This window comes from Microlunatus speluncae (assembly GCF_009299835.1).
In the GTDB taxonomy this organism is placed as follows: Bacteria; Actinomycetota; Actinomycetes; order Propionibacteriales; family Propionibacteriaceae; genus Microlunatus; species Microlunatus speluncae.
Map to the genome: position 1 here is coordinate 628,016 of NZ_VKCZ01000019.1, position 56,956 is coordinate 684,971.

General features: G+C 66.7%; 56 protein-coding genes (2 of these 56 cut by a window edge). 35 read left to right on the top strand and 21 right to left on the bottom strand.

All coding sequences use genetic code 11. The features are described 5' to 3' along the window. The 3 genes from FNH24_RS25100 to FNH24_RS25110 form a co-directional block, all read right to left on the bottom strand. A protein-coding gene (locus tag FNH24_RS25100; RefSeq protein WP_152364945.1) for an ATP-binding protein crosses the window boundary here: on the bottom strand, positions 1–1,838 show its 5' portion. The gene continues 769 nt to the left of window position 1, outside the view; 1,838 of the gene's 2,607 nt are visible here — the first part of the coding sequence; its start codon is at positions 1,836–1,838; its stop codon lies off the left edge, out of view. 82 nt (positions 1,839–1,920) lie between these two features. Then, positions 1,921–2,412: a hypothetical protein gene (locus FNH24_RS25105; protein WP_152364946.1), complete on the bottom strand. Its 492-nt coding sequence runs from the start codon at positions 2,410–2,412 to the stop codon at positions 1,921–1,923. A 612-nt stretch (positions 2,413–3,024) separates the two neighbouring features. Beyond that, entirely contained in the window at positions 3,025–4,080 is a 1,056-nt protein-coding gene (locus FNH24_RS25110; RefSeq protein ID WP_175047915.1) for a class I SAM-dependent methyltransferase, read from the bottom strand. Positions 4,081–4,324: 244 nt separating this feature from the next. Here FNH24_RS25110 and FNH24_RS25115 point away from each other — a divergent pair, with 244 nt between their 5' ends. From FNH24_RS25115 to FNH24_RS25135, 5 genes are all read left to right on the top strand, one after another. Next, a complete protein-coding gene (locus FNH24_RS25115) occupies positions 4,325–6,049 on the top strand; it encodes a bifunctional AfsR/SARP family transcriptional regulator/alpha/beta hydrolase (RefSeq protein ID WP_152364947.1) in 1,725 nt (574 codons plus the stop codon). 60 nt (positions 6,050–6,109) lie between these two features. Further along, the gene (locus FNH24_RS25120) at positions 6,110–6,508 is read left to right on the top strand and encodes a hypothetical protein (RefSeq protein ID WP_152364948.1); all 399 of its coding nucleotides are present in this window, start codon (positions 6,110–6,112) and stop codon (positions 6,506–6,508) included. Between the two features lie 40 nt (positions 6,509–6,548). Continuing rightward, a complete protein-coding gene (locus FNH24_RS25125) occupies positions 6,549–7,091 on the top strand; it encodes an ATP/GTP-binding protein (RefSeq protein WP_175047916.1) in 543 nt (180 codons plus the stop codon). A gap of 310 nt (positions 7,092–7,401) precedes the next feature. Then, positions 7,402–7,833 (top strand): hypothetical protein, encoded by a 432-nt coding sequence (locus FNH24_RS25130; protein WP_152364949.1) that lies wholly within the window; start codon positions 7,402–7,404, stop codon positions 7,831–7,833. Positions 7,834–8,148: 315 nt separating this feature from the next. Then, the gene (locus tag FNH24_RS25135; protein WP_152364950.1) at positions 8,149–8,505 is read left to right on the top strand and encodes a PRC-barrel domain-containing protein; all 357 of its coding nucleotides are present in this window, start codon (positions 8,149–8,151) and stop codon (positions 8,503–8,505) included. Positions 8,506–8,632: 127 nt separating this feature from the next. Here the strand turns inward: FNH24_RS25135 and FNH24_RS25140 are convergent, their stop codons facing one another. Both FNH24_RS25140 and FNH24_RS25145 read right to left on the bottom strand, forming a co-directional pair. After that, entirely contained in the window at positions 8,633–9,112 is a 480-nt protein-coding gene (locus FNH24_RS25140; protein WP_152364951.1) for a DMP19 family protein, read from the bottom strand. 57 nt (positions 9,113–9,169) lie between these two features. Next, positions 9,170–9,565 carry a hypothetical protein gene (locus FNH24_RS25145; RefSeq protein WP_152364952.1) on the bottom strand — a complete coding sequence of 132 codons (396 nt, stop codon included), beginning with the start codon at positions 9,563–9,565 and terminating at the stop codon, positions 9,170–9,172. A gap of 280 nt (positions 9,566–9,845) precedes the next feature. Between FNH24_RS25145 and FNH24_RS25150 the strand changes: the two genes are divergently transcribed. Further along, entirely contained in the window at positions 9,846–10,304 is a 459-nt protein-coding gene (locus tag FNH24_RS25150) for a hypothetical protein (protein WP_152364953.1), read from the top strand. A gap of 78 nt (positions 10,305–10,382) precedes the next feature. On the opposite strand, the gene FNH24_RS25155 is transcribed toward FNH24_RS25150, so the two are convergent. Next, entirely contained in the window at positions 10,383–11,252 is an 870-nt protein-coding gene (locus FNH24_RS25155; RefSeq protein ID WP_152364954.1) for a DUF4394 domain-containing protein, read from the bottom strand. Positions 11,253–11,483: 231 nt separating this feature from the next. Between FNH24_RS25155 and FNH24_RS25160 the strand changes: the two genes are divergently transcribed. From FNH24_RS25160 to FNH24_RS25245, 18 genes are all read left to right on the top strand, one after another. Next, entirely contained in the window at positions 11,484–12,209 is a 726-nt protein-coding gene (locus FNH24_RS25160) for a sortase (protein ID WP_161606304.1), read from the top strand. Positions 12,210–12,324: 115 nt separating this feature from the next. Further along, a complete protein-coding gene (locus FNH24_RS25165) occupies positions 12,325–12,987 on the top strand; it encodes a ferritin-like domain-containing protein (RefSeq protein ID WP_152364956.1) in 663 nt (220 codons plus the stop codon). 37 nt (positions 12,988–13,024) lie between these two features. After that, on the top strand, positions 13,025–13,615 hold the full coding sequence (locus FNH24_RS25170) for a ferritin-like domain-containing protein (protein WP_246187054.1): 591 nt from the start codon (positions 13,025–13,027) through the stop codon (positions 13,613–13,615). Positions 13,616–13,925: 310 nt separating this feature from the next. Further along, positions 13,926–14,540, top strand: a complete 615-nt coding sequence (locus tag FNH24_RS25175) for a sigma-70 family RNA polymerase sigma factor (RefSeq protein ID WP_161606305.1) — start codon at positions 13,926–13,928, stop codon at positions 14,538–14,540. Further along, the gene (locus FNH24_RS25180) at positions 14,537–15,352 is read left to right on the top strand and encodes an anti-sigma factor (protein ID WP_152365080.1); all 816 of its coding nucleotides are present in this window, start codon (positions 14,537–14,539) and stop codon (positions 15,350–15,352) included. Before FNH24_RS25175 ends, FNH24_RS25180 begins: the two co-directional genes overlap by 4 nt. 424 nt (positions 15,353–15,776) lie before the next feature. Continuing rightward, a complete protein-coding gene (locus FNH24_RS25185) occupies positions 15,777–16,121 on the top strand; it encodes an RNA polymerase sigma factor (RefSeq protein WP_152364959.1) in 345 nt (114 codons plus the stop codon). 296 nt (positions 16,122–16,417) lie between these two features. Then, positions 16,418–16,912: a hypothetical protein gene (locus FNH24_RS25190; RefSeq protein WP_152364960.1), complete on the top strand. Its 495-nt coding sequence runs from the start codon at positions 16,418–16,420 to the stop codon at positions 16,910–16,912. A gap of 262 nt (positions 16,913–17,174) precedes the next feature. Next, the gene (locus FNH24_RS25195) at positions 17,175–18,143 is read left to right on the top strand and encodes a ferritin-like domain-containing protein (protein WP_152364961.1); all 969 of its coding nucleotides are present in this window, start codon (positions 17,175–17,177) and stop codon (positions 18,141–18,143) included. Positions 18,144–19,074: 931 nt separating this feature from the next. Next, positions 19,075–20,745 carry a choice-of-anchor G family protein gene (locus FNH24_RS25200; protein WP_161606306.1) on the top strand — a complete coding sequence of 557 codons (1,671 nt, stop codon included), beginning with the start codon at positions 19,075–19,077 and terminating at the stop codon, positions 20,743–20,745. A 97-nt stretch (positions 20,746–20,842) separates the two neighbouring features. Further along, on the top strand, positions 20,843–21,187 hold the full coding sequence (locus FNH24_RS25205; protein WP_152364963.1) for a hypothetical protein: 345 nt from the start codon (positions 20,843–20,845) through the stop codon (positions 21,185–21,187). A gap of 690 nt (positions 21,188–21,877) precedes the next feature. Then, positions 21,878–22,204: a hypothetical protein gene (locus FNH24_RS25210; RefSeq protein WP_152364964.1), complete on the top strand. Its 327-nt coding sequence runs from the start codon at positions 21,878–21,880 to the stop codon at positions 22,202–22,204. Positions 22,205–22,374: 170 nt separating this feature from the next. After that, positions 22,375–23,307 (top strand): DUF8189 domain-containing protein, encoded by a 933-nt coding sequence (locus FNH24_RS25215; protein ID WP_161606307.1) that lies wholly within the window; start codon positions 22,375–22,377, stop codon positions 23,305–23,307. Further along, on the top strand, positions 23,304–24,656 hold the full coding sequence (locus FNH24_RS25220) for a hypothetical protein (protein WP_152364966.1): 1,353 nt from the start codon (positions 23,304–23,306) through the stop codon (positions 24,654–24,656). Before FNH24_RS25215 ends, FNH24_RS25220 begins: the two co-directional genes overlap by 4 nt. A 102-nt stretch (positions 24,657–24,758) precedes the next feature. Then, positions 24,759–25,895, top strand: a complete 1,137-nt coding sequence (locus FNH24_RS25225) for a LacI family DNA-binding transcriptional regulator (RefSeq protein ID WP_152364967.1) — start codon at positions 24,759–24,761, stop codon at positions 25,893–25,895. A 63-nt stretch (positions 25,896–25,958) separates the two neighbouring features. Further along, positions 25,959–27,053: a sialidase family protein gene (locus FNH24_RS25230; RefSeq protein WP_152364968.1), complete on the top strand. Its 1,095-nt coding sequence runs from the start codon at positions 25,959–25,961 to the stop codon at positions 27,051–27,053. Further along, positions 27,050–27,901 (top strand): dihydrodipicolinate synthase family protein, encoded by an 852-nt coding sequence (locus tag FNH24_RS25235; RefSeq protein ID WP_152364969.1) that lies wholly within the window; start codon positions 27,050–27,052, stop codon positions 27,899–27,901. Before FNH24_RS25230 ends, FNH24_RS25235 begins: the two co-directional genes overlap by 4 nt. A gap of 207 nt (positions 27,902–28,108) precedes the next feature. Continuing rightward, the gene (locus tag FNH24_RS25240; protein ID WP_152364970.1) at positions 28,109–29,095 is read left to right on the top strand and encodes an ABC transporter substrate-binding protein; all 987 of its coding nucleotides are present in this window, start codon (positions 28,109–28,111) and stop codon (positions 29,093–29,095) included. A 46-nt stretch (positions 29,096–29,141) separates the two neighbouring features. Beyond that, a complete protein-coding gene (locus FNH24_RS25245) occupies positions 29,142–30,332 on the top strand; it encodes an alpha/beta hydrolase (protein WP_152364971.1) in 1,191 nt (396 codons plus the stop codon). Between the two features lie 30 nt (positions 30,333–30,362). Here FNH24_RS25245 and FNH24_RS25250 read toward each other — a convergent pair whose 3' ends face one another. Then, positions 30,363–31,292: a helix-turn-helix transcriptional regulator gene (locus FNH24_RS25250; protein WP_152364972.1), complete on the bottom strand. Its 930-nt coding sequence runs from the start codon at positions 31,290–31,292 to the stop codon at positions 30,363–30,365. 71 nt (positions 31,293–31,363) lie between these two features. On the opposite strand from FNH24_RS25250, the gene FNH24_RS25255 reads away from it, so the two are divergent. After that, positions 31,364–32,224 carry a phytanoyl-CoA dioxygenase family protein gene (locus FNH24_RS25255; RefSeq protein WP_152364973.1) on the top strand — a complete coding sequence of 287 codons (861 nt, stop codon included), beginning with the start codon at positions 31,364–31,366 and terminating at the stop codon, positions 32,222–32,224. 400 nt (positions 32,225–32,624) lie between these two features. Here the strand turns inward: FNH24_RS25255 and FNH24_RS25260 are convergent, their stop codons facing one another. Next, positions 32,625–32,825, bottom strand: coding sequence for a hypothetical protein (locus FNH24_RS25260; protein WP_152364974.1), 201 nt, complete (start codon positions 32,823–32,825; stop codon positions 32,625–32,627). Between the two features lie 146 nt (positions 32,826–32,971). Between FNH24_RS25260 and FNH24_RS25265 the strand changes: the two genes are divergently transcribed. Both FNH24_RS25265 and FNH24_RS25270 read left to right on the top strand, forming a co-directional pair. Beyond that, a complete protein-coding gene (locus tag FNH24_RS25265) occupies positions 32,972–33,229 on the top strand; it encodes a hypothetical protein (RefSeq protein WP_152364975.1) in 258 nt (85 codons plus the stop codon). Next, the gene (locus tag FNH24_RS25270) at positions 33,226–33,732 is read left to right on the top strand and encodes a hypothetical protein (RefSeq protein ID WP_152364976.1); all 507 of its coding nucleotides are present in this window, start codon (positions 33,226–33,228) and stop codon (positions 33,730–33,732) included. Before FNH24_RS25265 ends, FNH24_RS25270 begins: the two co-directional genes overlap by 4 nt. 257 nt (positions 33,733–33,989) lie before the next feature. Here FNH24_RS25270 and FNH24_RS25275 read toward each other — a convergent pair whose 3' ends face one another. From FNH24_RS25275 to FNH24_RS31595, 3 genes are read right to left on the bottom strand one after another with little or no spacing between them, the layout of a single operon-like run. Next, positions 33,990–34,685 carry a hypothetical protein gene (locus tag FNH24_RS25275; RefSeq protein ID WP_152364977.1) on the bottom strand — a complete coding sequence of 232 codons (696 nt, stop codon included), beginning with the start codon at positions 34,683–34,685 and terminating at the stop codon, positions 33,990–33,992. Continuing rightward, complete coding sequence (locus FNH24_RS25280) at positions 34,678–35,202, bottom strand: sigma-70 family RNA polymerase sigma factor (RefSeq protein WP_161606308.1); 525 nt, start codon at positions 35,200–35,202, stop codon at positions 34,678–34,680. Before FNH24_RS25280 ends, FNH24_RS25275 begins: the two co-directional genes overlap by 8 nt. Positions 35,203–35,239: 37 nt before the next feature. Continuing rightward, positions 35,240–35,476, bottom strand: a complete 237-nt coding sequence (locus FNH24_RS31595; RefSeq protein ID WP_161606309.1) for a hypothetical protein — start codon at positions 35,474–35,476, stop codon at positions 35,240–35,242. Positions 35,477–35,658: 182 nt separating this feature from the next. Between FNH24_RS31595 and FNH24_RS25285 the strand changes: the two genes are divergently transcribed. The 4 genes from FNH24_RS25285 to FNH24_RS25300 all read left to right on the top strand — a co-directional run bounded on the left by FNH24_RS25285 (position 35,659) and on the right by FNH24_RS25300 (position 39,294). After that, the gene (locus tag FNH24_RS25285; RefSeq protein ID WP_246187072.1) at positions 35,659–36,519 is read left to right on the top strand and encodes a polysaccharide deacetylase family protein; all 861 of its coding nucleotides are present in this window, start codon (positions 35,659–35,661) and stop codon (positions 36,517–36,519) included. A 53-nt stretch (positions 36,520–36,572) separates the two neighbouring features. Next, the gene (locus FNH24_RS25290) at positions 36,573–36,956 is read left to right on the top strand and encodes a TfoX/Sxy family protein (protein WP_152364980.1); all 384 of its coding nucleotides are present in this window, start codon (positions 36,573–36,575) and stop codon (positions 36,954–36,956) included. 113 nt (positions 36,957–37,069) lie between these two features. Continuing rightward, entirely contained in the window at positions 37,070–38,317 is a 1,248-nt protein-coding gene (gene fdhA / locus FNH24_RS25295) for a formaldehyde dehydrogenase, glutathione-independent (protein ID WP_152364981.1), read from the top strand. Beyond that, positions 38,314–39,294, top strand: a complete 981-nt coding sequence (locus FNH24_RS25300) for an NHL repeat-containing protein (protein WP_217428500.1) — start codon at positions 38,314–38,316, stop codon at positions 39,292–39,294. Before fdhA ends, FNH24_RS25300 begins: the two co-directional genes overlap by 4 nt. 21 nt (positions 39,295–39,315) lie before the next feature. Here the strand turns inward: FNH24_RS25300 and FNH24_RS25305 are convergent, their stop codons facing one another. Beyond that, complete coding sequence (locus tag FNH24_RS25305) at positions 39,316–40,083, bottom strand: DUF899 family protein (protein WP_152364982.1); 768 nt, start codon at positions 40,081–40,083, stop codon at positions 39,316–39,318. A gap of 173 nt (positions 40,084–40,256) precedes the next feature. Between FNH24_RS25305 and FNH24_RS25310 the strand changes: the two genes are divergently transcribed. Together FNH24_RS25310 and FNH24_RS25315 are read left to right on the top strand one after the other, a co-directional pair. Next, positions 40,257–40,466, top strand: coding sequence for a hypothetical protein (locus FNH24_RS25310; RefSeq protein ID WP_152364983.1), 210 nt, complete (start codon positions 40,257–40,259; stop codon positions 40,464–40,466). Positions 40,467–40,504: 38 nt separating this feature from the next. Further along, the gene (locus tag FNH24_RS25315) at positions 40,505–41,068 is read left to right on the top strand and encodes a TetR/AcrR family transcriptional regulator (RefSeq protein WP_152364984.1); all 564 of its coding nucleotides are present in this window, start codon (positions 40,505–40,507) and stop codon (positions 41,066–41,068) included. A 5-nt stretch (positions 41,069–41,073) separates the two neighbouring features. Here the strand turns inward: FNH24_RS25315 and FNH24_RS25320 are convergent, their stop codons facing one another. The 6 genes from FNH24_RS25320 to FNH24_RS25345 form a co-directional block, all read right to left on the bottom strand. Further along, positions 41,074–42,087 (bottom strand): ABC transporter ATP-binding protein, encoded by a 1,014-nt coding sequence (locus FNH24_RS25320; RefSeq protein ID WP_217428501.1) that lies wholly within the window; start codon positions 42,085–42,087, stop codon positions 41,074–41,076. Beyond that, positions 42,084–43,154 (bottom strand): ABC transporter ATP-binding protein, encoded by a 1,071-nt coding sequence (locus FNH24_RS25325; RefSeq protein WP_152364985.1) that lies wholly within the window; start codon positions 43,152–43,154, stop codon positions 42,084–42,086. Before FNH24_RS25325 ends, FNH24_RS25320 begins: the two co-directional genes overlap by 4 nt. 1 nt (position 43,155) lies before the next feature. After that, entirely contained in the window at positions 43,156–44,013 is an 858-nt protein-coding gene (locus FNH24_RS25330; RefSeq protein WP_152364986.1) for an ABC transporter permease, read from the bottom strand. A gap of 7 nt (positions 44,014–44,020) precedes the next feature. Next, positions 44,021–45,031, bottom strand: coding sequence for an ABC transporter permease (locus FNH24_RS25335; RefSeq protein ID WP_152364987.1), 1,011 nt, complete (start codon positions 45,029–45,031; stop codon positions 44,021–44,023). Positions 45,032–45,103: 72 nt separating this feature from the next. Beyond that, positions 45,104–47,074 (bottom strand): ABC transporter substrate-binding protein, encoded by a 1,971-nt coding sequence (locus tag FNH24_RS25340; RefSeq protein WP_152364988.1) that lies wholly within the window; start codon positions 47,072–47,074, stop codon positions 45,104–45,106. Then, positions 47,071–48,618 carry an alpha-N-arabinofuranosidase gene (locus FNH24_RS25345; RefSeq protein ID WP_152364989.1) on the bottom strand — a complete coding sequence of 516 codons (1,548 nt, stop codon included), beginning with the start codon at positions 48,616–48,618 and terminating at the stop codon, positions 47,071–47,073. The genes FNH24_RS25340 and FNH24_RS25345 overlap by 4 nt, the downstream gene beginning before the upstream one ends. Positions 48,619–48,696: 78 nt before the next feature. Between FNH24_RS25345 and FNH24_RS25350 the strand changes: the two genes are divergently transcribed. Together FNH24_RS25350 and FNH24_RS25355 are read left to right on the top strand one after the other, a co-directional pair. Continuing rightward, entirely contained in the window at positions 48,697–49,680 is a 984-nt protein-coding gene (locus FNH24_RS25350; RefSeq protein WP_152365083.1) for a LacI family DNA-binding transcriptional regulator, read from the top strand. Between the two features lie 1,121 nt (positions 49,681–50,801). Then, complete coding sequence (locus FNH24_RS25355; RefSeq protein ID WP_161606310.1) at positions 50,802–52,505, top strand: choice-of-anchor G family protein; 1,704 nt, start codon at positions 50,802–50,804, stop codon at positions 52,503–52,505. Positions 52,506–52,622: 117 nt separating this feature from the next. Here the strand turns inward: FNH24_RS25355 and FNH24_RS25360 are convergent, their stop codons facing one another. From FNH24_RS25360 to FNH24_RS25370, 3 genes are all read right to left on the bottom strand, one after another. Further along, entirely contained in the window at positions 52,623–53,834 is a 1,212-nt protein-coding gene (locus FNH24_RS25360) for an ROK family transcriptional regulator (protein ID WP_152364991.1), read from the bottom strand. A 64-nt stretch (positions 53,835–53,898) separates the two neighbouring features. After that, positions 53,899–56,304: a glycoside hydrolase family 2 TIM barrel-domain containing protein gene (locus FNH24_RS25365; protein WP_152364992.1), complete on the bottom strand. Its 2,406-nt coding sequence runs from the start codon at positions 56,302–56,304 to the stop codon at positions 53,899–53,901. Between the two features lie 41 nt (positions 56,305–56,345). Next, positions 56,346–56,956 carry the 3' portion of a DUF624 domain-containing protein gene (locus FNH24_RS25370; RefSeq protein ID WP_152364993.1) on the bottom strand. 22 nt of this gene lie beyond the right edge of the window, so 611 of the gene's 633 nt are visible here — the last part of the coding sequence; its start codon lies off the right edge, out of view — the gene reads right to left on this strand; the stop codon is at positions 56,346–56,348.

Genomic DNA, 56,956 nt, shown 5'->3' on the forward strand with positions numbered 1-56,956 from the left:
GCTCTGGGACCGATCGCGTGGCCCGCGGTGCGGGCCGCCTCGGCCCACGCGCCCTGAGCGGTCAGGGCCGTGCCACGGATGATGTAGAGCATGTCGAGCCAGCCGAACTGCTCGGTCCGTTCGGCGAGCTCGAGTCCGGCCGCGACGTACGGCTCGGCGTCACCGGCCCAGAAGTTGTCGATCAGGTTCCAGGCGAGATAGACGTAGGTCCGGCAGGCGTCCTCGACCGCACCCGTCTCGAGCGCGATCCGCAGCGCTTCGTGCAGAACATCCGTGGCCCCCGGTTCCCCCAACTGCCAGCGCGATGCGCCGATGGTGGTCAGCGCGTGGGCGACCGTGGCCTGATCGCCCGTGGCCCGGGCCATGGCGACCGCACGTTCGGCACCCTGCTGAGCCTCGATCGCCTTGTGCGCAAGGATGTCGAGTTGGGACTGGTGGCTGTAGGCGCGAGCCAGCTCCCGGGACGTGCCGAGCCGGTCGAGGACCGCGATCGCCTTCGCGATGGTCTGTTCGGCGGCTTGCCGATTGCCGTCCCACCACTGCATCCGGGCCAGCCAGCTGAGGCCCTGGCCCACGGCGAGATGATCTTGCAGCGACTGGCGGAGTTCGATCGCGGTCAACTGGGCCGACACGGCCTCGGCGCCGTCGCCGACGACGTAGGACTCGACGGCATACTCCTCCAGCAGCCGAGCGTGCTCGTCCCGGGACAGACCGTCGGCGTACTCCAACGCGGCGCGGTAGTGCGTGCCGGCCTCGCGATGGGCGCCGCTGACGGCCGCGTCCTGGGCGGCGATCGGCGCAAACCGGAGGATGGCTTCCCGATCGCCGGCCGCCGACGCGTGATGGACCACATGCGCGACATCCGAACCCGAATGGCTGATCAACGCCGTCAGGACGACCCGGTTGAGCTCGGCCCGTCGGATTCCGGACAGCGAATCGGCGACCGCGCGCCGGGCGAGTTCGTGGCGGAACGACACCCGCTGCGGCGTCACTGTCAGCAGGCCTGCCTCCTCGGCCTCGGCCAGAGTGAGCAGCCCACCGGGGATGATCTCGTCCACCAACCACCGGTCGATCGCTGACGGGATGACGGCGAGCTGCTGCACTGCGGCCCGACCGGACGCCGGCAGGCGTCGCAGCCGGTCCTGGACCGAGTCGACCACGGTCGGCGGGACGTGCCCGATCGAGCCTGACGCCAGCAGTTCGCTGACGAAGAACGGGCTACCGGCGGTGACCTCGTACAGCTCGTCGGGGTCCAGGGAACTGCCGGCCGCCAGTTCCCGGACCGCGGCGGCCGACAGCCGGCTCAGCGGCATCCTCCGGCATCGGTCACTTCCGCCGGCGGCCACCAGCAGCTGCTGGAGCGAGGGACCGATGGGCACCTCGTCGTCGCGGTAGGTCAGCATCAGGACGGCCGGCAGCTCCCCGATTCGCCGCGCGAGATAGCGCAGCACATCCAAGGTCGCTTCATCGGCCCAGTGGATGTCCTCCACAGCGAGCAGGGTCGGCCGGTCGCGGTGCTGGAGCTCGGCCAGCAGGGCGGTCAGCAAGCGATCGCGGTCAGTTCCGCTCTCGAGCGCTGCGGCGAGGCCAGCGCTCACGCTGCCGACGAGGTCTCGGAACGGCCCGAGCGTGCGCGGTGTCCCCAGATCGTCACAGCGGCCGACCAGCATGCGGCCGCTGGCAGGCATCCGAGCCCGCATGGCCTCGACCAGTCGCGACTTGCCGATCCCGGCCTCACCGAAGACCAGGACGACATGACCGAGGCCGGTGGCCGCCTGCCCGACGAGGTGCGTGAGATCGACCAACTCACGGTCTCGTTCGACGAGTCGGCGGTCCATCCCCAGATGCTCGCACGACCACCGAACCTTCTCAGCCCGCCGCCGTGGTCGAGGCGGCGTTGTCGTAGCTCGGTCGAGGGCGTCAGGTGACGATGAAGTTGGTCGAGTCCACCCGGTTGGCGGCGCCACAATGCGGGCACCGTACGAGGGTCAGATCGCGATAACGGACCCCGTCCAACCAGGTCCGCTCGCACCTGCCGCACGCGACCTCGACGATGAAGTTGTCGGCGCGACCGGTGGCGGCCAGTTCGATGCCGTAGACGCCGTTGATCAGCGTGAGGATCTCGGCCGTGGTCTCGGCACTCGCCGGGTCGAACTGCCAGGGTCGAAGCTTCTCGAGGTAGAGGCCTTCGATGTCGGCCCCCCAGACGCCGTCGGGCGTTTGCACCACCACGTAAAAGAGCTCTTGATCGATCTTGCGCTCACGCAGCCACGCCTTGGCCTTCTCGGCGTCGGTCCCGTTCCACTGCTCGTACGTGCCTTCGGCTTGACGATTCGTGCCGATCTGGGTCAACCCCGCATCGGCGAGACCGCGCTCCCACTCCTGCAGCGCCTCGTTGGTTGCGAAGATCATGTACTTGTCGACTTTCGGCGGCTTCGGCCGCCGGCGGAAGAATGGCATCTCAGCTCCCGAGCCGTTGAGGTCATCCTCATTCTAATCTCGGGTCGTAGGTTCAGCCGGACGTCCTGATCAAGATCGACAACGTCGGCCCAGGAGTCCGCGCCCGGCAACAGTGGCGGCCCTAAGGCAGAAGGTGGTTCAGTTGATGACGCGGACACGCACCCCGGCCGCAGTATGCGCGATCATCCTCCTCACCGGATCGGCGGGGGTATCGCCAACGCCAGCGACGTCGACCCGGTCTACCAGGGATGCGGAGCAGCGTCGCTGGCCTACCTCGTGCCAGAGTCCTGACTGGGCTCCGTAACGGCTTCAGGCCACGAGTCGGCAGCATGCGACGGTTGGTACCGGTCTACCCTCACAGTCACAGTCGATGAGCCCGAGGCGCCGGCCTGGCCTTCGACGCGTGGGATGCGGCCGCACCTTGTGCGGACCGGTGACCGGAAATCCAGCATTCGTTCCCAGAACGAGTCCGTTGGGGCCCGTTGCGCCGAACCCTTGCTGGATTTCGGTCACCGCCACCTCCGTCCGACCTGGAGTTGAGGGGTAGTCCTAGCCCATCGCCGGTTACGGACGGGCTTCGTACACCTGGTTGAACGGCGACTCGGCGGCCCGACGGAAGGTGCCGAAGCCGGCGTCGAGAGCGAGTTCGCGGATGGCGGGCTCGCCGGCCTGTGCCCCGAGCGCGTACCCGCCTTCCTGGGAGAGGGCGTTCGGCAGGCACAGGAAGGTGGAGAAGGAATAGTAGAGGCGCCCGATCGGGTTGAGATTGTCGCCCACGGTGTCGCCGGCGAACGGCTCGACGATCATCCAGGTTCCACGCGGCGCGAGCGCCGCACGGATCTGCCGGGCCGCGCGGAGCGGATCACCCAGATCGTGCAGACAGTCGAAGGTGGTCACGAGGTCGTACGGACCTCCGCCGAAGGTCGCGGCCGAGTCGACCTCGAACTGCACCCGGTCCGTGAGCCCGGCCTCCGCCGCCCGCTTGCGGGCTGCCTCGATCGAGTCGCCGTGGGAGTCGAAGCCGTGGAAGGTCGAGTGCGGAAAGGCCTGCGCCATCAGGATGGTCGACGCGCCGTACCCACAGCCGACGTCGGCGACCCGGGCACCGTTGATCAACTTCTGCCGCCCGTCGGTGAGCCGGGGAATCCACTCCGACACGAGGTTCTGGACGTACCCGGGGCGGAAGGACAACTCGCAGCCGGCGAAGACCTCCGGGTCCTGCTCGTGCCAGGAGATGCCGGCGCCGGTGCGGAACGACTCGGCGACCTGCGGCTCGGCCCGGAGCGCACCGAGGGCGAGCCGGAACGTGCCCGGCAGATACACCGGTCCGTCGGGGTTGGTGAGTGCGAACGCCTGCTCCTCGGTCATCGAGTAGCTGCCAGATTCGGCGTCGTACTCGACGTAGCCGCCGGCGGCCTGGCCGCGCAGCCATTCCTCGACGTAGCGCGGCGCGGTATCGGTCATCGCCGCGAGCCGCTCCGGTGACACCGGTCCGGCGGCGAGAGCGCGGTAGAGGCCGAGCCGATCGCCGACGACGATGTTGCCGGCCGCGATCGTCGCGGCGGCGTCGGAGACGCAGCGGTCGAGGAATTCGAAGAGTCGTGCCTCGTCCAAAGCCATGATCTTGGCTCCTTCTTGAGTGATAGATGTTGGCACCGTTTCTACGTGGGCCGGCATCCGAGTTCGTGAGCAATCGATACTCAGATCGCGGCGACGGGTGCTCACCTTTCAGGGGGAATCGACGCAGGGGCATCGGGCCAGGACTTGAGCAGGATCGGGCGAGATCTGAGTAGTGATTGCTCAGGGAGTACGCCCCTGTCGCCGCGACGCTGGGGACCACTGTGACCTGAATGGGGGATTTGGCATGTGGTACGGCATCTTGGGGCCGCTGGAAGTTGCCCGGGACGGACATTCGATCTCGGTGGGTGGCCCGCAGCAGCAGGTGTTGCTCGGCGTGCTGTTGCTGAACGCGAACACGCCGGTGCCGGCCGATCGGCTGATCGATCACCTCTGGGGCGACGGCGCACCGTCGAGTGCGCGCCGGCTGCTGCACGGCTGTGTCGCAAGTCTGCGCCGGACCCTGGTCGGCGGGACCGGCGAGCCATCGCCGCTCGCTCGCCAAGGACCGGGTTACGTGCTCCGGGTCCGTGCCGAGGAGCTGGACCGGAGCAGGTTCGCCGAGCTCGTCGACGCGGCGCGGGAGTCGAGCGGCGACCGTTCTCGGGCCGGCTGGGAGCACCGTTCCTCGTTGTTGCGGGAGGCGCTGGCGTACTGGCGCGGACCCGTACTCGACGGAGTCGCGCTCGACGGCTGCCTGCCCGAGACGATCGCGCTGGAGGAGCGCAGGCTCCGGGTTCTGGAGCAACGGGTCGAGGCGGACCTGATCCTTGGCCGGCACGCCGAGGTGGTGCCCGAACTGCAAGTGCTGGCGCGCCTGCATCCACTGCGGGAACATCCCCGGAAGCTGTTGATGGCGGCGTTGGCCCGATGTGGTCGGCAGGGCGACGCCCTGGCGTCGTTCCGTGATCTTCGTACGGCCCTGATGGACGAACTCGGCGTGGAACCGTCGACCTCGGTCCAGGAGCTGCACCAGCAGATCCTGAGCGGCGAGGCGGTGCTCGACGGAGGCGCACTCGAAAGTGATCATGCGGTGATCGAGCTGGCCGCTCCGCACCACGAACTCGGGCCCCGACCGGTCGGGGCGCGGCATCCGTCCCCGGCGCTGGGGGAGCAGGTGGTTCGCTACGCCATGATCGAGGGCCGCACTGTCGCGTGGTCCGCAGTCGGCAATGGTCCGCCGCTGATCTTCGCCGGCTGGTGCTTCAGCCAGCTCGAGCTGGATTGGCGCAACACGGCCTTCCAGCGGTTCGTCCGGGAGTTCGCCGAGCAGCACACCGTGATCCGGTACGACCGGCTGGGATCGGGGCTGTCCGATCCCGGCTCGCCGGCGCGCTCGCTGGCCGAGGAGGTTGAGGTGCTGGGCGCGGTGGTCGATGCGGTGACCGCGGTGCTGGGCGATCCCGGAGCACCGGTCGGACTCTTCGGGTACTCCAGCGGCGGATGCGTCGCCAGTGCCTACGCCGCGACGCGGCCCGACCGAGTGGACCGGCTCGTCCTGTTCGGCGCGTACGCCTTCGGTGGCCGGATCGCGTCACCGCGGACCCGGGACGCGTTGCTCAGAGTCGTCGGATCGCACCGGGGCCTCGGCTCGCACATCCTGGCCAGCATCCTGCTTCCCGGCCAGTCGGTGGCCGAACGCGACGAGTTCGCCCGCTGCCAGCGCGCGTCCAGCAACCCGGAACGCGCTGTGCAAGCGCTCGCGGCTGCCTTCGCGTTCGACGGGCGCCCGCAACTCGCGCAGATCCGTGCCGCGTCCCTCGTCGTCCATCGCCGGGCCGATCGCGCGGTGCCGGTCGTGCTCGGCCAGGAACTCGCAAGCCGGATCCCGGGCGCCGCGTTCGTACCCCTCGACGGGGTCGACCACCTGCCGTGGTCCGGTGACCAGAGGACCCCCGCGGAGTTGGCGATCGACTTCCTCGACCCCGAGTCGGCCGCAGCAATCACCCCACGCGGCCGCCACGTCGCCTGACGTGGGGTTGCTCGTCCACTTTCCTGACAGCATTCGCCGAGCCGGCCGGGTCAGTCTTCGATGACCAAGATCAACCGAGGGGCCGCGCTGCAAGCGTCGGCCCGGGCAAAGACCGGAGTTGGACTGATGCAGTGGTGGGAAGTCGAGCAGATGCGTTTGTCGGAGAAATCAGCTGATCGGAGGCGCAAGCCGTGGTGGGCGTCGATGGTGATGGCGGCTGCCACGGCTCTTCTGCTAGTGGTGTCGGCCGTGGTGGTGGTGTCCGGAGCTGATCAACCGGACCACGACGATCCGCTCTGGGAGTACGAGGTCCAGCCAGCCTGCTTGTCCGGGTCGCCGGATTGCGATCCTGCCTGCACGGTCGAGGGAATGCCGGGCTACGACGTCAGTGTCACGCGGCGGCAGCTCGGAACGGATCAGGAATGGGTGTTCTGGCGCAGAGAATGCCTCGCATGGTGACGCAGACCGCCGGCTACGTCGGCAAGCCGGACTTCTGATCATGCGACGCTACGTGCTCACCGGCACTCCGGGCGCGGGCAAGACGTCCATTCTGCGAGGTCTGGGCGAGCTGGGCTACGAGGTCGTCGACGAGGCGGCCACTTCGGTCATCGCACGTGCACAGTCGCTGGGGGAGGATCGGCCGTGGACCCGGGAGTCCCTTATCGACGAGGTGATCGCCTTGCAACACCAGCGGCAGGTGCGGGCCAACGGGGAGATTCAGGTGTTCGACCGATCTCCAGTCTGTACTCACGCGCTCACCAGCTACCTCGGGTGGCCGGTGTCCCGGATGTTGGCTGCTGAGCTCGAACGGATCGCCGCGGATGCGGTCTATGAGCGGCAGGTGTTCTTCGTCCGCAACCTGGGATTCGTCGAGCCGACCGCTGCTCGTCGGATCAGTTTCGAGGAATCGCTGGACTTCGAGAAGATCCACGAAGCAAGCTACCGGGCCTTCGGCTACGAACTCATCGACATCCCCGCCCGGGACGTGGCTGATCGCGTGGCTGCGGTGAGCGCCGGTATCGCGCGTTTCGGGCGCAGCTGAGCCTAGCCCGCTTGTTCCGTGCCAACTCTGGTGACCCAGGTGGAGAAGCGCGAAAGTGCCTGTGCTGTAAGGGAAACTTCGACTTGTCTAGGATCGGGGATCCTTAACAGACGGGCACATTCGAACCGCCCGAGGTATCCGGACAACCCGGGGCGGTTCACCCCCGAATGGTGCCACAGAAGGTTCATCGTCCGTGAAATGGGTACTCGAGAGCCATGGACGTCCTGCCAAGGCGTCGGGCTTAGCCTTTCGATTTTGTGCTGCCCCGGTCCCCGGTAGCGCCACCTGAGCGAGACGAGGGCGGTGCATCATGGCAGAAGTAGTTGAGGTTCTGGACCGGCAAACGGCGGCTTTGACTCTGTGCGACGCCCACGGCCGGTCACTGCTCACACTGGCGATCACGGTGACGGGGAACCGTAAGGTTGCTGAACGGCTGACCGTGCGGGCCATCGTTGAGTTGTCCGGTCAGCCCGACCTGTGCGAACGCCTCGAGTTGGCGGAGCAACGCCGCGAACTGTGCCGGGCCGTGTTCCACCAAGCTGCCGCGTTCCGTTCACGCACTCGCCCTGACCCGGAGTTACCGGCGCCCGTACGTCGGCTTCGGAACGTGCCGGCGTTGAATCGGCTCGCCGTGTTGTTGTGCGTGTTCGGCGGTCACACCCTGCGTCAGCTAGCCGATCTGTTGGAGCTGCCCGAGCTGGACGCGGCCCACCTCCTGCGCGACGGCCTGCAGCGGATATAACAAACCGACCTCCGAACTCCAAACGGCGAACGTCGGCCTGCTGAAGCCGAATCAAGTGTTCGCGGTGCTGGCCCGGGTGTCGCAGAGCGAGAATCGCAAACTGGCCGACATCGCCCGCGAACTGGTGATCACTCGCCGCACGACCGGCATCCCTACCGAGTAACAGAATTTTTCGTGTCGGCGATCTGGACTCGAGCGGGTACGAACCGTTCGTCGGGACGGTTTGTGATCGGAGCGGGCCGGGTACGGCTCAGGATGTCCGTCGCTCGACGTGGTTGGGCCGAGGAGCCCGATCGCAGGCGCAGGAGGAACGAAATGTTCGATGCAGATGACATCCGTGACTGGCTCGGCGAGCACGTTGTTGACGACCAGGGGTCCAAGATCGGCACCCTGGAAGGGATCTACTACGACACCGCGACCGACGTGCCCACCTTCGCCACGATCAAAGTCGGGCTTCCCGGCGGCGGACGGCTTGTTTTCGTGCCGCTGGACGGCGCACGAGTTGCACCCAAACATGTCCGCGTCCGGACCGATAAGAAGACGGCCAAGAACGCACCGGCAATCGACACTGACGGCGAACTCGACTCCGCCACCGAACCAGCTCTGTTCGCTCACTACGGCCTCGACTACCAGGCCGGGTCCTCCGGTGAGCGCCGCCTCGGACGCCGGTAAGGCCCGGAGCTCCAAGCGATGTCCCGAGGGCACCGTGGAGGAGGTTCTGGCCTGTCGGCTCGGCGGGTCCCTACGGTTCGTCGTCATGCGCGCGGATCAGTGGACCGTCCCCGGAACCTGGTGTCAGCTACCGACCGGTCGGGTCGGTTGAGCCTTTCTGGTTGAGAAGGTCGCCGAGGAGCCGTTGGGTTTCGTCCCAGTGGCGTTGTTGCTCAGCGAGGTCGGCTGTGGAGACGGGTGCGAAGTCGTAGGGCCGTTCGTACAGCAGACCGCGGAACTGGTTGTCGATGGTGTCGTTGGTGATCAACTCGTCGAGTCGGCGCTCCAGCAGCTGGAACACTTCATCGTCGGCCGGGTGGTCGGTGGAGAGGGATCGTGCGTCCATCACGATGTCGGCCACGTCGGGCAGCCGCAGGTAGCGGTAGCCCTGTTCGGCCGCAGCCAACTCGTCGCTGCTCAGCACGTCGCAGGCGTGGGCGAGACCGCCGTTGTTGACCAGGCCGTCGAAGGTGATCACCGCCGCAAGGGCTCGGTCGCCGGATCGCGAATCGGGACCCGGCTCGCCGGCGGCGCGGTTCCAGACCGCGGACTCCTCCAGGGGATCCATGGCCCTCATGCTCCCACCCCAGTCGCCGGGCGATCGCCGACGGTTTCGGCAGCCGTGTCATTCGTAGAACGATCCGGACCAGCACTCCGGTTGGCCGTGATCGTTGTACACCGGCTTACCGTTGTTCCACAAGCAGCTCTTCCAGTAGACCGACCCGCCGTTGGGGACGTTGCCGAGATCATTGGCTGAGGCTTCGTCGCCGTTGTAGGCGTGCGCCGTATCAACGAGTTTGCCGTTCCGGTAGACGTAGAGCTTGGCCGAGTAGCCGTCTCCCCACTCGTCCTCGATCCAGACGTTGTCGAGGTCATTGCCGTGATCCCGATTTTCATAGTCGTTCCACATCACCGACGCCCACCAACCGCCGGAAACCCAATGGTCGTCTGGGGTGTCCGCTTCTGCGCTGGCGGTCGTTGCCGTAGCGACAACAACCGCTGCGGCTGCCCCGATGGTCATGATGGTTCTGCTGATGCTCCGCATCACTCTCGCTTCCTGGACCCGGGCTAGCCGAGTCCCCTTGTAGGCAGTTCTGACCGTAGGAAACGCCGCTATAAATCGGTTATCGGCCGCGGTTACCGTCGACGGAATTACCCAGGACCTCCAGGCTGTACGGCACGTCGCCGCACGGTCGGCCAGACCTTGGCGCCTCCGATCTGCCCGGATGTCCTTCGGTGCGGGAGCAGTTCGTAGTGGAGGTGTGGGTCAAGCGACCATCAACTCGTCTCGAAGGAGCACCATGACCGAAAGCGACCACACAGCAGGACTGGTAGCGGCGGAAGTTGATCCGAGGCTGGCCGAGTTGGCTGAGCGCTTGAGCGGGAGGTGGCGAGTGACCGGGCCGGGTATCGCCGGGGATGCCGAGTATCGATCCGTGCGAGATGGCCTGCTGCTGGTCGGCCGGGTCAGCGTCGTCGTCAACGGCGCCGAGCTGACGAACATCCAACACATCTCTCACGATCGAACGACCGACACGCTGCGCGCTCGCTACCTCGACACTCTGGGCAACGAAGCCACGTACTCGTGGTTGCTGGATGGGCAAGTGATCCGGGTCAGCCAGGGCGACGTCGGATCGGATACATACTTCGAAGCCCGCTTCGCTGACGACAATTCCGAGTACGCCGGCACGTGGCACTATCCAGACGACGCCGGCGATGATGCGGCCGAAGAGCGGATCGTCTACACCCGGACGCCATAGTTGGGCCGGAACCCCGGCGTTGAAGCTGACAACGGGTGCCCGGACCGGCCCGCCCCTCAGCCGGCCCGGGCCCCGGTCTCAGCGGTCGAGCGTGACGGCGAGGTCGGTGACCTGATGCCGGCTGGGGAAGCGACCTTCACGATCGGCGGCTCCGGTGAGGAGATTGATCGAGTAGAGGCCGTACCGGCCGTCGACCTTGAGGGTGGCCCAGCCCGCCACGGCTTGCGTGCTGCCCCGGCTCAGCTCGGAATAGATGTCGAATCCGGCGTCGGATCCGGCGTCGACCCCGAGCTTGCCGGTCGGGCTGAGCTGGCCCGAGTTGGCCGGCGACTGCAGGACGACCTGGTCACGGGTGGTGTCGAGGTCGAACAGGGTGGTTGCGGTGTCCGGGTCGAGGTCGTTGTTGGTGTACGCGGCCGCGGTGACTCCGGCAGCGGCCGCGGGGTCGGGCGGGAGGGTCAGAGTCCCGTCGGCGATCGTGGCACCTCCCGGATTGACGTCGTGGCGGAGGTTCTGACCGGAGTCGCTGATCACCCGGAGCCGATCGGCGGCCGGGTTGAAGTCGACCCCGAACTTGGAGCCTTGCAGCGTCACCGTGAGCTGGCTGACCTTGGTCGCTTTCGCCGAGGACGTCGACACGGTGTAGATGCCGCCGGAGCTCCCGACTCCGTACAGCTTGCCGTTCTGGACCCGGTAGTCGATTCCGATCAGCTTCTTGTCACCCTTGAGACCGTGCACGGCGCCGATGGTCTTCGGTGATTCCGGCGCACGCAGTTTGAACGAAACCAGGTGACCGTGATCGGTGAGCCCGACCGCGGTGCCACCGCTGCCGAGGAGCCCGCCGAGCAGTGAATCGAGCGTGCCGCCCGCGGCGGGGGCAACGCTCGCGGCGGTGGTCAGGGCGGCTGCGGCCAGCCCGGCCAGCGTGGTCTTGATAACGCGGTTCATCGGTGCTCCTTACGGACGGGTGTGAGCGGGACCGCTCGGTTGCCAGGGGATACCGGGTCCCCGCCTGCTTCGTTCAAGCCGAAGCCCGATCCACAGGGATACGGGACTTCTGAGCCGAGCCCCTTGATCGAAGTTCTTGTCGTCGTTGACCAATCCGCCGGCGCGTCGGCGACGAACGGTCGACGTGAGATCACTGAGCACCGAGCGCATCGCGACGTAGGGATGGCCAACGTGGGGCACCGTCGACGCCGACGGATCCGACCGCTGTCCATCATCATCGGGACCGTTGTCCTGTTGGCCTGCGCGGTGGTGCCCTGGCTGATCCCCTGGGACTCGTTGCGGCAACCGCAGGCGGTGCCGCCGGCCGCCGCGCCGAGTCCCGGCCCGTCTGCTGCCACTGAGCCGTCCAGCACACCCTCGACGGAGGACGCGCCGACCAGTGAGGACGTCCGGCGCCTGGCTGAAGAGATCCGGGCGGGCGCGTCGGCCGGCTACGACCTGCCGGTTGACCCGCGCGAGGTGTCGTCGGTCCAGACCGACCCGGGCGAATACCGCCGGCTGGGTCGGATCGAGATTCCCTCGATCGGGCTGAGCGCCACCTTCGGTGAGGGCGTGTACGGCGAGCCGCTGGAGCGTGGTCCGGGGCACTGGCCGGGCACGCCGATGCCCGGTGGCCTGGGAAATTCGGTGATCTCCGGACACCGCAACACGCACACTCAGCCGTTCAAGGAGATCGACCGACTCGCCGAGGGCGATCGGATCGAGACGACGCTAAAGGGCGGGAAGACGACAGTTTTCACCGTGGTCGAAACGGCAATCGTGCCGGAGGACGAATACAAGGATTTCGTGCTCAAGCAACCGGACGATGACACGGACCGGCAGGTGACCCTGTTCGCCTGTCATCCCGAAGGAAATCCGATCTTCCGCATCGTGGTCCGGGCCGAGCAGCGCTCCTGACCCGGCCCGTCGAGGTGCCCGGAAGGTACTGAGTAGCGCTCCAAAGAGGGGGTGTAACTGATCAGTTCGTTAGTCCACAGTTTCACATCGACCGAGAACGAAAGGGAGCTCGAGCATGACCGAGCATCAGAATTCAGGCACCGGGTCCGGCGAACGCGTGCTGTTCGACGGCCAGCCGGTGCTGCGGTTCCGGGACGACAATTTGCGCCGGAACTTCCTGAAGGTCGCCGCTGTCGTCGGAGTCGGGTCAACGTTGGCCGCTGCCACGCACCGCGAGCGTACGGCAGGGGCCGAACCGACAGCGAATGATCTTGAGATCCTGAACTACGCCTTGACGTTGGAGTATCTCGAGGCTGAGTTCTACACCAAGGGCATCAAGGAGGGCGCGGTATCGGATCGCGAGTTGGAGCTCGTGGAGCCGATTCGTGATCATGAGAATGAGCATGTCGCCGTGGTCAAGCAGACGATCAAGGACCTGGGTGGCAAGGCGGTCTCGAAGCCGGAATTCAGCTTCCCGGACGGGACCTTCAGTGATCGCGAGACCTTCCTGACGACGGCGGCCACCTTCGAAGAGCTCGGCGTAACTGCCTATCACGGCCAGGTTGCCCGGGTCGACGATGCCGACATCTTGAAGGCAGCCGCGTCGATCGCCGGTGTCGAGTCACGGCACGCGGCGGTCATCGCGCATCTGATCGACGAGAATCCGTTCCCGTCTCCGTTCGAGAAGCGGATGACGATGAAGCAGGTCCTCAAAGCCGCCGACAAGTTCATCAAGTGAGGGGTGACAAATCATGGCATTGAACAGACGAGATCTGATGAAGGGCGCGGCCGCCGTCATTCCGGGCGCGATTGCGATCGACATGCTGAGCGCGAAGTGGGCTTTCGCCGAGGACGGCGATTTCAAAGGCCCGATCGATGTGCTCAACTATGCGCTGACGCTGGAGTATCTGGAGGCGGAATTCTACCGTCAGGGCAACGAGGCCGAGCTGCTCAGCGGTCAGGCCGCTGATTACCTCGAGACGATCCAGAAGGACGAGGAGGCGCACGTCTGGGCGCTGAAGGACACCATCGAGAAGCTGGGTGAAACCCCGGTCGGTGCGCCGAAGGTGGACTTCGGCGAGGCCTTCAAGTCCAAGGCGAGCTACCTGGAGACGGCGTACACGTTCGAGAACCTCGGCGTGCAGGCCTACCTCGGAGCCGCGCCGTCGCTGTTCCGGGAGAAGGAACTGCTCACCGCCGCCGCCAGCATCTTCGGCGTCGAGGCCAGGCACGCGGCGATCATCGGCGTGCTCCAGAAGAAGGAGGCGGAGGGCGGCGTCTACCAAGGTGCGTTCGAGACGCCTGCCTCGAAATCCAAGGTCCTCAAGGCAGCGGGGCCCTTCATCGTCGCCGAGCAGACCCTGTAGGCCGGGGCGGTCGCACCCACACGACCCGGTCCGCACCCACCAAGATCAGACAGTGGGTGCGGACCGTGTCCGTCTCCACTCACGGGGAGGTGAAGCCATGCCGAGCAGAGTTCGCCCACACTCTTGATCTGCATAGCCATCACGGTGAACACCTGGCACTCATGATCAACAAGCCCTAGCGCGCAGCTAGACCAATCCACCCGAATGCCTGCGCCGAACAACCTATGGCTGGCTGCGGCGTCGCGGTCGGACATCGCGTAGGCCGCAAGGTCGGCAGGCTTCGCAGTTTCACGGAATCGGAGGTGTGGCGATGACCCGGGCTGAAGGGCCACTTCGCCCGCCTCGGCTTGCGGCCGTACAGGATCTGATGGTGACCGAGCCTGAACGGCTCAGAGAACTGATGGCACGCGCGGCCCGCGGGTACGAGGACAGTTTCGCCGAGTTCTATGACGTGACGGCAGCACGCGTCTACGGTGTGGCGTTGCGAATCGTGCGTTCGCCGGAATCCGCGGCCGACGTGACCCAGGACACCTATGTCGAGGCGTGGCGGCGGGCCGCCAGCTATCGTCCGCAGCTCGGATCTGCCCTGAGTTGGTTGCTCACCATTGCGCACCACCGTTCGGTTGATCTGATCCGGGCCAACAAGCGGCGGGCCGACCGCGAGGAGCGCTACGGCCGCGGCGAATCGTTGCCTGAACTCGATGTGGTGTGGGACGGAGTTTCCCACCAGGTCGACGTGGAACGAGTGCGGACCGGCCTCCGGTCATTGACCGATGTCCAGCGGGAGGCACTGACGCTGGCGTACTTCGGCGGCAACACCCATCGCCAGGTGGCTCGGATGCTGGACCTGCCGTTGGGGACGGCGAAGACAAGAATTCGGGATGGGCTGATCGGACTCCGCGACGCGTTGGGGGTGGAATCATGAATGACATTCACGGCTATGTCGGTGCTTACGTCGCCGATGCGCTCGACGACCAGCTTCGGATCGTCTTCGGTGAGCATCTGGAAAGCTGCGAATCCTGCAGCCGTGAGGTGACCGAGTTCGCCGAGACACTGGCCCAGCTCAGCGTCGTGGCCGCGGCCAGACCTCCGGCGTCCGTTCGCGATGACGTCCTCGCGGCCATCACCAAGACTCGGATCGATCCGCCCGAGGACGATGAGCCGGAGTCGTTCGCCCCGCCGGAGACGCTGCGGTCCGACGTTCTTGCTGCCATCGCCCGGACCTCCACCGATCCGGATCCACTGTCGATAGCCGGGGCCGGGTCAGCTGACGTACGACACCGGCGGAGCAGCCGCTGGCTTGCCCTGGCCGTGGCAGCCAGCGTCATTGTCGGCCTCATCCTGGGCGGCTGGGCCGTGGTCCAGCACCGACAGATCGGCCAGCTCGAGCAAGCCACGAGGATTCAACAATCGACCAGCGAACTCCTTCGCGCGCCCGATCTGCGGTACCGGCCCGTGGAGTTCCCGGACGGATCCCGTGGCACCTTCCTGATCTCCCGGGCTCAGGATCGGGCGTTGCTCACCGGCACGATCGGTGCAGCTGGACCGGCGCGGGACTACCAACTCTGGACCATGCGAGAAGGCCGCGCGGTTCCCGGTCCGATCTTCCACGGTGGTGCCGCCGAAGACATCTGGATCGACCAGCTGGCGGGCGCGGACGCACTCGCCCTGACGGTCGAGGCCGCCGGCGGCGCCGACGAGCCGACCACCGATCCGTTCGGCGTCGCCGAGCTCTGAATTCCCGGCGGAGTGATCGCGCTACGGCTGGCCGTGGTAGCGGGCCATCCAATCGAGAACGGCTTGCCGGGGCCAGAGTCGTCGGTACAGATGTCGTGTTCCGCGGGGGAACGGACACGTCTTGGGCCCGCCCCGAGAGAGCCAGCTCGTGATCGTGCTGGGCTCGACACCGGCCAACGCCGCGGCTCCGGCCATGTCGACCCAGCAATCGTCCTCGGCGAGTTCGGGCAGGCCCCACAGTCGGCCGGTCGGCACGGTGTCACCGCTTTGCCAGGCTCTTCTCATGGCCCTGCTGACCTCGGCCACGTTGTCGGCGGCCGGGTGATCCGCGGATTCAGGGTCGGACGGCACGGGTCTCCCGAAATCGCAGCCGCAAAACTGCACCACGCCGCGTTGAGACTGAGTACCGTGCCTCTCGCCGAACGTGCCCGTCACCAGTGGAGGTCTTTGGGTGGAATCGGATGAACTGCGGATTCGCGAACTGCTGATCGAGTTGAAGCAGAGCGGAGACCCCGCGCTCGTGAGCGACCTCTACGACGTCGTCGCACCCGGCGTCTACCGCTGGGCCCGAACCCAGATCGCCGACGACCAGGCGGTTCGGCGGATCGTCGTGAACACCTTCGTAGCACTGTGGAGCCGAAGCCGTCGGTATGACCAGATGAAGCCTTGGACGTGGGTGACCCTCCACGCGCTGGCCGCCCTGCGGTCCGAGCAGGTCGCCGTCACCAGATCGGATCGGCACCTGGCCACCACTCCCAGCTCCGCCTGATCGCGGGAGAATCACAGTCACTCCTTCGTCCATGAAGGTTTCGGGCCGAGATCGGCGCGCGACGGGGAGCCGATCAGGCTGTCGGGACACCAACACTTCGACACCGCAGCCCGTTCAGATTGGTGCTCGGCGGCGTTCGCCCCCGAGCTCGAGGCGAGCCGGTGATCACAAGAAACCGAAGATCGCACCAATCCGGTGCGCGGTCGGGCTCGAATGCCAGGAGAAGAGCGTAGGACCCCCCAGCCGGCTCACTCACTGCAGTGGGGAAGCCGGTGAAACCTATCTCAAGGAGTGAAATGCGTTATCTCAAGCCACTGGCCAAGGGTGCAGCCGCCGTTCTCGCGGTGGTTGTGACCAGCTTTGCGGGCGCTTCGATTGCCAGTGCCGAGCCGGTCATCGAGGACGGCAACAGCTCGACCTCGGTCAGCGCGGACCTCGCGGCCGAGATCACCGCCGAGCTGCAGGCGCAGCTCGAGGACGAGCTGTCCGATCAGCTCGATGCCGACGTTGCGGCCGAACTCTCGGTCGCCCTGTCAGCCGACCTCGAGGGCACCATCGAGTCCGAGCTGAAGGATCACGGGACGGTCGACGAATCCACCGTCGCCGATCTCGAGGACAGCATCGAGGACAGCCTGGAGGCTGACCTCGACATCGATATCGACCTCGAGCTCAACCTGGATCTTGATCTCGATCTCGATCTGCTGGGTGATCTTGATCTCGATGATCTTGATCTGGATGATCTGCTCGACGACTTGTTGGGCGATGATCTGCTGGATGATGTGCTCGGCTGATTGATCAGCTTCATCCCCGCTCGGGGTTAGACGCGGCGGCTCCACGGTCACACCGACTGTGGAGCCGCTGCCACGTCCGGACCGTGCTGATCTGTGGCAACGCCCAAAATCACCAGTATTGGTCCGGGTTCTGACCAATCCGCACCGGCGATGGCTCCGATTACCCGATTGGACCGGTGTGGAGAGCCAACTGCGCAGCTGACAGCTGGACCTCCTTGGCCGGTTCGTCTACTCGGGGACCAGACCACGTGAGGGGAAACCTGTGTTCGGACGAAAGTTCACAGCAGATCTGATCAACCGGAGTGCGGAGACCGAGGGAGATCGGCGCCGCTTCCTGAAGGGCGCCGGGATCGCCGGCTTGGGTGTCATCGGTGCCGGCGCGCTCAACGCCGGCACGGCCAGCGCGGACGTGAGCGGTGCGGCGCTGAGCGATGCGTCGGTGCTCAACTTCGCGCTCAACCTGGAGTATCTGGAGGCCCAGTTCTATCTGTATGCGGTGACCGGTAACGGTCTGCCGAGCAAGTTGACCAGCGGCACCGGCAAGCAGGGCAAGGTGACCGGCGGGCACAAGGTGCGGTTCAAGAGCCGCAAGACCCGGGAGTATGCCACCGAGATCGCCGCCGACGAGTTGGCCCACGTCAACTTCCTGCGCAGCGCGCTCGGGTCGGCGGCGGTGGCGCAGCCGGCGATCGATCTGAAGGCCAGCTTCACCGCGGCGGCGCAGGCGGCCGGGATCGTGAAGAAAGGCCGCGAGTTCGACGCGTTCGAGTGCGAGGAGAACTTCCTGCTCGCCGCGTACCTGTTCGAGGACGTCGGCGTCACCGCCTACAAGGGAGCGGCGCCGCTGATCCAGAACAAGACCTACCTCGAGGCCGCCGCCGGCATCCTGGCCGTCGAGGCCTACCATGCGGCCAACATCCGCACCCTGATCTATGAGGACAACCAAGGTCTCCTCGGCGGTCTGCTCGGCGGCCATGATCTGAAGAAGGCGGCCGGCAAGCTGTCCGACGCCCGGGACGCGCTGAGCGGCTCGGTCGACAATGATCAAGGAGTCGAGGACTCCGACGGCGATGCCAACATCGTGCCGGCGGACGAGAACGGCGTGGCCTACAGCCGCAGCGCCGGCGATGTGCTGAACATCGTCTACCTCAACCCGGCCAAGGTCAGCAAGGGCGGCTTCTACCCAGCCGGCATGAATGGCGACATCGTCACCAGCAACAACAACGCCTGACCGAACTCGTCAGCGCCGCCGACGACCCCGATAGAACGATCGGGGTCGATCGGCGATCCTTTCCTTCAGTTCTTCAGCTGAAGATTCCGGTGAATGTGCAATTCGCCACAGGGTTATTTCGGTATGCCCGAAATGGTTTGCCTGAGTTTCTGAAACTCAGGCGCATCAACTCGTTCCGGACAGCAAGATCGTCCGGTAAGGTCCTCAGCACTTGAGCACCGATTCCGATTGGGACTACCTGCGATCGGCGTCGATGCCCCAGTAGTTCACCTCAACACGACGGGGGTGAATCGGGGATTGGTACAGACGAGTTGATCAACTGGCTCGCTCCAGTTCTGACAAGGCGCTCGACCGCTTGTTCGGTCGGGCGCCTTGCCCGTTGGATGGCTTGTTTACATGGCGAATCGGGCTCTTGTCTCAGTCCGTGGGCGGCGAGCTGTGCGGACTCCTCAGGTTCCTGCAATCGCTGGATCCATCGCGATCTGCCGTGGTGACCAAGCCCACGGATCCGTGTGTCAACAGCATCCTGCGCGCGATGCACCGAGTCATCTTGATCATGAACAGTGCCCCGGGTAGGCGCGAGGTTCGGTGGTGAATTCGCGAATTTCCGCGGTTCCTGAGAAATTCTGATAACGAGTTGGTAACGGCGGCGTTACTGCCTTGCTGCTCGGTAGGTGTACCGATACCTTCATCCCGGAAGGCGCGCTTGCGGGTTAAAAGGCCTGGGGGGGCAAATAGCAAGCTGCGCGCCTCAGAAATCACTGTCTTGGGGGAATGGGTGAGCCACGTCTCTGCGACTTGCTCCCGTCCTTAGGCAGTCCGTGAGGAGTTCCATTGTTGGGAATTCCTGTAGCAGGTAGGGAGAAGCATGTCGCAACGTCGGCGCGTTGGAACGCGCCTAGCTGCAGCTGCCGTCGCGGCCGGATCCGTGTTGTCCTTCTGGGCGATCACCCCGGCGTCGGCACTGCCCACGGATCGAGCGGAGGCTGAGGGCCGCTTCCTGAGCGCCTCCGGTTCGCTCGATCTGAACGAGATCGCCGCGCTCAAGCCGGTCTACCGCGGTGACTCGAGCAACAACGATCCGGCCGTCGAGAAGAACAACCTCGAGGCCAAGGTGCTGGACGAGATCGACCTTGATCTCATCGGCGCCGACGGTGAAGGCTCCTTGGGCTCCGCCGGCGACCTGCTGGGTGCCGGTGTGGTCGGGCAGTACGCGAAGGCCGAGAAGGATGGCGTGCCGTTCGCCTCCGCCGGTGCGATCAACGACGACGGTGCGATCGAGCTGGCCGGCGACGATGATGAGGGCAAGGCCGAGGACAACGCGTTCATCGACCTGACCGATTTCCTGGTCGACAACGAGCTGGACGACCTGGTGGCCCAGGCCCGGCTCGAGGTGGGCGCCCTGTCCGCGACCGCCACGTACGACGAGAACGGCGAGCCGGTTGGCGATTACCAGATCGGCGATCTGAAGCTGGTCCTGGACGTCACGCTGCTCGAGGATCTCGAGCTCGGTGATCTGCTCGACGACCTCGGTCTGTCCGACGAGAACGGCGACGGCCTGCTGAACATCACCCCCTCCAAGGAGGGTGACGACCGGGAGCTCGGCGAGCTGCTCGGCGACGGTGACGGCGCTGTCGCGATCGACATCGAAGAAGGTGAGATCGTTGTCGACCTCGAGGAGTTGATCAAGTCCAAGGGTGGCGACTACGCCAAGGGTCTGAACGAGCTGCCGGCGAACACCGAGCTCATTGATGGTGATCTGCTGGAGGCTGCTCTGCAGGGCGCCGGCAACACCGTCGAGGAACTGCTCAACGATCTGCTCGACGAGGATCTGCTCGGCGACGATCTGCTCGGTGGCGAGGAGGGTGGTCTGCTCGACAACATCCTCGGTGAGAACAGCGACATCAACCTCGGTGAGGATCTGTTCGACTCGATCTCCGAGGACGTCTTGTCGGTCAAGGCCAACGTGCAGGAGAACCCGGGCGAGTTCACCGATCCGCGGGCGACCGGGGAGTCGGAGGACGAGGGTGAGGGCATCCTGTCCGCTGCCGCGACCACCGAGGGCTCCTTCACGCAGCGCGCGCTGAAGATCACCGTGCTCCCGGACGAGAGTGGTGACGACGAAGAGGCACTCGCCGTCGTCAATCTGGCCTCGGCCACGGTCCGCCAGGCCGACGACGGCACCGGTGAGGTTGATGCCGCTGCTGATGATGACGCTGCTGCTGATGACGATGCCGCTGCTGACGACGATGCCGCTGCTGATGATGACGCTGCTGCTGACGACGATGCCGCTGCTGATGATGACGCTGCTGCTGACGACGATGCTGCTGCTGATGATGATGACGCTGCTGCTGATGACGATGCTGCTGCTGATGACGATGCCGCTGCTGATGACGATGCCGCTGCTGATGATGACGCTGCTGCTGATGATGACGCTGCTGCCGACTACGCGGCCGCTGCTGATGGTGGCGATGGTGAGCTGCCGAACACCGGTTCCGACCTGTCTCTCGGCCTTCTGGCCGGGGCCGGGGCCCTGGTGCTCGCCGGTGGTACGACCGTTGTGGTCGGCCGTCTCCGTCGCAACGCAGGGTCCGCCCTGTGAGGTTTGACCTGGCAATGATCATCTTCGGGTGATCACCGGATTCGGCCCCTCGCACTCCGGTGCGAGGGGCCGATTCCACACCTTGGAGGGGCTTGAGATGAGTTCTGAGATTCTGGCCAGTGATCATCCCTCACATCCTCGTCCGGCCCGCAGAGACCTGTTGGCGGGGATCAGGGCGGCAGCAAGTCAGTACAGCCGAGCAGTCGCTGCGGCGCGCGAGGCGGGGCTAGGTGACTCAGCGATCGTCGATGCATCGGTCGATCTGCCAGACGCCTCGACCTGGCAGCGACCTAACGTGTTCGATGAAGCGCTGCTCGAAGCCCAGCGGTCGGAGGTCGAATGGCTCGCCACTACCGGGTTGACCGAAAATCAGATCGCCGCCCGGTTGGGAATCAGCTGTCGACGGATTCGGGAGTGGACCGCCGACCTGACGGTCCGGTGATCCATGCCGCTCCAGCTGCCGGGCCCGTCCTTGGCGCGTCTTCTCCGGCCGGCCGAAACCCCAGGCGAGGGCAACTCCCTGGCCTGCCCCCTTCAACAAGCTCAGGACATGCTTCGACAGGCTCAGCCTGGATCCGCCAATGATCTTGGATCGGTCGGATCGCGAGCTTCTCGTTCCCTGAGCCTGTCGAAGGGGAAACCAGGGTGCCCCCTCCTTCGGTTCGGCGATAGGCCGGGAAAGACGCACCAAAGGGGGTGACTGCGGTGGATAGGTGTCGCCGGCCGGGTGCCGGTCTCGGCCGGGTGGGTGGACGAGTCGGCTCGAGATCGTGCCGCCAGGGTTTGCTGCGGGCGGCGCACCCGTCGAGAGGACTGCTTGGCCTCAGGTTTCCGTGTGGTGGCCGGCTTCGCTCCCTTTTGTGTGGCTTCGCCCCACCTACAACGGCCGCGAAGCACGAGTAAAGGGCGCGAAGTCGAGTGATCATGCCATTCGTGAAGGCCGCCGACTGTGCCAACCCGTCCGCACACTGATCCAAGATCATCGGTGGATCCAGGCTGAGAGACTCGAGATCTTGAGGTATGCCAAGGAGTACAACAATGTTGATCAAGGAATCCCGGTCATGACCGGGTGTCACGACTCGTGGCTGGTCGCGGGATGACGGGAGACGACTCAGCCGGCGATGGTCCATTGATGCCGTACACCGATCTGGTGATGGACGCTCTGGCCGAGCTGGCAGACCCCGCTTATCAGGAACGGGTCTGGACCGGCCGATCACCGGGTGAGATGTCGTCGTTCGTCGAGTGCCTGGAGTTCCTGTTCGACGATTCCGGCCTCGCCGTGGCTTTGGATCGAGGCGCGGTGTTCGGGCCGGAGATCGACGCTCAGCTGCGTACCTTGGCCGAGCTGGCCCGACAGATCGGTCGCGACACCGAACCGTTCGAACGACTGGCCGCCGATCCCCGGTTCATCGAGTGCCGCCGGATCGCCGGCGCCGTCCACGCCCGGTTGTCGACCTAGCTGATCCCCGCCGATGTTCGGGTTTGTTCGACCGTGTTGTGGCAGGGGACGAAGACCGGTGGACTCGGACCCCGAGGCAACTCTTGGCCTTGCTGAGAACGATGCTCAAAGGGGTGCAGAAACCAATGACGGTCAACGCTGCAGAATGCATCAATTCACCCAACGTTCCGGTGGGGCCACCGCCGCCGGCGGTTCCCGTTGCGCCGACCCGCGGCATCGGCGAACTCACGCTGGACCTCTTCGCCCGCGGTGAGAACAACCAGCTGTATCACCGGTGGTGGACAGCCGGGAAGCCTTGGACCCAGTGGGAAAGCCTGCGGGGCGAGTTGGCCTCGGGTGCCGGTGCCGGTTCGCACAATGCGGGGATCGTGCACCTGGGGGTGCTTGGTTCCGGGCGGCGCATCCACGACCGCGCGTACGACCACGGCAGCGGATTGCTGCGCGGCTGGAGCAACTGGAAACCGCTCGGAACCAAGGAGTTCAACTCCGCGCCGACGGCGGCATCCTGGGGTACTGATCATTTCGCGATGTTCGCCCGGGGCACCGACAACAAGATCTGGCACAACCGCTACCGCTTCGGTGGCGGCGGCTGGACCGACTGGCAGCCGATCTTCGCCGGCGACACCCGTACCTTCAGTTCCGGTCCGGCAGCCGTCGCCTACGACACCGAACGGCTGCACGTGTTCGCCAAGGGCATCGACAACCTGATCTACGACATCCACACGCTTCCCCAAGGCGGCTGGAGCATGTGGACGCCGATCGGCACCCAGACCTTCGGTTCCGGACCGGCGGCGGCGTCGTGGGGGACCACCCATCTCGCCTTGTTCGCGGTCGGCACGGACCAGAAGGTATGGACCACCGCCTACCGATTCGGCACCGGCTGGGCGGCCTGGACGGCGATGTCGGGTGATCAACAGTTCACCGAAGCGCCGGCCGCCGGCACCCACAAGGCGAACACGCTGAACGTGTTCGCCCTGGGCACCAACGGGGAGATCTGGGAACGGGCTTGGAACGAGGCCGGCCAGACCTGGACCGCCTGGGCCTCGACCGGCGCCAAGAAGTTCACCTCCGGACCCGCCTGCACCTCCTGGAGCAACCGATGAGCGATCAGCCGAATCCTCCCTTCTCCACCGTGACCCGGCGCGCGCTGCTCGGCATCTCCGCCGGGCTCGCCGGGGCGGCGGCGCTCTCCCCGCTGGTCAGTGAGGTGGCCGCTGCCACCCCGGTCGGCGGCGCCGCGCCGCTCGCCGGCGCGCCGGAGATCCTGACCGACGACATCTTTCCGATCGGCTTGTTCTGGCCGCCGCCGCAACGGCAGACCAGAATCGAGCGCTACGACGAGATCGCCGAGTCCGGAATCAATCTGGTCATGGGTGGCAATGACCTGGTCAACAAGACCGCGAACCACGCGATGCTTCCGGTCGCCCACGACGCCGGACTGCGGGTGCTGCCGGTCGAGGACCGGATCAACCAGGTCGTGCCCAAGACGGGCTTCGAGGCCGACCTGCGCTCCGTCCTGGAGGAGTACGAGCGGTTCCCCGCGTTCAAGGGTTTCCGCATCGCCGACGAACCCAGCCCGATCCACTATCCACGCTTCCGCATGATCACCGACGTCCTGGCTGCGGCGTCACCGGACAAGCTGGCCCACATCAATCTGGTGCCGATCTACAGCGCCAATCTGGATGCGACGTATCAGGAGTTCCTGCGGCGCTACGTCGAGCAGGTCGACCTGCCGTTCATCTCCTTCGACCACTATCCGCTGCTCACCGACGACTCCGTCCGGGCGACCTTCTTCCTCAACCACCGGCGAATCCGTGAGGCGGGACTCGCCTCGCAGCGGCCGACCTGGGTGTATGTCTGTTCGGTCGACCACTGGAACCTGAAGAGGCCGAACTATGCCGAGCTGGCGTGGCAGATCACGATGGGACTCGTCTATGGCTGCAAGGGCATCCAATACTTCACCTACTGGACGCCGGAGAATCGGCCGGACTTCGAGTTCGGCGAGGCGCTGATCAAGAAGGACGGCTGCCAGTCGCAGGTCTATGTCGATGCCAAGGCGATCAACAACGGCTATCTGCAGCCGGTGGGCCGACAGCTCAAGCAGCTGGTGAGCGAGCGGGTGTTCTTCCACGTCGGCACGGGCAACCCTCCGTTGGGCGGCGACAGGTTCGACTCTGCGCAATCGGCCGTGCTGGAAGCGTTGGCCGGCTCCCCGGTCGTCGTCGGAGAATTCCGCCGGCAACCGGCCGGGTCAGAGCGGTGGATCCTCGTCGCCAATCGTTCCTACTCGGCCAACGCGAGCACGACGGTCACGGTGAAGTCGGGCGTCAGGGAAGTCGCCGTGTTCGATCCCGCGACCGGTCAGTATGCGGCCGTGCCGGTGACGAACCGCCAGTTCGCAGTCGCGATCGACCGGGGATTGGGCAAGCTGTACCGGATCACCACCAGCTGAGACCTGCCGTGAGGTGCGGGATGATCGCGACATGAGTCCATCGGTCGCCGGCCCGGGCCCCAACACGGTCGAACAAACCCGAACACCGGCGCCGGTCCGAGGATGAGCCGAGACCTAGCGCACCGGCGCCGGCAGCTGCTGCTCGAGCTGCTCCGCGTTCGAGGCGCCGTCAAGGTCAGCGAGCTGGCTCCTGAGCTCGGCGTGTCGGAGATGACTGTACGCCGTGACCTCGCCGCGCTCGCCGACCGTGGCCTGCTGGACAAGGTGTACGGCGGCGCCACCCTGGTCGAGCCCGACACCACCTTCCATGCCGCGCTCGAGCCGGCTCCGGCGGCAACGCAGCACCGGCGGCGGTTCACGATCGGGATGGTGGTGCCGTCCTTCAGCTATTACTGGCCGGCCATCATCGCGGGCGCCCGGTCTGCCGCCGACGCGGCCGGAGCTCGGCTGCTGCTGCGGTCGTCGTCCAGTGACCTGATCGACGACCGCAAGCAGATCTCCGCCCTGGCTTGCACTCCCGGCGTGGACGCGCTGATCGCGGCCCCCGGGCTCGAGGCCCCCGGCTCGGGCGCGCTGGTGCGTTGGCTGGAGCAGCTGCGGCAACCCGTCATGCTCGCCGAACGCCGGGCGCCGGCCTCGATGCTGGAGTGGGCGGTGTCGGACCACGCTGCCGGGGCGGCCATGGCTGTGCGGCATCTGCACGACAACGGTCACCGCCGCATCGGACTGTTTGCCCACGACCTCAGCCCCACGACGCCGCACATCCAACGCGGGTGGAGTGGCCAGCTTCGGGCCCTCGACCTCGACCCCGCCGCACAACTCGGCGGCCCGACTGCGGCCTTCACCGAACCCGGTCGCGATCGGGTCCTCGACGACGTCGTCGCCGACCTCCGCCGGCACCGTACGACCGCGGTCATCGTGCACTCCGACCCACCGGCCCAAGCCCTGGTCCAGCACTGCATCGACCTGGGAATGCGGATCCCCGACGACCTCGAAGTGGTCACCTATGACGACGAAGTCGCCCAGCTGAGCCAGCCGTCCCTCACCGCGGTCCGACCGCCCAAACATCACGTCGGCCGCGTCGCGGTCGAGTGTCTGGTCGCCCGCCTCCAGGAAGGTAGCAACCGCCCGGTGACCCGCGTCGTCCTCACGCCGGAACTGATCATCCGGCAATCGAGCCCGCGCCGGGATCGTGCGGCCGGTGAGACAACCCAGCTTTCCCGACCCACGGCGCCATGATCGGACGCGATGACTACTCTCACGATCTTCGTCTGGCTGTCGGCCTGAAAGGGTGAGTTCTTCTTGATCGACTCGACACGCAGCATCGTCTACCGCGAGAGCGGGCGGTTCGCGGGCTGGCCGGCCAACTACGGGCTGTGGGGCTGGGGCGAGGAGGTGGTGTCGATCTTCATCGCGGGCTGGCTCGGCCCGGACACCGGGCTGCACCCGCGGGACAGGTCGCGGCCGTTCGTCCCGGTCGTCGCGCGGAGCCTGGACGGCGGCCGGACCTGGACCCATGAACCGTTCACCGGCGTCGTGCCGGGCGGCGTCGAGACGCTGTCCGGGGACGAGCACGTCGACGAGGCCCTGCAGGTCGGGCCACGCCTCGACGCCGTCGAGTTCGTCGCGCCGGCCACAGCGGTGGACTTCACCGATCCGGAGACGATCGTGCTGGTCGCGCGGACCGGAATCGTCGACGGCGCCCGGTCCTGGTTCTACGTCAGCCGGGATCACGCCAGGACCTGGTCCGGGCCGCACCCGATCGGCGAGTTCGGGCAACGCGCGGTCGCCGCGCGGACCGACGTCGCGCCGCTCGGCCGTCACGAGGCGCTGTTCCAGTTGACCACTGGGAAGGACGACGGCAGCGAAGGCCGCGTCCTCTCGGTGTGGACCGGCGACGGCGGCCGGACCTTCGAGCCGCGTGGCTGGGTCGGCCCGGACCCGGATGGCTGGGCGATCATGCCCTCCTCGCTCGTGCTGGACGACGGCACGATCCTCTGCGCCCGGCGCTGTGCGGGCGCCGGTGACGGGGTGACGAAGCCGCACTGGATCGATCTGTACGCGAGCGACGACGACGGCCGCAGCTGGCGCCCGGCGGGGACCCCGGTCCCGGACGCCGGCGCCGGGGGCAACCCGCCGGCCCTGGTCCGGTTGGTCGACGAGCGACTGGTGCTGGTCTACGGCAGCCGAGCCGTTCCGTACGGGCTCCGCGCGGTGATCAGCGATGATCGTGGCGGGACCTGGAGCGAGACGGTGATCACCGACGACACCGCGGTCCGGGACATGGGCTACCCGCGGGCGATCACGATGGACGACGGCAGCGTGCTGGCCGTCTTCTACAGCAACGATGGCGACCGGTCGGAGCGCTTCATCGAAGCCGTACGGTGGGTGCCGTGACGAGTCCCGTACCGATGGCGCCCTTGATCATCTCCGCCGTTCCGACGCCGTTCGACGACGACCTCCGGATCGACCGGGACGCCTTCGTCGAGCTGTTGGAACGGCTGCCGGATGATCATGCCGACGTCCTCGTGGCCGGCACGACCGGCGAGTTCCCGGCCCTCGAGCGGGCGGAACGTGATCAGTTGGTGGACCTGGCCGTCGACGTCCTCGGGCCCGACCGGGTGGTCGCCCACGTCGGCGCCGGCTCGCTGTACGAGGCGCACCGGCTGGCCGAGCACGCGACGTCGAGCGGAGTTCGCCGCGTCGCGCTGCTGACCCCGTACTATCTGCCGGCCGACGATCGGCAGGTCGTCGAGCACGCCCACTCCTTCGCGGCGGCTCATCCGGAGTTGCAGGTCTTTCCCTATCTGTTCCCCGACCGGACCGGGGTCGAGGTCGGCGCGGCGACGTTCCGGGCGCTGATGGAACCCGTGAACGTCGCCGGAGCCAAGCTGTCCGGCCGCGCCAACGACGACTTCGCGACGTTCGCCGGACTGATCCGCCCGGACCAGGCGCTCTACACCGGTGACGACTCCCGGCTGCCGGTGATCAGGGCCGACGGGGGAGCGGGCGTGGTGTCCGGCTGCTTCGCCGCCGCTCCGGAACTGATGTTGCGCCATCGCGACGATCAGGTCGAGATCCGGCGCATCGTCGGGCTACTCGGGCCGTCGATCGCACGGCAGAAGCTGGCCCTGCGGCTGGCGTCGGGCCGGCCGTGGCGGTCCCGGATGTCCCTGCCGGTGATCACGACCGACGTCACCGGCGAGATCGCGGCCCTCGTCGAACAGGCACACCGGCTCGGGTAGCGCGGGTTCGAATCCCGTCGGGGCTGGGTGGACCGAGAAGACTGCGTCACATCCTAACCATGTGGCAGTCTGCGCACACCATTGCAGGTGAGGGTTACCTAACCTTAGCTCCGCCCGCCTTCCCCGATGGCGCCACCGTTCACGACCTCGTACGCTCCGAGACCGCTGGCCCCTCGCCTCTAGAAGAAGAGAAAGATGAGAACACCCATGAGCATCACCTCCCTGGGAAAGTTCGGCGCGGCCCTGACCGCCGCGCTGCTGAGCGCGACGCTCGTCCTCACTGCCTGCGGTAGCGACGCCAGGGACTCAGCCGGCGAAGTCAGCGAGACCCGCACCGTGCAGGCCGGCAACGGCGCCATCGAGGTCCCCGCCAACCCCCAGCGCATCGCCACGATCGGCAATACGACGCTGCCGTTCATCGACCTCGGCGGGAAACCGATCGGTGTCACGGCGGAGCCGGACTCCGATGTCGCGCGGTTGCCCGAGGACCAGCAGGCGACGTACGCGTCCGCCACGATTCTCGCCGCCAGTGCCGACGAGGTCGACATGGAGAAACTCGCCAGCCTGAAGCCGGACCTCATCCTGGTTCAGGTGCCCGACGCCGAGTTCGAGGCGATCGCGAAGGAGCTCGAGGCGATCGCCCCGACCGTGTTCTACGGGCTCGACGTCGAGTGGAAGGAGCTCGCCGACGGAGTAGCCGAGGCCGGCAAGGTGGCGGATGCGCTCAGCCAACAGAAGGCGGAGTTCGAGGGTAAGGTCGCCAAGATCAAGGAGAGCTACGGCAAGATCATCGCCGACACCTCCTTCGTCGACGTCATCCGCTGGACGTCGTCCGACCCCGGAACGTTCGCCATCGCCGACATCGGATGCTCCGAGATCGCCAGGGAAGACGTCGGACTGGATCTCCCCGAGGCTGCCGACGGCGACGAACCCCTGGCCTGGACGCCCATGTCGTTCGAGCAGCTCAGCGAGCTGTCGAAGTACGACGTGATCACCTACCCGGTCGACGCCGCGGGCAAGCCGACCGAGCCGTTCGTGCCGGTGATCGAGACGAACACGTGGAAGGCGCTGCCGGCCGTCACCTCCGGTCGCGCGCTCGGAGTCTTCTGCCCCGGTAACAACTCCTACGGAGCCGTCAACCGCTACCTGGACTCGCTCGACCTCGCCCTGGCAGCCCTCCCGGCCAAGCAGTGAGAACCCTCTCGCTGCCGGCGGCAGTCGGCTGGGACGAAGGGACGGGATGAATCCCTTCGTCGAGAAGCTGGCGAGCGGTGAGTGGAGTCCGGAAAGGTTCAGACGGCAGCTGGAGGAGACGGGCGCCCCGCTCGTCGAGCGGGTCTCGGCGACCGAGGTGGACGTGACGTTCGCCGACGAGCCGGGCGACAACACGGCGGTCGCGCTCGGGGTCGTCATCGGCCCCAGAATCGGCTTCAACCTGATCGACCCGGAGTTCTCGTCGGTGGCTGGGACGCCGTTTCACGTTCTGACCCTGCGGATGCGTTCCGACCTGCGCTTCTCGTACGTGTTCTCGCGGTCCGGGCCGACAGGGGAGGAGCGGCATCCGGACCCGTTCAATCCGCCGCCGGCATTCTCGGAGTGCTCGGTGGAGAGGTTCTCCGGGGCCTCGGTGGCGGCGCTGCCCGATGCGGTGCCGTTGCCCGGGCTCGACCAGGCCGAAGCGCGGCCGGCTCCGGCCGCGGAACCGGCGGTGTTGACGAGCGAGTTGCTGGGAGACGACCGTCGTGTCTGGGTCTCGCTGCCCCCGGGTGACCTTTCGGACGCGGGCCTGCTGCCGTACGTGATCCACCTGGACGGGACGCCGGAGCACAGCGCGCCGAGCGTGCGTGATGTCCTGGTCGAGGCGGGACTGATCCGACCCTGTGTGGTGGTCCTCGTCGAGAATGCCGGACCGCAGCGCGACGGGGAACTGCTCTGCAATCCCGCGTTCTCCCGGATGCTGGTCGAGGAACTGGTGCCGTGGCTGCACCACCGTCTGCGTCTTGAGGGTCTGGCGCTCTCGCGGGAACCCGCCGATGTGGCGCTGGCCGGTGAGAGCTTCGGCGGACTGTGCGCCGGATGGACGGCGCTGCACCACCCGACCACCTTCGGCAACGCCATCCTCCAGTCCCCGTCGTGTGGGTACCACCCTGACCTCACCTGGGGCACCGGGGCCCGTGAGCTGCTGCGCCGCACCCCCGTACCGACGCTGATCGCCGACTACCTCGCCGCGGAGACGGCGCCGATCCGCATCTTCCACGACGTGGGCGAACTGGAGAGCTCGAACACCCACAGCCGTTGGCTGGACCACGTGCTCACTCAGAAGGGTTACGACACCAGGTACCGAGAGTTCGCCGGGGGACACGACTACGCCTGGTGGCGCGGACTCTTCGCCGAGGCCCTGCAGTGGTGCTTCCCGCTCAAGGCGTCGTGAACCGCGGGTCCCTCGGTCCGGTTGAACCTCCTAGGGCAGGTCAGAGCCGGGTGCTGATTGGCTGGTCGCGCGGAACTCGCTGGGGCTGAGGCCGATACTGCGACGGAAGGTGCGGGCGAGATGCTGGCCCGAGCTGAAGCCGACCTCGATCGCGATCGCGGTGATCGTGAGGTCGCTGGTAGTGAGAAGTTGCCTGGCCCGGTTGAGCTTGCGATCGGTCTGGTACTCGTGTGGCCCTCGACCGAGCTCCGCGGAGAAGAGGGCGGCGAGGTAGTTGGGGGCCAGCCCGACCCTCGCCGCGAGAGTCCTGAGCGGCCAGTTGTGCGCGTACTCGCGATCAAGAAGGTGCTGCACCTCCTGGACGGCCGGGTGGCAGCCGATGGTGCGTACCGGGCCGGATCGGACCAGCCGGCGCGTCAACTCGAGGACGATGCGGTCCAGTGCGAGGGACAGTCCGGTCCCGAGTTGCTGCTGCGCGGTGGTGACCTCGTTGATCAACTGGGCGAAGGGATCGACGAGGCGGGCGGCGTCGCGCAGGTGGACCACCGGCTCGGGTACGGTCCACAACGGCCGGAGCTCGGGCTGCCGCTCCAGCGATCGGGCGGGATCGAAGGCTGCATAGGTGAAATGGATGTTCGCGCCCGGATGCTCGGCCATCGCGTGCACCGTGTCCGGAGCGACGCCGAGGAGATCTCCGGGCCGGACGGTCCAGGTCCGGTTGTCGGCCCGCCAGCGGGTGACGCCGTGCAACTGGAGGTAGAACTCCCAGGTCGGGTGATCATGATCGTCGATCATGAACCGGTGCGGCGCCCACTGCTCACCGGCGTGGAGCAGCCCTGACCCGGCGAGGTCGTGGACGTCGGCGGCGAATCCCGCGCGCAGATAGCGCGGCCGGGTCAGGGCCGGGGCCGCAGCGAAGGCCCGCGCTCGAGGATCGATCTGGCCAGTGTCAGGTGACACCTGAAGATCGTGCACGATCTCCTGCACATCGTGCAAGACCGCGGCCGGTCCGCACTGACAGGCTCATGATCATGCAGCAGCCTTCGACGTCACCTCAGCTGACCGACTCGCAGCAACGCCTGTTGCCTGCCCGCGCGGACGTGCAGTCCTACCGAGAGCACGGGTTCTGGATCTCCCCGGTGATCATTCCGGACGACGTCCTCGACGCCGCCGAGCGCGGCATGCAGCGCTACTACGCGGGAGACCTGGACAGCACCGGAATCCACCCGGCCGGCTGGGCCCCCGAGGTCGGCACCGGGCTACGCAAGAACGACTACTCGTCGCTGTGCGTCGACGAACTCGCGGCGCTCGTCCGGCACCCGATGATCGGCGCCACCGCCGCGGCACTGTCCGGGGCCGCCGGGATCCGGCTCTGGCATGATCAACTGCTGTACAAGCCGAGCGACGACGGCGACGGCAAGGTCAACGTCGGTTGGCACACCGACCGGCAGTACTGGGAATCCTGCACGTCGACCGAGATGCTGACGGCGTGGGTGGCCTTCCACGACGTCGATCCCGAGGGAGGATCGGTCGGTTTCCTCGACCGGAGCCACACCTGGGACGTCACCGGTCTGGACTTCTTCAGCCAAGACCTCGCCGGCCTGGAGGACTCGATCCGGGCCCAAGGATTCTCGTTCGATCTTCGTGCCACCACCATGAAGCGTGGCCAGGTCAGCTTCCACCATTGCCGGACCGTCCACGGCAGCGGCGCCAACCGGAGCGGCGCGCCCCGGCGTTCGCTGGCGATCCACCTGCAGCCGACCGACAATCGGCCCTTGGTCCGCGCGGACGGTCAGGTCGACCCCCACACCAACACCCGGCTGGCGCGTCAGACCGACGGCCTGCCCGACTTCGGTGAGGAACGCCTCTTCCCACTGCTGTGGGGACGATGAGCGCACGCCACGTCCGCTGCATCCGTGCCGCTTTCAATCCAGGAATGGCCGGATCGGTCCGAGACCGTCCGATCACCATCGTCGCGAGTCAGGGGCCGGCAGAGATCTGCCGGCAAGCAGCATGGCCGGAGTGCTCCCTGGATCAGTGGGCGGGATTCGATCTTGGCCTCGTTCGTGGCTCCCATCGATCGACAGATCCTTGCCGTCCGTCCTCGGTCAGCCGTAGACGGAGCTGCCGGAGTTGGCGGCACAGTGTCTGGGCCTGGTGGGGGTCAGACCGGTCCGGGTTTCGTCGTTGAGTGCTCGACCTCGGGCCAGGCGGCGTCGACATGGTCCCGGCCGAGCTGGGTCACCCGGAGAAGGGTTCGGCGCCCGCGGCCGCGGGCGCCGTCGCGGATGCTCAGTCCGTCCGCTGGGAGAGACTCGAGGTGGCGGGTAACGGTTTGCGGCCGGGTCTGATCAGACGATCCAAGCTGCGAGTCAGCAGCATCGCGACTATCCCCACCACGGCGAGCACAACCATCGTCAGGCCCAGCCACAGAGCCGAACGAGCCAAGCGCTGCTCCAACTCGCGATCGTGCTTCTTCCAGTCGTACCCCATCACCCCCACGGTAGAGAGCAACGGCGCGGCCCGGCTCAAACGGCGTGCATCTAGCCGGTAGCCGCATCCGTATGCGCGGATACATGTGCGGAACTTCTATGCACCCAACGTGTTGTATTTACCCAACACTGTTGTATTCTTCCAACATGGCGGCGGGTCGGCACTCGAAGAAGGAAGTTGCGGAGGCCCTACGAGGGCTGCCGGATCACTTCATCGTGGTGGCGACCGATGCCGGGCATCGGTGGGGTTATGTCGAGTGCACGGTGTGTGGTGATCGGCTGAGCATCTGGTCGACGCCGCGCAGCCCCGGGAATCACGCGAAGGACATTGCCCGGTTCGCGGCGCGGCACGAGCACCCGGAACGGAAGAAGAAGACCGAGCAGGAGAAGGAGGGCGGATCGTGACAACGACATATGAGTTCACCGCGGTGCTGGACCGGCCGGTCGTGACCGATGCCGATCATGACCGGCTGTTCGAGGCCGGGCTGGACGACACCACCCCGGAAGGGGCCCGGCTGCATGTGCACCGGGAGGCCGAGCGGCTGCTGGACGCGATCCAGTCGGTCATCGGCGATAGCCGGCGGGCCGGGTTCGAGGTCGTCGGCCTGGACGTGGAAGACCTGGTGACGATCGAGACGATCGCCGAACGGATCGGCCGGACGTATGAGTCGGTGCGGTTGTGGAAGACGGGCCGGCGCGGCCCGGGCGGCTTCCCGGAGCCGGTGAACACGGGCGGGTTCGGCCTGTACCGGTGGAGCGAGGTTAGGGCCTGGCTGACCGCCCACGGCCACGGCGCCGAGCTGCCCGACCTCGCCGACGAGCAACTCCTCGCGGCGGCCGATCACCTGTTGCGGGCCCGGGCGCTGGCCGGCGACGGCTGGCCGGCCCTGGCCCACCTCGCCGCATGACCACGACACCGTGCCGTGTCGCCTGTCTGCCGCTGCTGAACGCCTCGCACGAGTGCACCGAGTGCGGCGCACACATCGCCGAGCCGCACGCGTCGGGCTGTCCGGCCGGCCAAGACTGAAGGCCCGCCCCTTGGTCGGATCAAGATCATCGAGGTCAAGATCGCCGGGTGGGAGTTCAGCCAGCGCAGCGCGACAGTGCCCGTTCGATTCGCGGCGAGGATCCACGGCGCCGGCTGCTGATCGCTTCCGGGCGTGGCTCAGGCCGGTGGGAGGGCGGAGGTCATGATCATCGTTCCGGACTTGTCGAGGACCTTGATCATCTTGGCGTCGGCCCGCAGCACGGCCGCGTTGAGCTGGCAGTCCACCGGGAGTCGGGAGCCGACGAAGCCACCGGCGGTGTACTCCGTGCCGTTGTCGTCGACAAGAACCACGGTGAACGAGTTGCCGACCGGTAGCCCGCCGATCTCGACCCGGGTCTCGGTGCCCCAGGTGTGTGCCACGACGGCGCCGTTGACCTCGACTCCAGCCGGGGCATCGGAGAAGGTGATCGGCTCGACGGCACCGAGGGTGCCGGGCGGGCCCGTCGGCGGCTTGGGACGGGCCAGCTCGGCAATCGCCCCCTGCCCGAGCGCACCGGCCAGGACCAGGGCGACAGCCGCGGCCGCCAGCCCGATCCGGCGCCGTAACCTGCTCGTGCCACGGGACGCGGTGTCGTTCTCGGCGGCCTGGATGATCTTGGCGCGCAGCCTCGGCGGTGGTGCCGCCTCCCGGAAGATCGGCGCGTGCTCGAGGTGGGCGAGTTCCGGACCGAACTGGTCGAACTCGATCCCGGGGAATCGCTGCAGCAGGGTGTCGAGCTCGAGCTGTTCCGGCCCGGTCAGCGGCCGGTCTTCGCCGAGCTCGAGCAACTGGAGCACCCGGGCACGGCCAGCGGTCTCATCGGGATCAGCCATGGCTTTCACCAGCCTCCTTCAGCGCCTCGCGGAGCGACTTCAACCCGTAGTACATCCTGGTCCGCAGGGTCGCGACCGGCACCCCGGTTCGCTCCGCTAACGTGTCGTACGACAGCCCGCGCAGCCGGATCTGCACCACGACCTCGCGGTGTTCCCGGCTGAGCCGGGCCAGTGCTTCGGTGACGATCAGGCGGTCCAGCGTTGCCATGGTGCGGTCGGCAGCCTGACGTAGCTGATCATCATCGGATTCGGAATCCCTCGGCAGCGGCCGCCGAGCCCGGGCCCGGTGGGCGTCGATGATCACGTTCCGGGCGATCGCGAACAGCCAGGTCCGGAGCGACGCCAGATCCGGACGGTAGGAATGTCGTGATCGCCAGGCGCGGACGAAGACATCCTGGACACAGTCCTCGGCCTCACCGCGATCACCCAGCGCATTCAGCGCGAACGCGAACACCGAGGCACCGTGACCGTCGTACAACTCGGCCACGTCGAACCCGTCCTTCGACCGGCGCAGCACACCACGCTCCTCGTCCTTCGGCGCCTCGTCAGTCGGCTCAGAAGAACCCGCCGAGCAAGCCCTCCAGCAGGTCGGCCGAACCGGGCTGGGCGTTGTCCGGATCCCATTCCGGACCGTACCCGCCCGGCGTCCATTCCGGACCGTACCCGCCCGGGGACCACTCGGATCCGTAGCCACCCTCCGGCCGTGGGCCCGCAGCAGCGGCCGGCGTTACGCCGATCGCCACCGCCGCGACGACGACCAGGCCGGCAAGAACAGTGCGAATCCTTGACATGACAGTCTCCTCTGGCTCGTTGTGAGTTGCCGCAGGGGGATACGTCCGACGCCGCGGTTTCATTCAAACGACGCACGGAATTTCCTGACTCCGGCCGGACGACCCGGCGGATTCCGACGCAAGATCACAGAGGGCAATGTGCAGGAGATGTTCGGGCCGGCGAGTAGAGTCCCTCCGTGCTTGTGCGACGGTCCGCGTCGAAGACTGCGGCAGTAGGTTTCCTGATCGGATTCGCCCTCCTCATCAGTGGTTGCGGAAGTGTCCCTCCGGGGACGTCCGCGCCGCCGCCACAAACGTCATCGAGCCAGGCGGGTCCGGGTGCCTCGAGCTCGCCCAGCGGCGACGGTTCGCCGACCGGCGCCCCGTCCAGCCGGCCACCGTCGAGTGCGCCGCCGTCCAGCCAACCGCCGGAGCAGGCGGCGGTCGACTGCAAGAAGCTGAAGTGTGTCGCGCTCACCTATGACGACGGGCCGAGCCCGGAGACCACGCCGCAACTGCTGAAGATCTTGAAGAAGTACAAGGCCAGGGCGACGTTCTTCCAACTGGGCAGCTTGGCTTCGCAGTACCCGGAGCTGGAGAAGCAGATCCACGAGCTGGGCTCCGAGGTGGCCAATCACTCGTGGAACCACGAGACGCTGAGCAGACTGTCGTCGGACGGCGCCGAGCGAAACCTCACGAGAGCCACCAAGGCGATCGAGAAGGGCTGTGGGTGCAAGATCACGCTGATGCGTCCCCCGGGCGGATCGACCGACAAGTCCCTGGACAAGACGACGAAGCGGCTCGGCCTGGCGGAGATCATGTGGGATGTCGACACCCGTGACTGGGAGACGCTGAACACGTCTTCCACGCGCCGCAGCGCCCTCAATGCGCACCGGAACCAGGTCGTCCTGATGCACGACATCCACCAGCCCACGATCGATGCCCAGGACGATGTGATCTCAGGCCTGCAGGACAAGGGATACACGCTGGTAACGGTCAGCGAACTGCTCGGGAAGCAGGCCGCCCCCGGAACGCGATACCCCAAGTCCTGGGGTAGCTACTGATCAAGGCGACGCCGGCGCCGCGTTGATCACCAACAATCGGAGAGGTCGTCACCGTGCCCTACGATGCCGAGTTGGCCGAACGCGTACGTTCTGCGCTTTCCGGCCGCGACGCCGTCCGCGAGATCAAGATGTTCGGTGGCCTTGCCTTCATGCTCGAGGAGCGGATGGTCGTCTGCGTCTCCGCGGGCGGTGCCGCCCTGCTCGTTCGGGTTTCGCCCGATCGTGACGCCGAGCTCCTGACCGAGCCCGGTGCCCAGCGGGCCGAGATGGGCCAAGGTCGATCCATGGGCGAGGGCTGGATCACGGTCGATCAAGATGTCGTCGATTCCGACGACGAACTCAGGCATTGGATCGACGCCGCCCTGGCGTTCCATGCCGAGGGATCGGGCAGGAATCCGGGCACCAAGCGGAAGCAGGCGACCAAGAAACCCGCCTAGTCGACCAACGGAAGCGACCAGTCCGAAACCGGTTCCGGTCCATTCAGGTCCTCCATCAGCTTCGGTAGGGTCCGAAGGGTCGGTGGCTGCCGGCGTGGGCGGAGGAGGAACTGGTGGTAGGCAACAAGGCTGTGACCTATGTCGGTTCAGGCAAGGTCGAGGTCCGAAACATCGACTATCCGGGGCTGGAGCTTCGGGACGGTCCGGGCGTCAACCCGGCCAATGTCGGGCGGAAGGCGCCGCACGGCGTGATCTTGAAAAATGTCGCGACCAACATCTGCGGCAGTGATCAGCACATGGTGCGTGGTCGTACGACGGCGCCGGAAGGACTGGTGCTGGGTCACGAGATCACCGGCGAGGTGGTCGAGAAGGGCCCGGACGTCGAGTTCATCGAGGTCGGCGATCTGTGCTCGGTGCCGTTCAACATCTCCTGTGGCCGCTGCCGCAACTGCAAGACGGGCAAGACCGGCATCTGCCTGAACGTGAATCCGGACCGGCCGGGATCGGCGTACGGGTACGTCGACATGGGTGGTTGGGTCGGTGGCCAGGCGGAGTACGTGATGGTGCCGTACGCCGACTGGAACCTGCTGAAATTCCCCGACCGGGACCAGGCGATGGAGAAGATCCTCGACCTGACGATGCTCTCCGACATCTTTCCGACCGGCTATCACGGCTGTGTCTCCGCCGGGGTCACCACCGGCTCCACGGTCTACATCGCCGGCGCGGGCCCGGTCGGACTGGCCGCGGCGACCTCGGCGTTCCTCCTCGGCGCGGCCGTGGTGATCGTCGGCGACCTCAACGCCGACCGACTGGCCAAGGCCCGGAGCTTCGGCTGCGAGACGATCGACGTCTCCCAGGGTGAACCGCAAGATCAGATCGAGCAGATCCTCGGCGTGCCGGAGGTGGACTGCGCGGTCGATGCCGTCGGGTTCGAGGCTCGCGGGCACGGTCCGGACGGGGCGGCCGTCGAGAAGCCGGCCAGCGTCCTGAACTCCCTGATGGACCTGACCAGGGCCGGCGGCTCGCTCGGCATTCCCGGGCTTTATGTCACCGGTGATCCCGGGGCCCAGGAGGAGGCGGCCAAGGTCGGTTCGCTGTCCCTACGGCTCGGACTCGGCTGGGCCAAGTCGCACGCGTTCTACACCGGGCAGTGCCCGGTGATGCGCTACAACCACCAGCTGATGATGGCCATCCTGCATGATCGGGTGCAGATCGCGAAGAACGTCGACGCCACCCCGATCTCCCTCGACGACGCGCCGCAGGGCTATGCCGATTTCGATCAAGGAGCGGCCAAGAAGTTCGTCCTCGACCCGCACGGACTGATCCGTGCGACCCACTCCGGCCAGGCGGTGAGCGCGTGACAGGTCCGATCAGCGAGCCGGCGCTCGACTATCGGTGGTCGGCCTTCCCGCAGGATCCGGCGAGGGCCGACGGCTGGGCCCACCACGGCGTGGCCGTGACGACGGACGGCCGGGTCGTGACCTTCGCCCCGTCGGGTGACGAGGTGGTGATCTTCGACGCCGAGGGGAATCGGCTGGACAGCTGGTCCACCGGGCTGACCGAGGGCCACTGCATCTCCCTGTCCCGCGACGCCGACGGTGATCACGTCTGGATCGCCGACCCGGGCAGCAAGATGATCACCGACTCGCCGGGCCACTACCACGGCTTCACGCCCGGTGATCATGGTCGGGTGGCCAAGTTCGACCTGTCCGGGCGGTTGGTGCTCGAGCTGCCGCGCCCGGATCACCCGGCCTACGACGAGGGCCGATTCGCTCCGACCTCGGTCGTGGCGGATGCCACCGGCGACGGCGGTGCGGGCGAGGTCTGGGTCGGCGACGGCTACGGCGCCAGCCTGGTCCATGCCTACGGCCCGGACGGCGACTATCGGCGGACGCTGCCGAACGAGTTCAAGTGTCCGCACGGCTTGATCATCGACCGCCGCCGGGACGAGCCGGAGCTCTACGTCGCCGACCGGGAGAACCAGCGACTGCAGGTCTTCGGCCTGGACGGGGAGTTTCGTCGCATGTCCGGCGAGGGGTTGCTCCGGCGTCCCTCGGCGTTCGCCATCTCGGGTGCGTACCTGATCATCGCCGAACTGGAGGCGCGGGTGGCGGTGCTGGACCTCGATGATCAACTTGTCGGCTACATCGGCGCCGACGACGAAGCGGTGTCGCGCGCCGGCTGGCCCAACGCGATCTCGCCCGACGGCCTGACCGTCCGCCCCGACGTGCAGCCGGGCCGGTTCAACTCTCCTCATGGGGTTGCGGTCACTGCCGACGGCAAGATCGTCGTCGCCGAGTGGCTGATCGGTGGGCGGGTGAACCGACTGGAGCGGTGAGGCCGGGCGGCGCCGGCGGCGTCAGTGGCAGCCGTGCGTGCTCGGCGGGGCTGCGGCGAGCCGCGACCACTGGGCCGCCGGCCGGCCGACCCGTTCACCGCCCTGGCCCCAGCCGGTCAGGGTCCCGTCGTGGTCGGTCCGCCAGAACGCGCCGGTCGGGCCCTGGGGCCAGCCGTCGGGGGAGTCCTCCCAGACCTCCTGCCGGCCGTAGACGGTCAGGTCGATCAACTGCAGCGATGACGACATCACTTCCACGCCCCGGTCGGTGGTGTCCCAGGTCAGGAACACCCGGTCCCCGCGCCGGAGGTAGCAGGCGAGGTGTCCGCTGCCGCCGGACGACAGGGCCGGATCGTCGATCCCTGCGTTCGAGTACCAGGCGTAGGGATGGCCCATGAACTCGCGCAGTCGAGCCAGTTCCTCGTAGGGCCCGTCGCCGAACACGGCGAAGGAGATGCCGCGGGTGTTGAGATAGGTGGCGTCCTGGAGCCCCCAGGTGAACAGCGTGCAGCCCTCGCACTGCCGGTCGATCGGCTCGCCGGGATAGAACATGTGCTGATAGACCATCAACTGGTCCCGCCCCTCGAAGATGTCGATCAATGGCGTCGGGCCGTCGGCCCCGTCGAGGGAGATCGGCGCGACCTCCGTCATCGGCAGTCGTCGCCGTGCGGCCGCGATCGCGTCGCCTTCCCGGGTGTGGGCCTTCTCCCGGTCCAAGAGTTCGGCGCGCTGCCGGAGCCAGGTGTCTCGGTCGACGATCGGAGGAGCGGCGGTGTCGGTGTCAGTGATCATGATGACCATCCCTTGAAGTAGTAGACCATTTGGTCTATCGACCATATAGACCGATTGGTCTAGGCGTCAAGGGGGTGCTGATCGCCGAGATCGAAGGTATTGCCAGAAGTAGATCGAGTGGTCTACTCTCCGACGTAGACCGAATGGTCTATTAGTGGAGGAAGGGAGCAGTCATGTATCAGTACGTCGGCATCGAGGAGCCGCGGGAGCGGTACGCCGAGCTGGTTCGGTCGCGCGAGCGGGAGCGGCTGGGACGGCAGGCACGGAGTGACCCGGAGCGCGTACGCGGGCGGCTGGCCCGGCTGCTGCGGCGCCTCACGATCCGTCGCCGCGATGGACGTCGCACGGTCGTGGGTCGGCTGGTGTCGTCCGGCCCGGCATAGAATGATTGGTCTACTGGCGTCCGAAGAGGAGAAGATCCATGGTGCGTGACCCGGCGGCCGGCCCCCGCGAGCGGCTGCTGAAAGCCGCTCAGGAGCTGTTCTACACGCAGGGTGCCTCGGTCGGGATCGGCGCGGTCCTCCAGGAGGCGAACGTCGCCCGCCGATCGCTCTACGAGCACTTCGGCGGCAAGGACGGACTGGTGACGGAGGTCCTCCGCCGGGCATCCGAGGAGGATCTGGCGTGGTACGAGTCGGCGCTGGCCGGCGCGACCGAGCCACGCGAGCGGCTGCTCGGCCTGTTCGGCCACCTGGATGAGCTGGTGTCGGACGAGGGGTTTCGGGGCTGCCGCTATTTCGCCACCGACCTCGCGTTCGCCGAGCCCGATCATCCGGCCCACGCGGAGACCGAGATCTTTCGCCGGCGCCTGCACGACCTCCTCGTCCGAGAGCTCGAGGCGATGAACCACCCGCACCCCGAGCGGACGGCCGAACAGCTGCATCTGCTGATCGAGGGTGCGCTGGTCAGAGGGGCCGGCGGGGGCCGGCAGCATCCGGCCCTGGCGGCGCGGGATCTGGCGGCCATCGCGATCGACAGCCGCTGAGCCGATCAGGACGGTCGCTCACCGGCCTCGTCGTACAGGTAGCACTTGACGAGTCGGTTTCCGACCGGGAAGTCGGGCGGGTCGCTCATCCGGCATCGGTCCATCACCGAGGGGCAGCGGCTCGCGAACTTGCAGCCGGCCTGGTTGAACTCGCTGGCCTCGGTCGCGCCGAGGGTGATCTGTTGTGTCCAGGACGCCTTGTCCTCCGGTACGGGCTCCGGGATCGACTCCTTGAGCAGTTGCGCGTACGGGTGCGCGGGATGATCTAGCACCTCCTCGACCGGACCCGATTCGACGACGAACCCGCGCAGCATGATCGCGATCCGGTCCGAGACGTAGTAGGCGGTCGCCAGGTCATGGGTGATGTAGATGACCGTGACGCCCTCCTCGTCGCGCAGCCGCTTGAAGACGTTGACGATCTCCATCCGCAACGACGCGTCGACCATCGAGACCGGCTCGTCCGCGACGATGACCTTCGGTTTCGGGATCAGCGCCCGGGCCACGGAGACCCGTTGCAGCTGCCCGCCGGACAACTCGTGCGGGTAGCGCTGCTGGACCTCGGCCAGGGTCAGCCCGACCGTCCGCAGCGCGGCGTCGACCGGCTCGGCGGCCTCCCGGCGGGTCTTCGCGATCTTGAAATTCAGCGCGGTGTCGAACAGATACTCCTGGACGTGACGCAGCGGGTTGAAGGTCTCGAACGGGTTCTGGAAGACGGGCTGGACCTCCTGCATGAAGGCGGCGTGACCCTTGGCCCTGATCACCTCGGCGACCGGCGTCCCCTGGAATCTCACCTCACCCTGCGACGGGGCCTGATCTCCCAACAGGACCCGGGCCAGGGTCGTCTTGCCGCTGCCGCTCTCGCCCGCCAGGGTGAAGATCTCGGGCCGGTCGGCGGCCAGCCGCAACGACACGTCGTTGACGGCGACGAGCCGGCTGCCGGCCAGCAGCGACCCGATCCGAAACGTGACCACCGCATGGTCCAGCTCGAACAGCGGCGCCGCCGGCTCGGTGGCCGTCACTGCAGTTCCTCCGCCCGGTTCAGGTCGGTGGCGCTGCTGCTGGTGATCGACCGGTCTGACGACGGCACCGGGATACCCTCCTCTTTCGCGACGGCGTGACAGGCCACCCGGTGCCGGTTCGCCAGTTGGAGCATCTCGGGCACCACCGTCCGACAGACATCCATGGCGGCGGGGCAGCGGGGGTGGAAGCGACAGCCGGCGGGTGGGTCGGACAGGTTCGGTGGGCTGCCCGGCAGCGACGCCCGCGCGCCCCGTTCGCCGATCTTCGGCAGCGACGCGATCAGATGCTTCGTGTACGGATGGCGCGGCGCCTGGAAGATCGTCTCGGTCACCCCCTCCTCCATGATCCGCCCGGCGTACATGATCATCACCCGGTCGGCGACGTTGGCATGGACCGCCATGTCGTGGGTCACCAGCAGGACCGTGTTGCGGCTGTCGGCCTGGATCTGCTTGAGCAGTTGCAGCACGCCGCGCTGCACCACCACGTCGAGCGCGGTCGTCGGCTCGTCGGCGATGATCAGGTTCGGGTGGAAGATCGTCGCCAGGGCGATCGCCACCCGTTGTCGCATGCCTCCCGAGAGCTGGTGCGGGAACGACCGAAGGACCTCCGACGGCAGCCCGAGCCGCGCCACGTGATCACTGATCTCCTGCCGGAACTCCTTGCGGTTGCTGATGCCCCGGTGGGTGGCGACGATGTCGGCGAAGGTGTGCAGGATCCGGCGGACCGGATTGAGCACGCTCATCGAGCCCTGCATGACGTACGAGATCCGCTTCCACCGCATCGTCTTGCGCAGCTCGTCGGTCGTCATCGTCGCCAGGTCGCGATCGATTCCCTCGGCCGTGAACCGCACGTCCCCGTCGACCACGCGGAGCGGGTTCTTGACGTTGCCGGAGATGACCTTGATCAGCGTGGTCTTCCCACAGCTCGATTCGCCCGCGAGACCGTAGATCTCGTTGGGATACAGGTCGAACGAGACTCCGTCGACCGCCCGCACCGTCCGGGAGACACCGTAGGCCTCGGTCTGGTAATACGCCTTGAGGTCCGTCACTCTCAACAGAGGTTCCATGTCAGGCTCCGATCAGGCGAAGGCGGGTGCGGGGATCGATGTACTCGTTGACGCTCGACATCAACAGGTACAGGCCGACGAACAGCACCATCGCCACCAGCACCGGGGCGCCGATCCACCACCAGACCCCGGCGACCAGCGCCTGGTGCTGGTTGGCCCAGTACAGGGAGGTGCCGAGGCTGGGCCGGCTCAGATCGGACAGCCCCAGCACACTCAGCGTGACCTCCATCCCCATCGACCACAGCATGTTGTTGATCGAGGTCGCGAACACGATGGGCAGGACGAAGGGCAGGTGCTCGGCGATCATGATCCGCCACGACGGCGCCCCGCTGTAGGACGCCGTCCGGGTGAACGCGCGTTCCTTCAGGCTCAGCACCTGGGACCTGATCAGCCGGGCGTCCCAGGGCCAGCCGAACAGGCCGAGCAGCACCGCCAGGAGATAGATGTTGAGCTGGCCCTTGAACAGGAAGCCCAGCAAGATCAGGATCGGCAGCAGCGGCATCACCACGAACGAGTCGTTGATCGACATCAGCACCCGGTCGAGCCAGCCGCCCCGGTAGCCGGCGGCCAGGCCCACCGTGATCGCGATCACCCGGCTGATCAGCGCGGTCATCAGCCCGAGCAGCAGCGAGTTCCGGACCGCGAAGGTCATCCACCAGAACAGGTCCTGCCCGCGCGACGTCGTGCCGAACGGGTGCTCCAGCGACGGGCTGGAGTCCATGGCGACCACGAAGGTCTTGTCGGGTGAGTACGGCGAGACGAACGACACCAGCACCATCAGCAGAATCAGGCCGATCATCGCAAAGGCGAATCGGAACCGGACGTCGTACTTCAGCAGATCCCGGACGATTTTGATCATGGCCGCCTCACTGGTGCCGGACGCGCGGATCGAGCAGCGGATAGAGGAGATCGATCACGAAGACGGCGGTCGCGACCCCGATGATCGAATAGAGGGTGATGCCCATCATCAGCGAATAGTCGTTGCGGAACACCGCCTGCAGGCTGAGCAGTCCGACGCCCGGGTAGCCGAAGACCACTTCCATGATCAGGGCGCCGGAGAAGACCGTGCCGAGATCCATCCCCAGCCCGGTGATCTGCGGCAGCATCGCGTTCCGCGCGATGTAGTGCGGCAGCACCCGCTTCGGCGCGATGCCGGCCGTCTCGGCGTAGACGACGTAGTCCTCGGAGATCACGTTGCTGGTCAGCGCCTTCATGCCGACGAACCAGCCGCCGAAGCCGACCAGGATCAGGGTCAGCGCGGGCAGTGCCGCGTGCCACAGGTAGTCGCCGATGAAGGCCGGCGTGAACCCCGGCCGGGCGCCCACGCTGTAGGCACCGCTGAACGGGAAGAGCGGCAGGATGTAGGCGAAGATGACGAGCAGAAGGATCGCGATGACGTAGTACGGGATCGGCCGGACCGCCTGGCTCGCGACGTCGACCACGCCGAGCAGCCGCTTCCGCGGGTAGTAGCTCGCCAGCACGCCGAACAGGTTTCCCAGCACCCAGGACAGCAGCGTGGCGGCGAGGACGATGGACAACGTCCACGGCATCGCCCGTCCGACCAGCTCGCTGACCGGGGTCGGGAAGCTCGACAGCGACGGTCCGAGATCACCCCGGAGCAGCCTGCCCCAGAACGCGAAATACTGCTGGAGCGGGCTTCCGGACAGGCCGTACATCTCGGTCAGCGAATCCCGCAGATGCTGGATGGCCTCCGGATCGATCGACGAGCCACTGCTGGTGATCAAGCCGATCTGCGACTCCACCGGACTGGTCGGCGAGAGTCGCGGAATGATGAAGGCCACGGTCACGCCGATGAAGATCACGACGAAGAACTGCACGATGCGGGGAATCAGATACCGGAGAAGGAATGTCCGCACTCGCCCCTCCTTTGGGGTTGGTGCTCCCGGGCCGGCCGACAGCGGCACCGGGAGCGGAGGTTGGGTCGACGATCAGCTCTTCGGTTTGATCCGGGTGAACATGTATTTCGTGTTGCCCCAGTTGGGCACGGGATTCGTGTAAGGGTCGGCCTTGGTGGGATAGCCGGTGAAGTACGTCGTGTCACAGACGGTGAACACGTTGTAGCTCATCATCGGGGTGACCGGCATCTCGGCCGCCGCGAGCTTGATGAACTCCTGGCCCAGCTCGATCCCCTTGGGATCGTCGAAGTCCAGGCTCTGGATCTCGGTGATGATGCGATCCAGTTCGGGATGCTTCCAGCGCATCGTGTTCGAGCCGGTCGCACGCTTCCCGGACGGGACATAGAACCTCGAATGCCACGAGTTCAGGAAATAGAACAGGTCGGGATGGCCGCCCCAGGTCTCGATCGTCCAGCCGACCGCGGCCGAGTAGTCGCCCGGGCCGACCAGGTCGCCGGCATTGTCCCGGGCGTCGTGGCTCGCGTCGATGCCGAACTCGTTCCAGGACTCCACGACCATGCTCGCGGCGCGGTTCATCGTCGGATTGCTCTCGGCGGCGCTCAACAACGCGATCTTGAACGGCGAACCGTCGGGCAGGGCCCATTTGTCGCCCGACTTCTTCATCCCGGCCGCCAGCATCAGTTGCTCGGCGGCCGCCAGATCGTGCTTCCACCAGCCGCGACCGAGCGAGGTCTTGATCTGTGCCGGGTCGGTCGGGACAAGGTCGCCGAGGGATTTGCGCGCCTCCTCCGCGGCGCGATTGGACGCCTCGGGATCGAACGGCTTGTACGGGCTGCCGCCGACGTCGATGGTGAACTCGTTCAGCCACGATTCCAGCGGGTCGAAGTAGTACTGGGGATACAGGCCCGTCGGCGGGACGTGGATCGCCGACAGCGTGGCCGCGCCGCGATAGGAGGCGAGGGACACGCGGACGATGTCGATCGCCAGGGTGAGCGCCCACCGCACTTCCTTGCGATCAAGGCCCGGCTTCTCGTTGTTGTAGATCACCATCGGCAGGGTGGGGTCCGGATGGGCCCACGGGAAGCTGGGGAACCAGCCGACCGACGACTTGCTCTCCTTGGCGAGCTTGATCATTCCCTCGGGCGCGAGGTCGTGGATCACGTCGAGGTTGTGCTGGGTCTGGGCGATCACCCGCTTGTCGCTGGGGCCGGGTGCGGTGTACATGGCGTACTTCGGGCCGGGTTCGCCGATCAGCCCCATCGACGTCTTCTGCCAGTCCTCCCGCTTCTCCCACAGGTACCAGTTGCCGTTGGGATCGAAGTCCTTGATCTTGTACGCGCTCAGGCTGACCGGCGGATTGAACTTGAAGGCCAGCGGGTCGGACTGCTTTTCGAAGATGTGCTTGGGCATCATCCAGCACGCGGCCCAGCGGACCGTGAAGTAGGCATGGAAACGCGAGTTCGGTTGCTTGAGATTGAAGACCACCGTGTATTTGTCGGGCATCTCCATGCTGGCGACATTGCCCCGGAACTGTCCTGTGTAGGACCAGCCGTCATTGTTCATGTGCAGATCGACCGTGTAGTGGAGATCCTCGGCGGTGAATTCGACCCCGTCGCTCCACATCAGGCCCTCGCGCAGTTTGACGGTCATCTGGGTGAATTCACTGTTGTAGACCGGCTTGTCCGCGGCACAGGCGTTGTCCCAGACGCCGTTCACCCCGGCGTCCGGATCGATGTACCACAGGGCGTCCAGGGCGATCTGCTGGAGCCCGGTCGAGGCCCCTGTGAATCCGGGCCGCCACCGGTTGAAGTCGTCCGGCGTGGTGATCCGGCCGGTCGGGTTCTCCAGGATCAGACAGTCCTTGCGCTGCACTCCCGGAGCGACTTCCTTCGTGCCGTCGGGCGGTGGGGCCTCCTCCCCGGGTGTCTGGCCGGGCCCCTGATTGGGAGCGCCGCGGTCGAGGTTGCAGGCGGCGAGTCCGGTGGTGGCGGCCGTGGCGGCCGCGGCCGCCAGGAAGCCGCGACGGGTGATCGGATGCATCATCGTTGGTCCTCCGATTCGGATGAGTTGGTGCGACCGGTCACGAACCGGACCGTGACAAAGGAATGGGCCGGGATCGTGACCGTGAGGGTGTGCTGGGACAGGCTGACGCCGTCGTACGGGGCGGGCGCGACGGCCTCGGGCGCGTCACGGGTGTTGTGGGCCTGCGGGGTGTCGGCGTGCAGGATCCGGGCGGAGACATCGGACGGGGCTCCTCCGCGCAGGTCGTACGCCACGGTGTGTTCGGCGTCGGGGTCGAGGTTGGTCAGCGAGATCAGCGCGTGCCCGCCCTTGGTCGTCGCCGTCGTCGTGATCAGCGGCACCGTGCGGTCGTCGTGCTGAGCCGTCGGGGTGGCATCGAGCAGGTGGACATCGAGCCGAGCGGCATCGTGATGATCTTTGTTCATCTCGAAGACGTGATAGGTCGGCGTCTTGATCAACACGTCATCGGCGGTCAGCAGCATCGCCTGCAGGACGTTCACGGTCTGCGCGATGTTGGCCATGATCAACCGCTCGGCGTTGCGGTGGAACGCGTCGAAGTGCAGGCCGGCTATCAGAGCGTCCCGGAGGGCGTTCTGCTGGTAGAGGAAGCGGGGATTGGTGCCCGGTTCGACCGCCCACCAGGTGCCCCATTCGTCCAGCACGAGGCCGATCCGGCCCTCCGGATCGTAGACGTCCATGACGTTGCTGTGCCGTTCGATCATGGTCTCGACCCGCCAAGCGTTGGCCAACGACTCGAGATACTCGTCGCCGCTGAAGTCGATGGCACTGCCGTGCTTGCGGTTCGTCAGACCGGTGTAGAAGTGGAACGAGACGGCGTCGAAGTAGTGCTTCGGATTGCAACCGCAGCCGTAGTCGCCCATGGTCTGCATCAACGACTGGGTCCACGCGTAGTCGTCGCTGCGCGCACCGGAGGCGATCTTGTACAGCACGTTGCCGTCGTGGTTGCGGCAGTAGGTGGAGTATTGGCGGGCGAGATCGGCGAAGTAGTCGCCGCGCATGTTGCCGCCGCAGCCCCAGGTCTCGTTGCCGATGCCCCAGAACTTGACCCGCCACGGGTCCGGCTGCCCGTTCGCGCGGCGCAGGCTCGACATCGGCGCCTCGCCGCCGCGGGTCAGGTATTCGACCCATTCGGCCATCTCGCGCACGGTGCCCGAGCCGACGTTGCCGCTGATGTAAGGCTCGGTGTCGAGCTGCGCGCACAGGTCCATGAACTCGTGCGTGCCGAAGCTGTTGTCCTCGACCACGTCGCCCCAGTGGGTGTTCACCATCGACGGCCGGTCCGCGCGCGGCCCGATCCCGTCGCGCCAGTGGTACTCGTCGGCGAAACAGCCGCCGGGCCAGCGCAGATTCGGGATCGCGATGCCCCGCAGCGCCTCGACGATGTCGGTCCGGATGCCCCGGACGTTCGGGATGGGGGAGTCCTCCCCGACCCAGATGCCGCCGTAGATGCAGGCTCCGAGGTGCTCGGCGAAGTGGCCGTACAGGTGCCGGCTGACGACGGGTCCGGCCACGTCGAGATTGATCACGGCGCGTAACGGGGACACAGATTCTCCTCAGGGGTGGACGTGACGGACAGAAATGGCCCTGGATCGGGCTTCGCTTATAGTCGAGTCGTGACAGCGATGGCGGACGTTGCTCGTCGGGCGGGCGTTTCGACGATGACCGTTTCGCACGTGATCAACGGGCATCGGAACGTGCGGGACGAGACGAAGGCTCGAGTGCTGGCCGCAATCGCCGAACTCGACTACCAGCCGAACCTGGCCGCCCGGGCGCTCCGACGTGGCCGGGTGGGTGCGATCGGGCTCGCCGTCGGCCACATCGAGCACGCCTACAACGCCAACCTCGCCCGCACCGTGACCGCCCAGGCTTCGGCTCTCGGCTACCACGTCGCGATCGAGGCGACGGGCGGCCATCTGGACGGCGAGGTGGCCACCTGGCAGCGGTCGCCCGTGTTCTACGACGGCTTGTTGATCAACGCCAGCCAGCTCGAGCGACTGCCGGATGGAGTGCGCGCCGACTTCCCGGTGGTGTTTCTCGGCGAGAGCATGTCCGACCCCGCTGTTGATCACGTGGCGATGGCGAACGTCGACGGAATTCGCCTGGCCACCCAACACCTGCTCGACCGGGGTTGCCGACGGATCGCGATGGCGGGCGGAAGCATGACGACCCTGCGCATGGTCACCCTGCGCACCGAAGGTTATGTCAGCGCCCTGACCTGCGCCGGGCTGCCGATCGACCCGGCGCTCATCGTCCGGACCGCCGACGCCCCGCCGCACACGATGGGGGCGGCCACGGTGGCCACCTTGGTCGCGGCCGGCACCCCCTTCGACGGAGTCGTCTGCACGACCGACAGCGTTGCGCACGGTGTGCTTCGGGGACTGGCCGACGCCGGTCTCGACTGCCCGCGGGACGTGCGGGTGATCGGCTTCGACAACCTCTCCGACTCCAACTACTCCGTGCCCAGCCTGACCTCGATCGACCCCCACGACGACGACCTCGTGGCCGCGGCGCTCGGCATGCTGATCGAGCGCATGGACGGCTTCGCCGGCCCCGGCAGGAGCATCACCGGGGCATGCTCGCTCATCGAGCGAGAGTCCACAGTCTGACTCCGTCGTCTGCCCCGTCATTGGCGCCCGACTTCCTTCTTTGTATCGATACACAGAAAGCGGTTGCACCGACTCTAAAGGACGCGTCGCCCGAGTGGAAGGGACCGCGTCCGACTTCTCCCGGGCCTCCGGGCTTCGGACCCGGAGTCCGGGGTGGTTTCTACGGTTGTGCTCGGGTTCGGCCGGACTTACCGACCGGCATTAATCGATCTTCATGGTGTTCGTACGCCCGTTGTGCGGACCGGCCCTGCATTGTTCGGACATGGGGGAGAGGCCTTCGCCGGCTGTCGAAACAAATTTGACGAAGCGCCTGTTCGCGCGCCGAATGTCGACTACACTCGCCAGCACTTGGGCACCGATCACGGTTGGGACTACCTGCGACCAAGACCGGTGCTCGAGAATTCGCCTCTTCCACGACGGGGGCGGAAATCGGCGATTTCGCACCACGAGCTGATCACTGGCCGATGCCAGCAGTTTGGCAAGGCGCTCGACCCGGATTCTCTTTGTCGAGCGCCTTGCGTGGCCGGCGCCCCACCTCTCCTGCAGATCGGTCGGTCGCTTTCGTCGTCTTTGTTCGGACAATAAGTCACAGGGCCCACTTTGGTAACGCCGCAAGGGCCCGGATCGTCGCGTTATCTGAGAGCGCTCAGCTTCGCCGGGTCGCAGCCGGGCGGTCTGCCGGGTCCTTGAATCGGGCGGCCAGAATCCCTGTAATGAAACAGAACTGGACTCTGATCAGGCCGGGAGGGCGAGCCGTGGCCGATCCTTGTTGATCATGATCCAAGGGTGCGACGGGCGGTTCCTGAGAAGAATTTATAACGAATTGATAACGGCCGCGAGACTGGCTTGCTGCCCCGAGTGGGTACCGATACGTTCATCCGGGAAGGCCCACCAGTTGAGTTCAAAGCCTGGGGGGGCCACGGAAAACCGGGGGCCTTCGAAATCACTGTCTTGGGGGAAATGGCGGAGTCCTCGCAATGCTGCGACGTGCTCCCGTCCTGAGACAGCCGTTAAGGGATTTCCATCGTGGGGAATTCCTGTATCAGGTAGGGAGAAACATGTCGCGAAAGTGGCGCGTTAGCACGCGTCTGGCTGCAGCTGCCGTGGCTGCCGGATCGGTGTTGTCCTTTTGGGCCATCACTCCGGCGTCCGCACTGCCGACTGATCGGGCGGAGGCGGAGGGTCGTTTCCTGAGCGCTTCCGGTGCACTCGATCTCGATGACATCGCCGCACTCAAGCCGGTTTACCGCGGTGACTCGAGCAACAACGACCCGGCCGTCGAAAAGAACAACCTCCAGGCCGAACTGCTGGACTCCATCGACCTCGATGTCATCGGCCCTGATGGCGAAGGCTCGTTGGGTAGTGGTGGTGATCTGCTCGGCGCCGGCGTGGTCGGGCAGTACGCGAAGGCGGAGAAGGACGGCGTGCCGTTCGCCTCTTCCGGCGCGATCAACGACGACGGCGCGATCGAGCTGGCCGGCGACGATGATGAGGGCAAGGCCGAGGACAACGCGTTCATCGACCTGACCGATTTCCTGGTCGACAACGACTTGGACGACCTGGTGGCCCAGGCCCGGCTCGAGGTGGGCGCTCTCTCCGCGACCGCCACGTACGACGAGAACGGCGACCCGGTCGGCGACTACCAGGTCGGTGACGTGAAGCTGGTCCTGGACGTCACGCTGCTCGACGAGCTCGACCTCGGTGATCTGCTCGACGACCTCGGTCTGTCCGACGAGGACGGCGACGGCGTGCTCAACCTGGCGGCGGCAGAAGAGGGCGATGATCGCGACCTCGGCGAACTGCTGACCGGCGACGACGGCGCGGTGTCGATCGATCTCAACGAGGGCGAGATCATCGTCGACCTCGAGGAGTTGATCAAGTCCAAGGGTGGCGACTACGCCAAGGGTCTGAACGAGCTGCCGGCGAACACCGAGCTCATCGATGGTGATCTGCTGGAGGCCGCCCTGCAGGGCGCCGGCAACACGGTCGAGAAGCTGCTCAACGAACTGCTGGGCGAGGATCTGCTGGATCTGGATCTGCTCGGGAGTGATTCGGGTCTGCTCGACGACCTGATCGGCAAGGACGGTGTGATCGATCTGGGTGACGACCTGTTCGACTCCATCTCCGAGAACGTCCTGTCGGTCAAGGCCAACGTGCAGGAGAACCCGGGCGAGTTCACCGATCCGCGGGCGACCGGGGAGTCGGAGGACGAGGGTGAGGGCATCCTGTCCGCTGCCGCCACCACCGAGGGCTCCTTCACGCAGCGCGCGCTGAAGATCACCGTGCTCCCGGACGAGAGCGGTGACGACGAGGACGCGCTCGCCGTCGTCAATCTGGCCTCGGCCACGGTCCGCCAGGCCGATGACAACTCGTCGGTCGACGACGATGCTGCTGCTGACGATGACGCTGCTGCCGATGATGACGCTGCTGCCGATGATGACGCTGCTGCCGATGATGACGCTGCTGCTGATGATGACGCTGCTGCCGATGATGACGCTGCTGCCGATGATGACGCTGCTGCTGACGATGACGCTGCTGCCGATGATGACGCTGCTGCCGATGATGACGCTGCTGCTGACGATGACGCTGCTGCCGATGATGACGCTGCTGCTGACGATGACGCTGCTGCCGATGATGACGCCGCTGCTGATGACGATGCTGCTGCCGACTACGCGGCCGCTGCTGATGGTGGCGATGGTGAGCTGCCGAACACCGGCTCCAACCTGCCTGTCGGCCTGCTGGCCGGGGCCGGGGCCCTGGTGCTCGCCGGTGGTACGACCGCTGTGGTCGGCCGCCTCCGGCGCAACGGCGGATCAGCCCTCTGAGCTCGATCTGGGCATGATCATCATCACTAGCTGATCAACGGATTCGGCTCCTCGTACCTTGGGTGCGAGGGGCCGAATCTCTTTGTCAGAACTGATCGCCCGGTGGCGCGCAGCCCCTCAGACGAGCCGGCTGGGCAGACCGTGGCGGGCGAGCACGTCCTCGAGGGCGAAGATCGCCATGCCCGCGGTCACCGGGTTTCGGCCGACTTCGAGCGGCTGGATGCTCACGACGTCGAGCGAGGCCTCCAGGGCCTGAGCCGGCACAAGCTCAGTGAGGCGCGGCATGATCCAGGTCTGCAACGCGCTGAACATCCAGCCACACAACAGGATCCGGTCCGGGTTGAGCAGGTTGACCACGTCGCCCAGACCGTACGCCAGCGAAGCGCAGGTGCGGTCGAGCAGCGCCATCATCGTCGGGTCGTCCGCCTCGAGGCCGGCGGCGACGGCCGCGATGAACGCGTCCTGGTGCAGCGCGACGGCGGGGTGGTCGGGGGCGAGCTCGGCCAGGGTCGCCTGCATTCCCGGCACACCGACGTAGGCCTCGACGCAGCCGCGGCGGCCGCAGCGGCAGGGGCGCCCGTCCTGGACGAGAGTGGTGTGGCCCCACTCGCCGGCGTTGTTGCAGGTGCCGCGGACCAGCCGTCCGTTGATCGCGATCCCGGCCCCGACCCCGGTGCCGAGGTTGACCACCACCATCGTGTCGGTGGAGGGGCCGTTGTCCAGCCACAGCGCGGCCACCGTGACCGCCTTGAGCGGGTTGTCGAGGTGGACCCCGACGCTCAACCCGAGCTCCGGCTCGAGCTGGTCGCGCAGGTTGACCTGGTGCCAGTCCCAGTTCGGGGCGAACACAGAGACGCCGGTGCTGGGCATGACCTGCCCGGGCACCGAGATGCCGATGCCGGCCACCGCGTCGGGGTGGACGCCGGCCCGGGCGAGCGCTCCGTGCACCGCGGCCACCACGCCGGCGATCACCGTGCGCGGCTGGTTGTCGGTGTCGTCGAGCGGCTCGCTGTGCTCGGCCAGGTGTTCCAGCGAAAGGGAGTAGATCGCCGCGGTGGCGTACGTCTCGGCGATGTCGACCCCGACCAGCCGCAACGGTTCGTCGCTGATCGCCAGCTTCGACGACGGACGCCCGACCGAGGCACCCTTGCCGACCACGTGGACCAGGCCGGCGTCCAGCAACTCCGCGACGACGTTGGCCACGGTGGCGGTGCTGAGCGTGGTCGCCACCGCGAGATCCTGCCGCGTGGCCGTGCCGGAGGACAGCAGTTGGCGCAGCACGGCGAACCTGCTCTCGCTGCGGATGTCACTCGCTGATCGCGTTCCCACGTCGCTCGGGCCTCCTCTCCTCTTCGCCCTCCCTGTTCGCCGGCGCGGCTCCGACCGGAACCGATCAGTCGGCCGGCAGCTGGACGACGACGTCGCGCAGTCCGGGGGCCCGCAGCGTTACGGTGGCACCGGCTCCGCGCACGTACGCGATCAGCATGCCGTCCAGGGTCGACCGGTGCGCAGCGGGGTAGGGCGTGGTGTCGGAGAGGTCACCGTTGTCCAGCCCCAGCAGGTCGCCGCCGTCGAGGTCCGCGGTGATCATCACCTCACCCCGCGCGGGGCGTCCGTGCCGATCGAGGATCCGGCACACGAGCTGGTGCACCCGCGCGCGACCGCCGGCGATGCGGTCGAGCTCGGCCCGCCGGAGCTCGGGAGCGGTCCAGACCTCGGCCGCCAGCGCGACCGGCTCCGTGCCCGGAGTCAGCTCGTCGCGCAGCGTCGTGTCGCCGACGAGCGCTTCGGCTGTGATGCCGTGGCTCCCGGGGGTGACGGTGCCGCGCCAGAAGCCGAGCTCGGCGTCGAAGACCATCTCGACCGGTTCCGACCCGCAGCTGACGCTCACCTTGTCGGCGTTGGTGAAGCAGGCCACCTCGTGCTCGCCATCGGTCACCCAGCGACGGCTGAAGTGCCAGTCGCCGTTCGATCCGACCTGGCGGACGGCGAGCCGGACCATCGGGTCGTCGGACCACCAGCTGCGCCGCAGGTGCCAGCGCTCCTTGGGAAATCCGGCGGTGGTCAGCAGGCCGGCCGTCGACCCGTGACTGGGCCAGCCGCGGGTTTCGCCGAGGAAGTCGATCCCGGTCCACAGGAACTGGCCGGCGACGAACTCCTGGTCGACGACGTGACGCCAGGCCTCGTAGCTGTGCGAGTTCTCGCTGCCGAGGAAGGGGAGAGCGGGGAATCGGCGGTGATCATCGGCGTAGCGGTGCTCCTTGTAGTTGTAGCCGATCAGGTCGAGGTGATCGAACAGGCCGGTCGTGCTCGACAGCTCCGGGAACGCCGCGGCGAACGTCACCGGACGGCTGGGATCGTGCGCCCTGACGACGGCGGCGAGCTCCTTGGCGATCATGGTCAAGCGCCGGATGTCGGGTCGATGCGGGTCGTAGGCCCGTTCGGCGGCCGGCTTGTTGGCGTCGTTGTTTCCGGTCATCTCCAGGAACTTCGGGCTGGCGTACGGGTCGTTGGGGTAGTCGATCTCGTTGCCGATGCTCCAGGCGATCACCGAGGGGTGGTGCCGGTGCGCTTCGACCATCGCCGCCAGGTCGCGGACGTGCCATTCGGGGAAGTCGTGGGCGTAGCCCTCGTGCTTCGGCGGATAGACGTTGTGGCCCTGCCACCACTTGTTCTTGGGATTCTCCCACTCGTCGAAGGCCTCGTCGATGACGTAGAGACCGAGCAGGTCGCACAGGTCGTACAACTCCGGGGCGTGCGGGTTGTGTGCCATCCGGACGGCGTTGCAGCCGCCCTCCTTGAGCATCAGCAGGCGGCGCAGCCACACCTCGGCCGGCACCGCGGTCCCCAACGGACCGGCGTCCTCGTGCAGGCAGACCCCCCGCAGGACCCGACGTTCGCCGTTGATCAAGAAGCCGGTGTCCGGGTCGAAGGCGATGGTTCGCAGGCCGGTCACCTGCTCGTGCCGGCTCGGCTCATCGTCGTCAACCTTGATCATCGTGACGAGTCGGTAGAGGTGGGGATGATCATCCGACCAGAGGTGCGGCTCCGAGACTCGGAGCAGCGTCGAAAGTTCGACCATGCCGCGCGCCGGTACGTCGAGCGTCTGTTCGTTCCCTGAGCTTGTCGAAGGGGGAGGCCCGATCTGGTTTGGCACTTCGACAAGCTCAGTGCGCGGAGGACCAATCGGCTCGAGCCGATGATCAACGATCACCCGACGCACCTCGTCGGTGTGGTTTTGCAGCTGCTGCACGACTTCGACCTCGGCCAGGTCCGGCCCCGCGGAGCGGGTGGTGATCATGGACCCGTGGCGGGCGATCGAGACCGCATCGTGGGTCTCGATCTCGACCCGGCGGGTGAGGCCGGAACCGTTGTACCAGCGGGAATCCGCCAGGTCGCGGTGATCAACCCGGATGCTGATCACCAGGTCGTCGCCGGGGGCGTAGCCGACGATCTCGGTCAGCTCGAACGCGAATTCGGCATGCCCGGACGGACGGCCTCCCAGGTGGTATCCGTTCACCCACACCTGCGCGTTCTTGTAGACGCCGTGAAACACCAGGCGGACGGCGGCGGCATCGCGCAGTCCCAGGGCACCGATCGAGCAATGGGTCCGATACCAGCCGACACCGCCGGGCAGGTAGCCCGTGCCGCTCGACCAGGTCTGGTCGAACGGGTGCTCGACGGCCCAGTCGTGCGGCACCGTGACGGGCCGGAAACCGGCCTCGTCGGCGTTCATCCGCCAGGCGTCGGGCTGGTCTGCGAGCAGAAAGGACCAGTCCTCGATCAGGGTGCTGCGCATGCTTTCGCCTTCCAGGGGTGGGTTGTGCGGGCGGAGGAGTCTCAGGCCTCGAAGCCGTACTTCTTGAAGACGTTGACGAGGACGACGGCGTTGACGAAGGCGATCGCCGAGAATCCGAGGGCCAACCAGACGATGCCCCACACGAACACCTGCGGATAGAAGACGCCGACGACGAACGGGAGGCCCGTCACGAGCAGGACCGTGAACGCCGCCACGGGATGCCGGGCCGACATCCGCCGGGCGTTGTTGATCACCCGGCCGGTCGAGTCGGCGAACGTGGCCTGGTAGGGGAACAGGAACAGCACGGTGCCGACGAGCCGGTAGGCCAGCAACAGCAGCACGGCGAAGAGGGCGATCCGCACCAGGGCCGGCACGTCCGCCTGCTCGAGGACCACGAACCAGGCGGCCATCACCGCCAGCAGGCCCAGCGATGCCAGGCCGAGCAGCGTCCCCTGCCGGAAGTTGCTGCGGAACGCGGCGAGATAGGTCGTCGCGACCGAGTCGTAGCGGTCGGTCACCAGGCTGATCGCGGTGGCGTTGAGGGCGGTGAGTGACGCCCCCAACGTGACCAGCGGCAAAGACGTCGCGACGAACAACAGGTTCAGCACCATGAGGTCCGCGAACTTCGACAGGAACCGCATGGCGGGCGAAT

Excerpts from the sequence above, each read along its gene's own strand:
- FNH24_RS25275 (WP_152364977.1), bottom strand. The coding sequence starts at position 34,685 with ATGGCTGATCCCGATGAGACCGCTGGCCGTGCCCGGGTGCTCCAGTTG.
- FNH24_RS25350 (WP_152365083.1), top strand. The coding sequence starts at position 48,697 with ATGGCGGACGTTGCTCGTCGGGCGGGCGTTTCGACGATGACCGTTTCG.
- FNH24_RS25255 (WP_152364973.1), top strand. The coding sequence starts at position 31,364 with ATGCAGCAGCCTTCGACGTCACCTCAGCTGACCGACTCGCAGCAACGC.
- FNH24_RS25155 (WP_152364954.1), bottom strand. The coding sequence starts at position 11,252 with ATGAACCGCGTTATCAAGACCACGCTGGCCGGGCTGGCCGCAGCCGCC.
- FNH24_RS25240 (WP_152364970.1), top strand. The coding sequence starts at position 28,109 with ATGAGCATCACCTCCCTGGGAAAGTTCGGCGCGGCCCTGACCGCCGCG.
- FNH24_RS25140 (WP_152364951.1), bottom strand. The coding sequence starts at position 9,112 with ATGGATCCCCTGGAGGAGTCCGCGGTCTGGAACCGCGCCGCCGGCGAG.
- FNH24_RS25105 (WP_152364946.1), bottom strand. The coding sequence starts at position 2,412 with ATGATCTTCGCAACCAACGAGGCGCTGCAGGAGTGGGAGCGCGGTCTC.
- FNH24_RS25340 (WP_152364988.1), bottom strand. The coding sequence starts at position 47,074 with ATGATGCATCCGATCACCCGTCGCGGCTTCCTGGCGGCCGCGGCCGCC.
- FNH24_RS25190 (WP_152364960.1), top strand. The coding sequence starts at position 16,418 with ATGCGTTATCTCAAGCCACTGGCCAAGGGTGCAGCCGCCGTTCTCGCG.
- FNH24_RS25110 (WP_175047915.1), bottom strand. The coding sequence starts at position 4,080 with ATGGCTTTGGACGAGGCACGACTCTTCGAATTCCTCGACCGCTGCGTC.
- FNH24_RS25220 (WP_152364966.1), top strand. The coding sequence starts at position 23,304 with ATGAGCGATCAGCCGAATCCTCCCTTCTCCACCGTGACCCGGCGCGCG.
- FNH24_RS25115 (WP_152364947.1), top strand. The coding sequence starts at position 4,325 with ATGTGGTACGGCATCTTGGGGCCGCTGGAAGTTGCCCGGGACGGACAT.
- FNH24_RS25130 (WP_152364949.1), top strand. The coding sequence starts at position 7,402 with ATGGCAGAAGTAGTTGAGGTTCTGGACCGGCAAACGGCGGCTTTGACT.
- FNH24_RS25175 (WP_161606305.1), top strand. The coding sequence starts at position 13,926 with ATGACCCGGGCTGAAGGGCCACTTCGCCCGCCTCGGCTTGCGGCCGTA.
- FNH24_RS25265 (WP_152364975.1), top strand. The coding sequence starts at position 32,972 with ATGGCGGCGGGTCGGCACTCGAAGAAGGAAGTTGCGGAGGCCCTACGA.
- FNH24_RS25225 (WP_152364967.1), top strand. The coding sequence starts at position 24,759 with ATGAGCCGAGACCTAGCGCACCGGCGCCGGCAGCTGCTGCTCGAGCTG.
- FNH24_RS25135 (WP_152364950.1), top strand. The coding sequence starts at position 8,149 with ATGTTCGATGCAGATGACATCCGTGACTGGCTCGGCGAGCACGTTGTT.
- FNH24_RS25120 (WP_152364948.1), top strand. The coding sequence starts at position 6,110 with ATGACCAAGATCAACCGAGGGGCCGCGCTGCAAGCGTCGGCCCGGGCA.
- FNH24_RS25245 (WP_152364971.1), top strand. The coding sequence starts at position 29,142 with ATGAATCCCTTCGTCGAGAAGCTGGCGAGCGGTGAGTGGAGTCCGGAA.
- FNH24_RS25125 (WP_175047916.1), top strand. The coding sequence starts at position 6,549 with ATGCGACGCTACGTGCTCACCGGCACTCCGGGCGCGGGCAAGACGTCC.
- FNH24_RS25145 (WP_152364952.1), bottom strand. The coding sequence starts at position 9,565 with ATGACCATCGGGGCAGCCGCAGCGGTTGTTGTCGCTACGGCAACGACC.
- FNH24_RS25165 (WP_152364956.1), top strand. The coding sequence starts at position 12,325 with ATGACCGAGCATCAGAATTCAGGCACCGGGTCCGGCGAACGCGTGCTG.
- FNH24_RS25150 (WP_152364953.1), top strand. The coding sequence starts at position 9,846 with ATGACCGAAAGCGACCACACAGCAGGACTGGTAGCGGCGGAAGTTGAT.
- FNH24_RS25260 (WP_152364974.1), bottom strand. The coding sequence starts at position 32,825 with ATGGGGTACGACTGGAAGAAGCACGATCGCGAGTTGGAGCAGCGCTTG.
- FNH24_RS25365 (WP_152364992.1), bottom strand. The coding sequence starts at position 56,304 with ATGCGCAGCACCCTGATCGAGGACTGGTCCTTTCTGCTCGCAGACCAG.
- FNH24_RS25325 (WP_152364985.1), bottom strand. The coding sequence starts at position 43,154 with ATGGAACCTCTGTTGAGAGTGACGGACCTCAAGGCGTATTACCAGACC.
- FNH24_RS25205 (WP_152364963.1), top strand. The coding sequence starts at position 20,843 with ATGAGTTCTGAGATTCTGGCCAGTGATCATCCCTCACATCCTCGTCCG.
- FNH24_RS25330 (WP_152364986.1), bottom strand. The coding sequence starts at position 44,013 with ATGATCAAAATCGTCCGGGATCTGCTGAAGTACGACGTCCGGTTCCGA.
- FNH24_RS25170 (WP_246187054.1), top strand. The coding sequence starts at position 13,025 with ATGAAGGGCGCGGCCGCCGTCATTCCGGGCGCGATTGCGATCGACATG.
- FNH24_RS25210 (WP_152364964.1), top strand. The coding sequence starts at position 21,878 with ATGCCGTACACCGATCTGGTGATGGACGCTCTGGCCGAGCTGGCAGAC.
- FNH24_RS31595 (WP_161606309.1), bottom strand. The coding sequence starts at position 35,476 with ATGTCAAGGATTCGCACTGTTCTTGCCGGCCTGGTCGTCGTCGCGGCG.
- FNH24_RS25305 (WP_152364982.1), bottom strand. The coding sequence starts at position 40,083 with ATGATCACTGACACCGACACCGCCGCTCCTCCGATCGTCGACCGAGAC.
- FNH24_RS25315 (WP_152364984.1), top strand. The coding sequence starts at position 40,505 with ATGGTGCGTGACCCGGCGGCCGGCCCCCGCGAGCGGCTGCTGAAAGCC.
- FNH24_RS25310 (WP_152364983.1), top strand. The coding sequence starts at position 40,257 with ATGTATCAGTACGTCGGCATCGAGGAGCCGCGGGAGCGGTACGCCGAG.
- FNH24_RS25180 (WP_152365080.1), top strand. The coding sequence starts at position 14,537 with ATGAATGACATTCACGGCTATGTCGGTGCTTACGTCGCCGATGCGCTC.